General features: G+C 66.4%; 51 protein-coding genes, 1 other RNA gene and 1 pseudogene (1 of these 53 cut by a window edge). 18 read left to right on the forward strand and 35 right to left on the reverse strand.

Annotated features, from left to right (window positions below; genetic code table 11):
- A pseudogene (locus OSH10_RS19920) lies at positions 1-111 on the forward strand (IS5/IS1182 family transposase); the annotation flags it as partial.
- Positions 112-212: 101 nt separating this feature from the next.
- On the opposite strand, the gene OSH10_RS19925 reads toward OSH10_RS19920, so the two are convergent.
- The 3 genes from OSH10_RS19925 to hemH all read right to left on the reverse strand — a co-directional run bounded on the left by OSH10_RS19925 (position 213) and on the right by hemH (position 2,778).
- Entirely contained in the window at positions 213-659 is a 447-nt protein-coding gene (locus OSH10_RS19925; protein WP_266333960.1) for an NfeD family protein, read from the reverse strand.
- Complete coding sequence (locus OSH10_RS19930) at positions 659-1,648, reverse strand: SPFH domain-containing protein (RefSeq protein WP_266333962.1); 990 nt, start codon at positions 1,646-1,648, stop codon at positions 659-661. Before OSH10_RS19930 ends, OSH10_RS19925 begins: the two co-directional genes overlap by 1 nt.
- A 77-nt stretch (positions 1,649-1,725) precedes the next feature.
- Positions 1,726-2,778 carry a ferrochelatase gene (gene hemH / locus OSH10_RS19935; RefSeq protein ID WP_266333964.1) on the reverse strand — a complete coding sequence of 351 codons (1,053 nt, stop codon included), beginning with the start codon at positions 2,776-2,778 and terminating at the stop codon, positions 1,726-1,728.
- Positions 2,779-2,981: 203 nt separating this feature from the next.
- Here hemH and OSH10_RS19940 point away from each other — a divergent pair, with 203 nt between their 5' ends.
- Positions 2,982-4,484: a bifunctional metallophosphatase/5'-nucleotidase gene (locus tag OSH10_RS19940; RefSeq protein ID WP_266333966.1), complete on the forward strand. Its 1,503-nt coding sequence runs from the start codon at positions 2,982-2,984 to the stop codon at positions 4,482-4,484.
- A gap of 124 nt (positions 4,485-4,608) precedes the next feature.
- On the opposite strand, the gene OSH10_RS19945 is transcribed toward OSH10_RS19940, so the two are convergent.
- Positions 4,609-5,604: a 2-hydroxyacid dehydrogenase gene (locus tag OSH10_RS19945; RefSeq protein WP_266333968.1), complete on the reverse strand. Its 996-nt coding sequence runs from the start codon at positions 5,602-5,604 to the stop codon at positions 4,609-4,611.
- A 216-nt stretch (positions 5,605-5,820) separates the two neighbouring features.
- On the opposite strand from OSH10_RS19945, the gene OSH10_RS19950 reads away from it, so the two are divergent.
- On the forward strand, positions 5,821-6,387 hold the full coding sequence (locus OSH10_RS19950; RefSeq protein WP_266333970.1) for an SH3 domain-containing protein: 567 nt from the start codon (positions 5,821-5,823) through the stop codon (positions 6,385-6,387).
- A 156-nt stretch (positions 6,388-6,543) separates the two neighbouring features.
- On the opposite strand, the gene irrA is transcribed toward OSH10_RS19950, so the two are convergent.
- The 7 genes from irrA to OSH10_RS19985 form a co-directional block, all read right to left on the reverse strand.
- The gene (gene irrA, locus OSH10_RS19955) at positions 6,544-6,996 is read right to left on the reverse strand and encodes an iron response transcriptional regulator IrrA (RefSeq protein WP_323181641.1); all 453 of its coding nucleotides are present in this window, start codon (positions 6,994-6,996) and stop codon (positions 6,544-6,546) included.
- Between the two features lie 143 nt (positions 6,997-7,139).
- Complete coding sequence (locus OSH10_RS19960; protein ID WP_266333972.1) at positions 7,140-8,354, reverse strand: argininosuccinate synthase; 1,215 nt, start codon at positions 8,352-8,354, stop codon at positions 7,140-7,142.
- A gap of 83 nt (positions 8,355-8,437) precedes the next feature.
- Positions 8,438-9,967, reverse strand: a complete 1,530-nt coding sequence (locus OSH10_RS19965) for an ArnT family glycosyltransferase (RefSeq protein ID WP_266334213.1) — start codon at positions 9,965-9,967, stop codon at positions 8,438-8,440.
- Between the two features lie 5 nt (positions 9,968-9,972).
- Positions 9,973-10,824, reverse strand: a complete 852-nt coding sequence (locus tag OSH10_RS19970; RefSeq protein ID WP_266333974.1) for a phosphatase PAP2 family protein — start codon at positions 10,822-10,824, stop codon at positions 9,973-9,975.
- 225 nt (positions 10,825-11,049) lie between these two features.
- Positions 11,050-11,535, reverse strand: a complete 486-nt coding sequence (bfr, locus tag OSH10_RS19975; protein WP_266333976.1) for a bacterioferritin — start codon at positions 11,533-11,535, stop codon at positions 11,050-11,052.
- 89 nt (positions 11,536-11,624) lie between these two features.
- Complete coding sequence (locus OSH10_RS19980) at positions 11,625-11,876, reverse strand: (2Fe-2S)-binding protein (protein ID WP_266333978.1); 252 nt, start codon at positions 11,874-11,876, stop codon at positions 11,625-11,627.
- Between the two features lie 270 nt (positions 11,877-12,146).
- On the reverse strand, positions 12,147-12,872 hold the full coding sequence (locus tag OSH10_RS19985) for a CoxG family protein (RefSeq protein ID WP_266333980.1): 726 nt from the start codon (positions 12,870-12,872) through the stop codon (positions 12,147-12,149).
- A gap of 178 nt (positions 12,873-13,050) precedes the next feature.
- Between OSH10_RS19985 and OSH10_RS19990 the strand changes: the two genes are divergently transcribed.
- From OSH10_RS19990 to lspA, 3 genes are read left to right on the forward strand one after another with little or no spacing between them, the layout of a single operon-like run.
- Positions 13,051-14,031 carry a class I SAM-dependent methyltransferase gene (locus tag OSH10_RS19990; protein ID WP_266333982.1) on the forward strand — a complete coding sequence of 327 codons (981 nt, stop codon included), beginning with the start codon at positions 13,051-13,053 and terminating at the stop codon, positions 14,029-14,031.
- Complete coding sequence (locus tag OSH10_RS19995) at positions 14,024-14,860, forward strand: TrmH family RNA methyltransferase (protein WP_266333984.1); 837 nt, start codon at positions 14,024-14,026, stop codon at positions 14,858-14,860. The genes OSH10_RS19990 and OSH10_RS19995 overlap by 8 nt, the downstream gene beginning before the upstream one ends.
- A gap of 11 nt (positions 14,861-14,871) precedes the next feature.
- Positions 14,872-15,390 (forward strand): signal peptidase II, encoded by a 519-nt coding sequence (gene lspA, locus OSH10_RS20000; protein ID WP_266333986.1) that lies wholly within the window; start codon positions 14,872-14,874, stop codon positions 15,388-15,390.
- A gap of 6 nt (positions 15,391-15,396) precedes the next feature.
- Here lspA and OSH10_RS20005 read toward each other — a convergent pair whose 3' ends face one another.
- The 4 genes from OSH10_RS20005 to OSH10_RS20020 form a co-directional block, all read right to left on the reverse strand.
- The gene (locus OSH10_RS20005) at positions 15,397-15,843 is read right to left on the reverse strand and encodes a hypothetical protein (RefSeq protein WP_266333988.1); all 447 of its coding nucleotides are present in this window, start codon (positions 15,841-15,843) and stop codon (positions 15,397-15,399) included.
- Positions 15,844-15,917: 74 nt separating this feature from the next.
- Positions 15,918-17,141 carry a URC4/urg3 family protein gene (locus OSH10_RS20010; RefSeq protein WP_266333990.1) on the reverse strand — a complete coding sequence of 408 codons (1,224 nt, stop codon included), beginning with the start codon at positions 17,139-17,141 and terminating at the stop codon, positions 15,918-15,920.
- A 189-nt stretch (positions 17,142-17,330) separates the two neighbouring features.
- The gene (locus OSH10_RS20015; RefSeq protein WP_266333992.1) at positions 17,331-18,590 is read right to left on the reverse strand and encodes a GTP cyclohydrolase II; all 1,260 of its coding nucleotides are present in this window, start codon (positions 18,588-18,590) and stop codon (positions 17,331-17,333) included.
- 655 nt (positions 18,591-19,245) lie between these two features.
- Positions 19,246-20,259: an aldose epimerase family protein gene (locus OSH10_RS20020; RefSeq protein ID WP_266333994.1), complete on the reverse strand. Its 1,014-nt coding sequence runs from the start codon at positions 20,257-20,259 to the stop codon at positions 19,246-19,248.
- 397 nt (positions 20,260-20,656) lie between these two features.
- Between OSH10_RS20020 and OSH10_RS20025 the strand changes: the two genes are divergently transcribed.
- Positions 20,657-21,616 carry a nucleoside hydrolase gene (locus tag OSH10_RS20025; protein ID WP_266333996.1) on the forward strand — a complete coding sequence of 320 codons (960 nt, stop codon included), beginning with the start codon at positions 20,657-20,659 and terminating at the stop codon, positions 21,614-21,616.
- Between the two features lie 104 nt (positions 21,617-21,720).
- On the opposite strand, the gene OSH10_RS20030 is transcribed toward OSH10_RS20025, so the two are convergent.
- The 10 genes from OSH10_RS20030 to OSH10_RS20075 form a co-directional block, all read right to left on the reverse strand.
- Complete coding sequence (locus tag OSH10_RS20030) at positions 21,721-23,448, reverse strand: restriction endonuclease (RefSeq protein WP_266333998.1); 1,728 nt, start codon at positions 23,446-23,448, stop codon at positions 21,721-21,723.
- A 149-nt stretch (positions 23,449-23,597) separates the two neighbouring features.
- The gene (locus tag OSH10_RS20035) at positions 23,598-25,271 is read right to left on the reverse strand and encodes a urocanate hydratase (protein WP_266334000.1); all 1,674 of its coding nucleotides are present in this window, start codon (positions 25,269-25,271) and stop codon (positions 23,598-23,600) included.
- A complete protein-coding gene (locus OSH10_RS20040) occupies positions 25,271-26,407 on the reverse strand; it encodes a DUF917 domain-containing protein (RefSeq protein WP_266334002.1) in 1,137 nt (378 codons plus the stop codon). The genes OSH10_RS20035 and OSH10_RS20040 overlap by 1 nt, the downstream gene beginning before the upstream one ends.
- Before the next feature lie 11 nt (positions 26,408-26,418).
- Complete coding sequence (locus OSH10_RS20045; protein WP_266334004.1) at positions 26,419-27,678, reverse strand: Zn-dependent hydrolase; 1,260 nt, start codon at positions 27,676-27,678, stop codon at positions 26,419-26,421.
- A 6-nt stretch (positions 27,679-27,684) separates the two neighbouring features.
- On the reverse strand, positions 27,685-29,058 hold the full coding sequence (locus OSH10_RS20050) for a dihydroorotase (protein ID WP_266334006.1): 1,374 nt from the start codon (positions 29,056-29,058) through the stop codon (positions 27,685-27,687).
- 782 nt (positions 29,059-29,840) lie between these two features.
- Complete coding sequence (locus tag OSH10_RS20055) at positions 29,841-30,599, reverse strand: ABC transporter permease (RefSeq protein WP_266334008.1); 759 nt, start codon at positions 30,597-30,599, stop codon at positions 29,841-29,843.
- Positions 30,596-31,534, reverse strand: a complete 939-nt coding sequence (locus OSH10_RS20060; protein WP_266334010.1) for an ABC transporter ATP-binding protein — start codon at positions 31,532-31,534, stop codon at positions 30,596-30,598. Before OSH10_RS20060 ends, OSH10_RS20055 begins: the two co-directional genes overlap by 4 nt.
- Entirely contained in the window at positions 31,531-32,682 is a 1,152-nt protein-coding gene (locus OSH10_RS20065; RefSeq protein ID WP_266334215.1) for an ABC transporter permease, read from the reverse strand. The genes OSH10_RS20060 and OSH10_RS20065 overlap by 4 nt, the downstream gene beginning before the upstream one ends.
- Positions 32,683-32,868: 186 nt before the next feature.
- Positions 32,869-33,780 carry a glycine betaine ABC transporter substrate-binding protein OsmF gene (gene osmF, locus OSH10_RS20070; RefSeq protein WP_266334012.1) on the reverse strand — a complete coding sequence of 304 codons (912 nt, stop codon included), beginning with the start codon at positions 33,778-33,780 and terminating at the stop codon, positions 32,869-32,871.
- Positions 33,781-33,844: 64 nt separating this feature from the next.
- Entirely contained in the window at positions 33,845-35,413 is a 1,569-nt protein-coding gene (locus tag OSH10_RS20075; RefSeq protein WP_266334014.1) for an aromatic amino acid lyase, read from the reverse strand.
- 200 nt (positions 35,414-35,613) lie between these two features.
- Between OSH10_RS20075 and OSH10_RS20080 the strand changes: the two genes are divergently transcribed.
- The 4 genes from OSH10_RS20080 to OSH10_RS20095 all read left to right on the forward strand — a co-directional run bounded on the left by OSH10_RS20080 (position 35,614) and on the right by OSH10_RS20095 (position 38,693).
- Entirely contained in the window at positions 35,614-37,005 is a 1,392-nt protein-coding gene (locus OSH10_RS20080) for a leucyl aminopeptidase family protein (protein ID WP_266334015.1), read from the forward strand.
- Positions 37,006-37,131: 126 nt separating this feature from the next.
- On the forward strand, positions 37,132-37,482 hold the full coding sequence (locus OSH10_RS20085; RefSeq protein WP_266334016.1) for a MarR family winged helix-turn-helix transcriptional regulator: 351 nt from the start codon (positions 37,132-37,134) through the stop codon (positions 37,480-37,482).
- Positions 37,479-38,351, forward strand: a complete 873-nt coding sequence (locus OSH10_RS20090; RefSeq protein WP_266334018.1) for a C40 family peptidase — start codon at positions 37,479-37,481, stop codon at positions 38,349-38,351. Before OSH10_RS20085 ends, OSH10_RS20090 begins: the two co-directional genes overlap by 4 nt.
- Positions 38,352-38,507: 156 nt before the next feature.
- On the forward strand, positions 38,508-38,693 hold the full coding sequence (locus OSH10_RS20095; RefSeq protein ID WP_266334020.1) for a hypothetical protein: 186 nt from the start codon (positions 38,508-38,510) through the stop codon (positions 38,691-38,693).
- A 76-nt stretch (positions 38,694-38,769) separates the two neighbouring features.
- Here OSH10_RS20095 and OSH10_RS20100 read toward each other — a convergent pair whose 3' ends face one another.
- From OSH10_RS20100 to OSH10_RS20130, 7 genes are all read right to left on the reverse strand, one after another.
- On the reverse strand, positions 38,770-39,729 hold the full coding sequence (locus tag OSH10_RS20100; RefSeq protein WP_266334022.1) for a 2-hydroxyacid dehydrogenase: 960 nt from the start codon (positions 39,727-39,729) through the stop codon (positions 38,770-38,772).
- Entirely contained in the window at positions 39,726-41,384 is a 1,659-nt protein-coding gene (locus OSH10_RS20105; RefSeq protein WP_266334024.1) for an ABC transporter ATP-binding protein, read from the reverse strand. Before OSH10_RS20105 ends, OSH10_RS20100 begins: the two co-directional genes overlap by 4 nt.
- A gap of 16 nt (positions 41,385-41,400) precedes the next feature.
- Complete coding sequence (locus OSH10_RS20110) at positions 41,401-42,549, reverse strand: ABC transporter permease (protein ID WP_266334026.1); 1,149 nt, start codon at positions 42,547-42,549, stop codon at positions 41,401-41,403.
- Positions 42,542-43,654, reverse strand: coding sequence for a microcin C ABC transporter permease YejB (locus tag OSH10_RS20115; protein WP_266334028.1), 1,113 nt, complete (start codon positions 43,652-43,654; stop codon positions 42,542-42,544). Before OSH10_RS20115 ends, OSH10_RS20110 begins: the two co-directional genes overlap by 8 nt.
- Before the next feature lie 12 nt (positions 43,655-43,666).
- Positions 43,667-45,574, reverse strand: coding sequence for an extracellular solute-binding protein (locus tag OSH10_RS20120; RefSeq protein WP_323181642.1), 1,908 nt, complete (start codon positions 45,572-45,574; stop codon positions 43,667-43,669).
- Positions 45,571-47,430, reverse strand: coding sequence for an extracellular solute-binding protein (locus OSH10_RS20125; RefSeq protein WP_266334030.1), 1,860 nt, complete (start codon positions 47,428-47,430; stop codon positions 45,571-45,573). Before OSH10_RS20125 ends, OSH10_RS20120 begins: the two co-directional genes overlap by 4 nt.
- 149 nt (positions 47,431-47,579) lie before the next feature.
- Positions 47,580-48,398, reverse strand: coding sequence for a c-type cytochrome (locus OSH10_RS20130; protein WP_266334031.1), 819 nt, complete (start codon positions 48,396-48,398; stop codon positions 47,580-47,582).
- Between the two features lie 185 nt (positions 48,399-48,583).
- Here OSH10_RS20130 and OSH10_RS20135 point away from each other — a divergent pair, with 185 nt between their 5' ends.
- Entirely contained in the window at positions 48,584-49,342 is a 759-nt protein-coding gene (locus OSH10_RS20135) for a 3-deoxy-manno-octulosonate cytidylyltransferase (RefSeq protein WP_266334033.1), read from the forward strand.
- Positions 49,343-49,374: 32 nt separating this feature from the next.
- Positions 49,375-50,223, forward strand: a complete 849-nt coding sequence (locus OSH10_RS20140) for a prephenate dehydratase (protein ID WP_266334035.1) — start codon at positions 49,375-49,377, stop codon at positions 50,221-50,223.
- Between the two features lie 83 nt (positions 50,224-50,306).
- Here OSH10_RS20140 and nudC read toward each other — a convergent pair whose 3' ends face one another.
- Complete coding sequence (gene nudC / locus OSH10_RS20145) at positions 50,307-51,272, reverse strand: NAD(+) diphosphatase (RefSeq protein ID WP_266334037.1); 966 nt, start codon at positions 51,270-51,272, stop codon at positions 50,307-50,309.
- A 146-nt stretch (positions 51,273-51,418) separates the two neighbouring features.
- Between nudC and ffs the strand changes: the two genes are divergently transcribed.
- The 5 genes from ffs (at position 51,419) to OSH10_RS20170 (ending at position 55,273) form a co-directional block, all read left to right on the forward strand.
- Positions 51,419-51,515: signal recognition particle sRNA small type (gene ffs, locus OSH10_RS20150), an RNA gene on the forward strand.
- A gap of 125 nt (positions 51,516-51,640) precedes the next feature.
- Positions 51,641-53,470 (forward strand): DNA polymerase III subunit gamma/tau, encoded by a 1,830-nt coding sequence (locus tag OSH10_RS20155; RefSeq protein ID WP_266334219.1) that lies wholly within the window; start codon positions 51,641-51,643, stop codon positions 53,468-53,470.
- A 39-nt stretch (positions 53,471-53,509) separates the two neighbouring features.
- Positions 53,510-53,833, forward strand: a complete 324-nt coding sequence (locus tag OSH10_RS20160; RefSeq protein ID WP_266334039.1) for a YbaB/EbfC family nucleoid-associated protein — start codon at positions 53,510-53,512, stop codon at positions 53,831-53,833.
- Between the two features lie 65 nt (positions 53,834-53,898).
- On the forward strand, positions 53,899-54,504 hold the full coding sequence (gene recR / locus OSH10_RS20165; protein ID WP_266334041.1) for a recombination mediator RecR: 606 nt from the start codon (positions 53,899-53,901) through the stop codon (positions 54,502-54,504).
- 154 nt (positions 54,505-54,658) lie between these two features.
- The gene (locus OSH10_RS20170) at positions 54,659-55,273 is read left to right on the forward strand and encodes a DUF924 family protein (protein ID WP_266334043.1); all 615 of its coding nucleotides are present in this window, start codon (positions 54,659-54,661) and stop codon (positions 55,271-55,273) included.
- Here OSH10_RS20170 and OSH10_RS20175 read toward each other — a convergent pair.
- Both OSH10_RS20175 and OSH10_RS20180 read right to left on the reverse strand, forming a co-directional pair.
- A complete protein-coding gene (locus tag OSH10_RS20175) occupies positions 55,267-55,674 on the reverse strand; it encodes a hypothetical protein (RefSeq protein WP_266334045.1) in 408 nt (135 codons plus the stop codon). The two genes, OSH10_RS20170 and OSH10_RS20175, sit on opposite strands and share 7 nt — an antisense overlap.
- Before the next feature lie 17 nt (positions 55,675-55,691).
- Positions 55,692-56,572 carry the 3' portion of a DNA recombination protein RmuC gene (locus OSH10_RS20180; protein WP_323181643.1) on the reverse strand. Its footprint extends 292 nt past the window's final position, so only the last 881 of its 1,173 coding nucleotides appear in the window; its start codon lies off the right edge, out of view — the gene reads right to left on this strand; its stop codon occupies positions 55,692-55,694.

The raw sequence follows: 56,572 nt of genomic DNA on the forward strand, positions 1-56,572 counted from the left end.
TGGTGCAGGCTCAAGGACTTCCGCCGCGTCGCCACCCGATACGACAAGCTGGCCAGAAACTACCTCTCCGGCGTGCTCCTGGCCGCAATCCGCGCCTACTGGCTCAATTGAGTCCGGACCCTAGGACGCCTGGAACCCGCTCCGCCCGCGGGCGGGCGCGGCGCTGGTCTTTCCCTCCCGCGGAGAGGGGAGGGAGAGCCGCGGCGCCGGTCTCAGGTGGCGACCACCTTCAGAACCGAGCCGTCGAAGCCGGTGACGCGGACGCGGGTGCCGGCCGGCAGGTCGGGGCCGGTGACGCTCCAGGTCGTGTCGTCGATGCGGATGCGGCCATGGCCGTTGGAAATCGCCTCGGCCAGCGGATAGACGCCGCCGACGAGCCGCGCCGCGCGCTGGTTCAGATGCGGCTGGTCGCCTGGCCGCCGCGCGCTGGAATAGAATCGCCGGCCGAGAATGACCAGAAGCAGCGCCAGCGCGACGAACAGAATCGCCTGCGCCTGCCAGCTCACGACCACCATGAGCGCCAGCGCACCGACGATCAGCGCGGCGATGCCGAACCACAGGAAGAAGGCGCCGGGCGCCAGCACCTCGACGCCGAGCAGCAGCAGGCCGAGGATCCACCAGCTCCAGGGGCCGAGCTGCCGGACCGCATCGACGATCATCAGAGCGATCCTTCGCCGGAGCGCGGCACGCTGGAGGTCGGGCGGCGGCGCGGCGCGGGTTCCGGGTCGGGGCCGCCAAAGGCGCCGCGCGCGAGCTCCGCGATGCCGCCGATCGAGCCGATCAGCGCCGTCGCCTCGACGGGCAGCATCAGCACCTTCTGGTTGGGGGCGGAAGCGAGCTTTTCCAGCGCCTTGGTGTAGCCCTGCGCGACGAAATAGTTGATCGCCTGCACATCGCCGGCCGCGATCGCCTTGCTGACCAGCTCGGTCGCCTTGGCCTCGGCTTCCGCCAGGCGCTCGCGTGCCTCGGCGTCGCGATAGGCAGCCTCGCGGCGGCCCTCGGCCTGCAGGATCTGCGCCTGCTTCTCGCCTTCGGCCTTCAGGATCGCCGACTGGCGCGATCCTTCCGCCTCGAGGACCTGCGCGCGTTTCTCGCGTTCGGCCTTCATCTGACGGCCCATCGAATCCACGAGATCGGCCGGCGGCACGATGTCCTTGATCTCGATGCGGGTGATCTTGATGCCCCAGGAGGCGGCGGCCGAGTCGACCACGCGCAGCAGCTTGTCGTTGATCTCGTCGCGATGCGACAGCAGCTGGTCGAGATCCATCGAGCCCATGACGGTACGGATGTTGGTCATGGTCAGGTTGAGCAGCGCGTTCTCCAGGCCGCGCACCTCATAGGCGGCGCGGGCCGCGTCCAGCACCTGGTAGAAGGTGACGCCATCGACCGAGACGGTGGCGTTGTCCTTGGTGATGATTTCCTGCGTCGGAACGTCGAGCACCTGCTCCATCATGTTCATCTTCGCGCCGATGCGGTCGATGAACGGAACGATCAGGTTGAGGCCGGGCGACAGGGTCCGGGTATAGCGGCCGAAGCGCTCGACCGTATAGCTATGGCCCTGCGGAATGGTCTTGATCCCGGCGATCAGCACCAGAACGACAAGAACGACGATCACCAGAACCGTGATGTCGAAACCGAAAAATCCCATCGCCCGATCCCTCTGCCGCGCCTGTCGCGGTCAGAGGAGGTGTAGGGATTTCGATCCGGCGACGCAATTGGCGCGCGTCACACCCAGCCGAGCAGTTCGCGTCGCACGAGGTGCTCCAGCAGCGCCATGCCTTCCGGGCTGTCGTTGAGGCAGGGAAGGGCGGCAAACTGCTCGCCGCCATGATGGCGGAAGATCTCGGCGTTCTCGCCGGCGATTTCCTCCAGCGTCTCGACGCAATCGGCCGAGAAGCCCGGCGTCACCACGGCAATGCGCTTGACGCCGGCCCTGGCCAGCGCCTCGACGGTCTTGTCGGTATAGGGCTGCAGCCATTCCGCCTTGCCGAAGCGCGACTGGAAGGTCGCGCGCAGCTTGTCCTGCGGCCAGCCGAGCTGCTCGCGCAGCAGGCGGGCCGTCTTCACGCAATGGCAGTGATAGGGATCGCCCAGTTCGAGATTGCGCCTGGGCAGGCCGTGGAACGAGGCGAGCACGATCTCCGGCTCGAAATCGAGCGCCGCGATCGAGCGCTCGACCGAGGTGGCGAGCGCCGCGATGTAGACGGGGTCGTCGTGATAGGCGGGCATGGTGCGGACGGCCGGCTGCCAGCGCATGGTGCGCAGCTTGTCGAAGGCCTTGTCGTTGACCGTCGCGGTCGTCGTCGCGGAATATTGCGGATAGAGCGGCGCGATCAGGATCCGGTCGCAGCCGGCGCGCTTCAGCCCGTCGATCTTCTCCGCGATCGAGGGGGTGCCATAGCGCATCGCCCATTCGACGACGATCTTGCCGTTGTCGGCAAAGGCGGCGGAGAGCTTGTCGGACTGCGAGCGGGTGATGGTGCGCAAGGGCGATTCGTTGCGCTCCTTGTTCCAGATCGACTCGTAGTTCTTGCCGGATTTCTGCGGTCGCGTCGTCAGGATGACGCCGTTCAGCAGCGGCCACCAGATCAGCTTCGGCACCTCGATGACGCGCGGATCCGAAAGGAATTCCTTCAGATAGCGCCGCATCGACCAGTAGTCGGTCGCATCCGGCGTTCCGAGATTGACGAGGAGCACGCCGACCCGGCCGATCAGAATCGGCGGATGGTCGGCAGGCTTGCTCTTGGGAGGGGCGATATCGGCGATCTGGCTGGTCATCGTGCCGGAACTTACCCTCAACCCCGCGCGGCGCGAAGGGGCGGGGTGCATTTTCATCCGTCGCGCGTTGTCGCAGCGCCACGGGCGGCGTCATGTCCCTGAAGCCGCCCCGCTCGTGCGCGTCGGCGCTATGCGATTGCAACAGGACCGTGGCATGCTCATGCCACACGCCCCTCGCACAACCCTGACCGGAGATCGCCCTCATGTTCGGACGCCAGCGCAGCCTGCGATTCGGCCTTCTCGCCTTCGTCGCCCTCGTCGCGATGCCGGCATGGGCCGCGCCGGTGACGATCACCTTCGTGCAGACCAACGACATAGACCGGATGGAGGAGCTGGAGGGTCGCGGCGGCTTTGCCAAGCTCGCCGCCGTCGTCGAGGCCGAGCGCGCCAAGGGGCCGACCTTGTTCGTCCATTCCGGCGACACCATCTCGCCGTCGCTGCTCTCGGGCATCGACAAGGGCGTCCACATCATCGACATCCTCAACCGGATGCAGGTCGACGTGATGACGCCCGGCAACCACGAATTCGATTTCGGGCCGGACGTTTTTCACGCGCGCATCGGCGAGGCGACTTTTCCGGTCGTGACCTCCAACATCCGTGAGAAGGACGGCAGCCAGCCGAAGAACACGGTCGACGAGAAGATCGTCGAGATCGAGGGCATCAAGATCGGCTTCTATGGCCTGACCACCGAGGACACGCCGGTGGTCGCCACCGCCGGCGACACGGTCTTCAATTCCTCGATCGAGACCGGCAAGGCCAAGGGCAAGGCGCTGCGCGAGGCGGGCGCGGATTTCGTCGTCGCCGTCGTGCACACGCCGCTTTCGGTCGATATCGCGCTGGTGCGCAACCACGCCGCCGATCTGGTTCTCTCCGGCCATGACGAACACCTGCTCACCTTCTTCGACGGCAAGACGGCGCTGACGGAATCCGGCGCGCAGGCGGACAGCATCGTCGTCACGCGGGTGACGATCGACAAGAGCGAGAAGGACGGCAAGGCGAAGGTCGAGTGGCGGCCGCATTTCGAGATCATCGACAGCGCCGCCGTGACCCCGGATCCGAAGATCGCCGGGGTGGTCAAGGCCTATCAGGACAAGCTCGACGCCGAGCTGAAGGTCGAGATCGGCACCACGCAGACGCCGCTCGACAGTCGCCGCGCCACCGTGCGCGGCGAGGAGGCGGCGATCGGCGACCTGATCGCCGATGCGATGCGCGCCTCGGTCGGCGCCGACATCGCCCTCACCAATGGCGGCGGCATCCGCGCCGACAAGGAATATCCGGCCGGCACCGTTCTGACGCGCGCCGACGTCTTCAGCGAACTGCCCTTCGGCAACAAGACGGTGAAGCTGGCCGTCACCGGCAAGGCGCTGAAGGCAGCGCTCGAAAGCGGCTTCAGCCTGGTGGAGGCGGCCGCCGGCCGCTTCCCGCAGGTCTCGGGCCTCGTCGTCGAGGTCGACCTGAAGCAACTGCCCGGCATGCGGGTGAAGAGCGTCACGGTGAACGGCGCGCCGCTCGATCCGGACAAGAAATACACGCTCGCCACGAACGACTATGTCGCCGATGGCGGCGACGGCTATGTCGCGTTCAAGGACGCGGCGCGGCTGATCAGCCCGGTCGACGCCAAGCTGATGGCAAGCGACGTGATCGACTATATCGCGGCGCAGAAGACGATCGCCCCGAAGTCGGAAGGGCGGATCGTGTTCCGCTAGTCGGATGACTTCCGGACAAAGTCTGCGCTGCCGGCCACAGGCCGGGAGCGCAGGGTGCGGGACGTGCTGCCAGGCGCGGCTCGAGATGGATCCGAATCCGGCTTAGTTCCGGCGCTTAGCCGACTCAGAGCATCGAGGGCAGGACGCGATCCGGCGGCTTGTGGCCGTCGAAATAGGCGCGGATGTTGATCAGCACCTTCTCGCCCATGGCGATGCGGCCCTCGATCGTCGCCGAGCCCATATGCGGCAGCAGCACCGCCTTGCCCTTGGCCGCGAGGCGCAGCAGCTTCGGGTTGACCGTCGGCTCGTGCTCGAACACGTCGAGCCCGGCGCCGGCGATGGCGCCGGATTCCAGCAGCTTCGCCAGCGCGTTCTCGTCGATGACGTCGCCACGCGAGGTGTTGACGACATAGGCTTCCGGCCGCAGCAGCTTCAGCCGCCGTTCGGAAAGCAGGTGGAAGGTGCCGGGCGTGCGCGGGCAATTGACCGAGATGATGTCCATCCGGGCCAGCATCTGGTCGAGGCTGTCCCAATAGGTCGCCTCCAGCCCTTCCTCGATCTCCGTCGAAAGGCGGTGGCGGTTGTGATAGTGGATCGACAGGCCGAACGCCTTGGCGCGACGCGCTACAGCCTGGCCGATGCGGCCCATGCCGACGATGCCGAGCCGCTTGCCGGCCATGCGCCGGCCCAGCATCCAGGTCGGCGACCAGCCGGCCCAGTCATGGTCGGGCGTCAGCACGCGCGCGCCCTCGACCAGCCGGCGCGGCACGGCGAGGATCAGAGCCATCGTCATGTCGGCCGTGTCCTCGGTCAGCACGCCCGGCGTGTTGGTGACGGTGATGCCGCGCGCCAGCGCCTTTTCCACGTCGATATGGTCGAAGCCGTTCGAAAAGCTGGCGATCACCTTCAGCTGCTCGCCGGCCTCGGCCAGGATGGCGCCGTCGATGCGGTCGGTGACAGTCGGCACCAGCACGTCCGCGACCTTGACCGCCTCGACCAGTTCGGCCGGCGACATCGGCCGGTCGTCGATGTTGAGCTGCGTGTCGAACAGTTCGCGCATGCGCGTCTCGACCGCATCGGGCAGGCGGCGTGTGACGATGACAAGCGGCTTCTTCTTCATCGCGGCGGCCTCTCCGTTGAGAGCTCCTTAACCATGGAGCGTCAAACTACGCGCGTTGGCTGGTATACCCCGTCGCTGCGTATCTCGATCCTCTACCAGACAGTCCGGCGATCACAAATGGTTCGGTGGTCGGGCGGTCGGGAAAGAACCTCCGGTCGCAGCCACGGGCGGTAAAGAAGGGGTGTCTACGCGATGGTTTTGGCTGCGATCCTGGGAATGTCCCGTCGGCTGCGCGACGGGCGCCTTTTAGCCTCGGCGCTCACCATTGCCTCGGTCGCCGCCCTCGTGCTCGTCGCCCAGCCGACCGCTCCCGCCAGCGCCCAGGGCGCGGCCGGCGCCGCGCCGAAACTGGGACCGAGCGGCCTGCCCTTGCCGCGATTCGTCTCGCTCAAGGCCGGCCGCGTGAATGTCCGCGTCGGCCCCGGCCAGGGCTACAAGGTTTCCTGGGTGTTCACCCGCTCCGGCCTGCCGGTCGAAATCGTGCAGGAATTCGACAACTGGCGCCGCATCCGCGATTCCGACGGCACGGAGGGCTGGGTTTTCCACAGCCTCCTCGTCGGCAAGCGCACGGCCGTCGTCGCGCCCTGGCAGGACGGCGACCCGCTGCCGATCCGCGCCGATCCGACCGACACGGCCGAGATCACCGCCTATCTGCAGCCCAAGGTCGTCTCCTCGGTGACCAATTGCGCCGGCGGCTGGTGCCGCCTGGTCGACAAGCGCTTCCGCGGCTGGATCAAGCAGACCAACCTCTGGGGCGTCTATCCGAACGAGGATATCGACTGAGGCCTTCCTTTTTGGGGGGCGAGGGACCAAGACCCTCACTCCAGCCCTCGCCCGCTCGCGGGAGAGGGTAGGGGCTTGCTTGCGAGGCCAAAACAAACGAGAACGCCGCGCGGCTGGGCCGGCGCGGCGTTCTTTAAAACTCGAAAAATCCGGAAATCAGCTGCCGATGCGGCGCAGGCGCACGACGATGTCGACGCGGGTGATTTCCATGCCTTCCGGCGGAATGGGGACGTCCTCGACGCGCAGGGTCGACATCGGAATGTCGAGCACGCGGTTTTCGCCTTCGACGAAGAAGTGGTGGTGGTCGTCGACATTGGTGTCGAAATAGGTCTTCGAGCCGTCGACCGCGACTTCGCGCAGCAGGCCGGCTTCGGTGAACTGGTGCAGCGTGTTGTAGACGGTGGCGAGCGACACCGGCACGCGATGGCTCATCGCCTCTTCATGCAGCCCTTCGGCCGAAATGTGGCGGTTGCCGCGCTCGAACAGGATCTCGGCCAGAGCCAGGCGCTGGCGCGTCGGACGCAGGCCCGCCGTCCGCAGCATGACGCGCACTTCCGAAGCCTTCTTGTCGGCTGTGCGGGTTGCTTTTCTGACGAGATCCATACGCATTTGCGGTCTGTCCGTATCTTGGCGTTCGAGCGACGAACCGACCCGCGCCCGGAAAGGCTGGGTCAGTCCGAATAACCTAACTCTAAAATGAAGCTTTAGCAACAGACCGATGAAAACGGCCTGCTGCCTCGCTTCCCAGAGTCTCAGCCGCGCTGATCGCGCGCCGCCAGCGTGCGCAGACGGAGCGCGTTCAGGCGGATGAAGCCGGCCGCGTCCTTCTGGTCATAGGCGCCGCGATCGTCCTCGAAGGTGACGAGCGCGTCGGAATAGAGCGACTTCGGCGACGAGCGGCCGACGACGATGGCGTTGCCCTTGTAGAGCTTCAGCCGCACCGTGCCTTCGACATGCTCCTGGCTCTTGTCGATCAGCGCCTGCAGCATCTCGCGTTCCGGCGAGAACCAGAAGCCGTAATAGATCAGCTCCGCATAGCGGGGCATGATCGAATCCTTCAGATGCGCGGCCTCGCGGTCGAGCGTCAGGCTTTCCATCGCGCGGTGCGCGGCGAGCAGGATGGTGCCGCCCGGCGTCTCGTAGATGCCGCGCGACTTCATGCCGACGAAGCGGTTCTCGACCAGGTCGAGACGGCCGATGCCGTTGTCGCGGCCAAGCTCGTTCAGCTTGGTCAGGATGGTGGCCGGCGACATGTGCACGCCGTCGATCGAAACCGCGTCACCCTTCTCGAAGCCGATCTCGACATAGGTCGCGACATCGGGCGCATCTTCCGGCGCCACGGTGCGCATGAAGACGTAGGGCGGGGCTTCCTGCGACGGGTCTTCCAGAACCTTGCCCTCGGAAGACGAGTGCAGCAGGTTGGCGTCGACGGAGAACGGCGCCTCGCCGCGCTTGTCCTTGGGAACCGGGATCTGGTTCTTCTCGGCGAAATCGAGCAGGTCGGTGCGCGACTTGAAGTCCCACTCGCGCCAGGGAGCGATGACCTTGATGTTCGGGTTCAGCGCATAGGCCGAAAGCTCGAAGCGGACCTGGTCGTTGCCCTTGCCGGTGGCGCCATGCGCGATGGCGTCGGCGCCGACTTCGCGCGCGATCTCGACCAGGCGCTTGGCGATCAGCGGCCGTGCGATCGAGGTGCCGAGCAGGTAGGTGCCTTCGTACAGCGCATTGGCGCGGAACATCGGGAACACGAAGTCGCGGACGAATTCCTCGCGCACGTCCTCGATGTAGATCTGCTGGATCCCCATCATCTCGGCCTTCTTGCGGGCCGGCTCGAGCTCTTCGCCCTGGCCGAGATCGGCCGTGAAGGTGACGACTTCCGCGCCGTATTCCAGCTGGAGCCACTTCAGGATGATGGAGGTGTCGAGCCCGCCGGAATAGGCGAGGACGACCTTCTTGACGTCGGACATTGTGAGGCCGTTTCCGCGAAGATGAAGGATGGCAGCGCTTATAGTATGCGCGTCCCCCGCCAGCAACCGCAGCGGCGCGGACGCTAGTCCGTGTCGTTGCCGCAGAGCGGCACCGGGGCGAGCGGCGCGATCGGCCGGTCGAGGCGGAACAGATGGTATTGCCGGCTCGAACTCGGGCCGCTCGCGACGGTCAGCCGGCCCTTGTCCTCGACCTCGCCGAAGAAGCGGGCGAGCCGCGCGGGGTCGGCGCAGCCGGCGACCAGCAGGGCCGGGCCGGTCGGCGCGTGGTCGAGGAGGCTGCGCGTCAGTTCGAACTGGTTGTCCGGTCCCGGATCGTCCGGCCACACGGTGACGGCGATGGGATCGTTGCGAAGATCGTAGACGAGGGCGGCCGCGTCGGCGCGGCTGAGCGCCACCACCATGGTCGCGCCGGAGGCCTTCGCCTCGGCCCGCACGGCGTCGCCGAGCCGGCTCCAGCCCAGCACCTGCTTGTAGATGTCGCCATGCTTGAGCAGCGGCAGCGTCACCCGGTCGGCGACGGAATTGCCGATGAACAGCACCAGCTGCGCGACAATGCCGATGGCGAGCCCGGCCTGGACCAGTCGGAAGCGGCCGCTGCGGATCAGGAATGAGGTGCCGACAAGGGCGGTGGCGACGAGGCCGGAAGCGGCCCAGTTGGCGTTGGTGACCGTCAGGACGCTGGCGATCGTGACGACCAGGATCACCGGAAGCGCGAAGGCGAGCAGCATCCCGTCCTCGCCAGGCACGCCCCGGCGCCAGGCGGCGATCGCGGCGGCGAAGGCGCCGCCCATCAGGAACGGCCCGATGATGCCGAACTGCGCCGCGAGGAAGCCGATGGCGTTGCCGAGGCTGATCCGGAGCCCGTCGCCGGAGATGTTCTCATTGGTGTGGCGCAGCGTGACCAGGCCGTTGTTCAGGTTCCAGACGATGTTGGGCGAAAGCAGAAGCAGCCCGATCGCCACCGCCAGCCAGAACCGGCCGGAGCGGATGACGGCGCGCGATGGCGGATCGATCAGGGCGGCGATCAGCGCGCAGCCGAGAAAATAGGCCATGGCGTATTTCGCCAGCAGCCCGAGCCCGAGCCCCAGGCCCAGCAGCAGGCTCCAGCGATAGCCGCCGCCGGCGCGCAGCCGGACGAAGGCATAGAGCGACAGCGCCCAGAAGAACAGCAGCAGCACGTCCGTCGACAGGATCGCCGAGGAGAAGGCGACGCCCGGCGCCAGCGCGAAGCCGAGCGCGGCCCAGAAGCCGATGCGCGGGCCATAGAGCGCGCGGCCGGTCGCGTAGATCAGAAGCGAGGTGCCGAAATAGAACAGCGGCGATGGCGCCCGCACGCAGGCGATGCCGGTGCCGCAGATCCCGTCGACGGCGGCGATGGTCCAGCCGATCAGCGGCGGCTTGGAGAAATAGCCGAAGGCGAAATGCTGCGACCAGTCCCAGTATTGCGCCTCGTCGACCTGCAGGTCGGTGACGGAGAAGCGCAGGGCCAGCAGACGCAGGAGGGCGATGGCGACGAGCAGGGGAACGAGCAGGCCAAGGCCTTCGCTGCCGGCGCGCCTCGCGGCCGCCGCTGTTTCCGTTCGGTTGGTCACGTCCGTCAAGCCCGCTCGCGATGATCCGTGGATCTTCCCTTCGCAATACGCCCCAGGGCAGGCGCCGCCGCAAGAGCGATTCGCCGTAGCGCGCTTTCGGTCGCAGCATCGATGCGCGCACGGAACGGGCCTGCGACCAGGACACGATGCAGCCCGAGCATGACCACCAGCGTGATCGCCCATGCAATCAGCACGTCGGAAAGGAAATGGCCGCCAAAGGCGATGCGGTTCAGCGACAGGGCGAAGGCGAGCGCGCCGATGGTTCCGGCAAGCGCCGGCCGGTAGCGCGGCGGCGCCAGCATGGCGAGGCCGATGAGCCACATGGCCGAGGCCGCCTCGCCGGACACGAAGGAACAATTGGACAGGCAGGCGCCGCCGATCTTCCAGGCGGGTTCGAACGGCGCGGCGCCGCCGAACAGATCCACCTGGATCGGCCGCGGCCGGCCCCAGAAGCTCTTGAGCACGCCATTGACGATCAGGCCGGGCCCGAGCGCCAGCGTCGCGAACAGGAACCAGACATGGCTGGCGCGGATCGGCATGGGGCGCAGCGGGCGCGCCAGCTTCGCGCCGAGGCTCGCGAGCAGGATGAGGCAGACCAGCACGACCAGATCCTTGCCGAGCAGGCGCAAGGTCACGAGCCCGGGAAGCCGCGATGCGGGAAAGGCGCCATCGAGATGGAACAGCGCGGCGAAGCGGAGGTCGAGGCCGGGAAAGGCCATGAAGAGCAGCGAGATCGCCGCGAGGCCGGCCAGCGCCAGAGAAAGCGGCCTCCCCGAAAGCGGGTTTGCGGACCGACGGGCGGGAGCCGCGCCGTAACTCCCTGCGCTATCGCGTGAAGCGATGTCCCGCTCTGCCATTCTCCGGCCCCCGCTGCCATCCGGAGGCGCCGCGAGGCGCCATGCAGCACATGCATAGAGCAGGGTGTGTGACAGGATCAGGACAGTCGCGGCGGCGAAAGGGTCCGCGCGGCGCGCATTGGGCAACCCAGAATGAAACCGGCGCCGCCGCGGTGTGGTGACCCGCGGCGGCGCCGGAGAGCCCCGGGGAACCCCGAGACGGTGCGAAATCTGTGGCGCCCGCGCCTATTCGGCTTCGTTGCTGGGCGCAGCCTGGAGCTGGTAGTAGAATTCCTTGCCGAGATCGTTCAGCAGGCCGAGCTGGGTCTCGAGGAAGTCGATATGGCCTTCCTCGTCCTTCATCAGCTCTTCGAACAGGGCCATGGAGACGTAGTCGCCGGCGGCGTGGCAGACGTCGCGGCCTTCCTTGTAGTAGTTCCGCGCCGTGTATTCGCCGCGCAGATCCGCCTCGAGCACTTCCTTGACGTTCTGGCCGATCTCGAGCGGGTCGAGCACCTGCAGGTTGGGGAAGCCGTCGAGGAAGATGATGCGCGCGATCAGCTTGTCGGCGTGGTGCATCTCCTCGATCGATTCCGCCCGCTCCTTCTTGGCGAGCTTGGTGTAGCCCCAATCCTCGGTGAGGCGATAATGCAGCCAGTACTGGTTGACCGCCGTCAGCTCGAGGCGAAGCGCGCGGTTGAGATACTCGATGACCTTGGCATCGCCCTTCATGGCGGCATCCTTCTCTGGAATTGTTCTAATCCAAGAATAGGGTGCGCCTCGGCGATCGTCAAACGTCGATTCCGGGCTTGTGGAAGGACTTAGCCGTAAACGGCGATGTCGTCGGATTCCTCGGAACTGCTGCCGAGCGGTTCCGGACAGGTGACGATGGCGCCCGATTCCGCCAGCAGCTTGCGCACCAGGATGAAGCAGACGGTGCACTGCGCCTTCATGCCGAGGGCGCGATAGACGCGGGCCGGGGTGAGCGGTCGGCCGGGGGTCTCGCGCGCCAGCCGTTCGGCGGCCTCGAGAATGCGGGCCTTGGTGAGGAAATTGCAGGAACAGACGATCATGGCGGGGGAGGTTGCCTCCGTGGGCTTCCGTTTTACCAGAGATAGGCCTTCACGTCCGCGCCCGCCAGCCGGTGGACCGGCGGAGAGAGGGTCATGCCCGCGCCAGGCGCGGGCCGCCGGGCCGCTTTCGATCGCTTCTTTGGCCGAAAACGGGGCGTTTCGATGACCGCATCGATCCTCCGCCCGCCGCTGTCCGGAAAGTGGGGTGTTGCCCCTCCGCTTCGTCCGCCATCCCGGCGGGCCGAAGCGGGAGAGTGTATTCGCCGGAACCTAGCGGCTGACGACCGCGAGGAACAGGATCACGACGATCAGCGCCAGCAGGCCCCAGACATAGGGGCCGCCGAGGAAGCCGCGCGCCGCCGCGACCTCGACTTCTTCCTCGATCTCTTCCGCGACTTCGCCGAGATCGAGCGCTTCGTCGTCGATCTTGTGCTCGATGCGGTCGGTCAGCTCGTCGGTCGCCGCCGCGTCGGCGGGCTCCAGATTGGCGGGCGCCGGCTTGACGGGCTCGGCATCGGGCGGGGTGGTCGGCGTGAGGGAGGCCATCGTCGGCTCGTCTCCAGAAAGGCGGTTGGCAATAGCGCCGACAAAAGCATCGGCTATCTTCTTGGTTGTGCTGTCTATCAGTCTTGTGCCCAGTTGCGCCAGCTTGCCGCCGACGTCGCCGCTCGCATCATAGGTCAGGATCGTCGCATCGCCATCCCCGGCGAGCTCGAGATCGGCCCGGCCGGTGGCAAAGCCGGCGACGCCGCCCTTTGCCTCGCCGCGGATCGTGCAGCGCTCAGGCGGCTGCACATGGGCAAAAGCCAGGCGGACGACGAAATGCGCCTGGATCGGCCCGACTTTGGCGGCGATCGTGGCGCTGATCGCATCCTTCGCCGGCCGCGACAGCGTCTCGCAGCCGGGAATGCAGGCCCGCAGCACCTCCGGATCGCTCAGGGCCCGCCAGACTGCGTCACGACGGGCGGGGATGCGGTATTCGCCCGTCATCTCCATGGCTGTCGTCCTCGTCAGCCGGCGCCGGGCCAATTCGCCTGTCGCCGTCTTCCGCGCGAGGGCGCGGGTCGGTCTCCTCCATTTTATCTTGCATGGAGCCCCGGAGTCGGCAAGACGGGCGGCGCCTTCGTTGCCGGCATCGATTGGCTTTCGGCGCGGCGAACGCTATGAACCGACCATGACGACCGCTTCCGAGATTTCCCCCGCCGCCGGCGCTCCCCAGACACCGGCCTCCCGCTGGCCGGTGATGCTGACGACAGAGGGCTGGCCCGATTATGCGCTGATCGATTCCGGCCACGGCCGGAAGCTCGAGCGCTATGGTCCCTATCGCATCGTGCGCCCCGAGGCGCAGGCGCTGTGGACGCCGCGCCTCTCCGCCGAGGAATGGGATCGCGCCGACGCGATCTTCACCGGCGCCAAGGACGAGGATTCGGACGGCCGCTGGAAATACAGGAAGCCGCTCGGCGAGACCTGGCCGATGGCCTGGCCATTGCCGCGCGCGGTCGGCGAGGGCGAGGTGCGCTTTCTGGGCCGCTTCACCGCCTTCCGCCATGTCGGCTTCTTCCCCGAGCAGGAAATGCACTGGGCCTGGTTCGGCCGGAAGATCCGCGACGCGAAATATGCCGATCCGAAGCGCCAGCCCAAGGTGCTGAACCTCTTCGGCTACACCGGCATCGCCTCCTTCGTCGCGGCGATGGCCGGCGCGCAGGTGACGCATGTCGACGCCTCGAAGAAGGCGATCGGCTGGGCTCGCGACAACCAGACCATGTCGGGCATCGCCGATCTGCCGGTGCGCTGGATCGTCGACGACGCGATGAAGTTCGTGCAGCGCGAGGTTCGCCGCGGCTCGAAATATGACGGCATCATCCTCGACCCGCCGAAGTTCGGCCGTGGCCCGAATGGCGAGGTCTGGGACATCTTCGAGCGCCTGCCCGAGATGATGGCGCTCTGTCGGCAGCTGCTCGCCGACGACGCGCTGTTCCTCTGCCTTTCCGCCTATTCGATCCGCGCTTCCTTCATGGCGATCCACGAGACCTCGGCCGAGGCGCTTTCCGGCCTGCCGGGCACGCTCGAATCCGGCGAATTGCTGATCCGCGAGGAAGGCGAAGGCCGTTTCCTTTCCACGTCGCTCTTTTCCCGGTGGTCCCGCGATGGCTGATCCTTCCCCGATTGCCGCGCCCGGCGCGGTCAAGACCATCACCAGCTTGACCAATCCGACGATCAAGGACATTCGCGGCCTCGCTTTGCCGAAGAACCGCAAGGAAAGCGGCCTGTTCGTCACCGAGGGCATGAAGCTGGTCGCCGACGCGGTCGAGGAAGACTGGCCGATCAAGATTCTTGTCTATGGCGCGAAGGTCGCGGACCACCCGGTGGTCAAGCGCGTCGCGACGACGGCGCATGCGCGCGGCGGCGACGTTCTGGAAGTCTCGGAGGCCGTGCTTTCCAAGATCACGCGCCGCGACAATCCGCAGATGGTCGTCGGCGTGTTCGAGCAGAAGCTGACGCCGAAGAGCGAGATCCAGCCCGGCCCCGCCGGCGTCTGGGTGGCGCTGGAAGGCATCAAGGACCCCGGCAATCTCGGCACCATCATCCGCACGGCCGATGCCGTAGGCGCCGAGGGCGTGATCCTGGTCGGCGACACGGTCGATCCGTTCGGCGTCGAGGCGGTGCGCGCCACCATGGGCTCGATCTTCCACATGAAGCTCGCCCGCATGAGCGTCGACGAGTTCAAGGCCTGGCGGAAAAGCTGGCCCGGCATCGTCGTCGGCACGCATCTTTCCGGCAAGTCGGATTATCGCACGATCGATTACGACCGGCCGGTGATGCTGTTCATGGGCAACGAGCAATCCGGCCTGCCGGACGATCTCGCGGCGACCTGCGACCATCTGGTCAAGATCCCGCAGGCGGGCCGTGCGGATTCGCTGAACCTGGCGATTGCCACCGGCGTGATGCTCTACGAGATCCGCCGCGACAAGCTGAAGCTCTAGGCATGGGTGCGATGACGCCAGAGACGGACACCCAGGCCGCCCCGGGAGCCGCCCGCATTCCCGGCCCGTTCTCGGCGCTGGGTCTTTCGATCATGGCGCTGACCATCCTCGTCGACCAGCTCTCCAAGTGGATCGCCGACGCCTATCTGGTCTACCAGCAGGGCATCGCGGTGCTGCCGGTCCTGGCGCTCTACCGCATCAACAATACCGGCATCGCCTTCTCGCTCGGGAACAGCGCCGACAGCCTGGTCCTGATCGTGCTGACCGCGATCGTGACCGGCGTGGTGTTCTGGGTCTGGCGCGGCTCGACCGAGGGCGGCCGCACCGCCGCCACCGGCTTCGCGCTGATCGCCGGCGGCGCGATCGGCAATCTGATCGACCGCATCTGGCACGGCCACGTCATCGATTTCCTGTATCTGCACTGGAACGAGCGCGGCTTCTTCGTCTTCAACCTCGCCGACGTGGCCCTGACCCTCGGCCCGATCCTGCTCGCCTGGGTCTATCTGCTGCAGCCGGGCAAGAAGGGCTGAGGAGTCCTAGCGTCCGAATGCCTCGATCGCGGCCCCTTGGCACGCACTGGCGGCTCCGACGAAAAGCAGCTCGCCGATTGAAGCGCTCTTCTTACCCAATTCTCGGCGCAGCTCCCCATTGGCCGGCTCGGATGCATTGAGCGGCTTCGTTGATTGGGCGTAGAGGTCTCGTGCCATGCCACGCGTGCAGGATACGACACGAGCGGCGATGGGCTCGGCTCCGCAAGCGGCACCGGCCGCATTCAGTGGAACTCTGCTCCAAGCTGCTGTCCTCTTCTTCAGATAGGCCATCGAAGCTGCGCGCTGGTCCTTGTTCAGGCCGGTATTGCCCAACCAGGATGACAAGGCGTTTGTCTCCTTGCGCAGATCAAGCTTTGGGCAACTTGGCGCGGCGCCAGCTAAGTTAAAGGCGAGCAAAGAAAGGGCCGAGGCGACGAAGAGCCGTCTGATCATTCGTATATCCAGTTCGCAGTAAATCTACATTCAGTGTCCAGGCTGACGCGCGGATCTCGTGTCGAATTTGGCCCCTAAAACACCGTCCCGTCGCTCTCGATCATCAGCGGCGGGCCGCCATCGGCGCGCTTTGCCCTGGCAATCCGGCGCCCGGCCGCCCAGGTGCCGCCCTCCAGAACCTTGGCGAGCGGCAGCGTCTCGGCATCGCTTCCGAGCGTCTCGCGGATCAGCGCCGCCGTGCGGTCGAGCAGCGCGACCGTCAGCGCCCGCCATTCGACGATGAACTCGTCCTCGGCCTTCCAGCGCCGCGAGAACGCGGCGGGGTCCCTCGGCACCAGCACGCCGAGATCGAGGAACAGCCCGCCATTGCGGTATTCCGGCAGCCCGGTCAGCCCGTCGAGGTCGACGACCTCGACTCCGGTCCAGAGCAGCGGCTCGATCAGCGAATAGGTCAGCCACTGCGACAGCTTGTGGAACGGCATCAGGCCCGAGGTCGCGTCGTCGGTGACGAGCTTGCGATGCTCCCAGGTGTCGCCGAGCGCGACGCCCTCGCGCAGCAGCCGGCTCGGCCAGATCGGCCCGAAGGCCTCCAGCACCAGCTCCAGGATTGTCGGCGCCGAGACCCGGCCGTCCTCGTCGGCGGTGGCGAGCACCGCGTCGAACAGCCCGCCCGGCCGTGCCTCGTCGGAGCCGAACAGATCGGCGCGGTCGGCGACGACCCGGCCCAGCGCGTTCAGCAGCTTCGCGCGGCCCTCGAGCCCGACCATCGGGTTTTCGGGCGAAACCTGGAAACCCTCGGCGAGATCGGACGCTTCCAGCACGGCGAGCGCCGCCGCGTCGGCGCGCAGCGGATCGGCCGGGTCCTGCGAGAACAGGCCGGAGGCGAACATGGCGAAGCTCGCCACGCCCAGCCCCTCCGAGCGGGAGAAGGTCTCGCCGGTCATCGCCTCGTGATAGCGCCAGTCGGGTCCGGCCCCGGCGTCGAGCAGCACGGAAACGATGGCGAGGTCATAGGCGGCGCGGCCGAAGACGAAGGGATCGGTGATGCCGGCGGCATCCACCAGGCCGCCGAAGCGGTCGATCTGGCCGGCTTCGAAGTGGCGCCAGCGCGCATGGAAGGGGATGTCGCGGTCGCCGTAGTTTTCCCGCATCGTCTCGATGACGTAGTCGGCCACCGCCGGCAGGCGGTCGAGATCGACGGTGAAATGGTCGAGCTCGCCGGCGATGCCGAGGTCGAGCAGCCGGTTGGCGCGCTCGCGTACGGCGCTGGCGGAGAGGAGAGAAGGGATCGATGCCAAGGGACGCTCCGTCAGGTCGATGAGTGGCTGTTTTCACCTCTCCCGGGGGGGAGGTCGACGGCGGAGCCGGCGGGTGAGGGTTTACGGCGTTTCCGGAGAGGACGTAAACCCTCGCCGGACGTTTGGGCCGATCTCTCCCTTGCGACGCGAGGGGGAAGGACGCCTTCCTCCCGAACGCCGGCAACCGGCTCAGTATTTCTCCAGCGGCCGGCCGATCGTGCGCGCCAGATCCTCGGCGGTCGGCGGCGCGTCGGCGGAGAAATAGCCGTGCGCCTTCTTCGCCTCCATCTCGACGCGCGCGTCGACCGGAATCAGCGCATCCGGCAGCGCCACCCGCTCGCGGATCTCGATGCCGGAGCCGGTAATGGCGTCGTATTTCATGTCGGACATCGAGACGAAGCGGTCGATCCTGGTGATGCCGAGCCAGTGCAGCACGTCCGGCATCAATTGCTGGAAGCGGGCGTCCTGCACGCCGGCGACGCATTCGGTGCGCTCGAAATAGGTGGCCGCCTGGTCGCCGCCCTCCTGCCGCTTGCGCGCGTTGTAGACGAGGAACTTCGTCACCTCGCCAAGCGCCCGGCCTTCCTTGCGGTTGTAGACGATCAGCCCGACGCCGCCCGCCTGCGCCTCCTTCACCGCCTCCTCGATGCCATGCACGAGATAGGGCCGGCAGGTGCAGATGTCGGAGCCGAACACGTCGGAGCCGTTGCATTCGTCATGCACGCGGCAGGCGAGCGTCCGCTTCGGATCCGCGATCGCCGCCGCGTCGCCAAAGATGTAGAGCGTGATGCCGCCGATCGGCGGCAGGAACAGGGAGAGATCCGGCCGCGTCACCAGTTCCGGATACATGCCGCCGGTCTGCTCGAACAGGGTGCGGCGCAACTGGTCCTCCTCGACGCCGAAGCGCGCCGCGATGCCCGGCAGGTGCCAGACCGGATCGATCGCCGCCTTGGTGACGGCGACGTCGCCATTGCCATGCACGATGGTGCCGTCGATCGGCAGCCGCTTCAGCCGGATCGCCTCATGCAGTTCGATCATGGTGAGCCGCGCCTTGGTGATGGCGATGGTCGGGCGGATGTCGACGCCCTCGGCGATCCGGTCGGCGAAAAGCTCGGCGGCGAGGTGGCCGAACGGGTCGAGCGAGACGATCTTGGCGGGGTCGGCCCATTGCGGGTGCGGGCCGATCGTGACGGCCGGCGAGGTGTTGCGATAGTCCGGCCGCTGGATCGGGTTCAGCGCGCCGGAGGAGACGGCAAGCGCGCGATAGAGCGAATAGGAGCCGCCATGCGTGCCGATCGTGTTGCGGTCGGCGGGGTTCGACACGGTTCCCACCACAGGCCCGCGCCGGCGTGGATCGGGATCGCCCCAGCGGATCGGAAACCGGACCGGCGCCTGGGCGCCGGGATGCGAGGTGAGACGGATATGCGTCGAACGGTTGATCGTCGTCATGATGCTCCAGCGAACCGGCCTGCGAGAGCACGTCAGAATGATCCGCGCCGCTGCGGAAGGGAAGAAAATTCGCGCGGGAGTTGGGTTTTGGGTTCGCGGCATTTCGGCAGAGCGCCGGACAGGCTCCACCATCATCCTGAGGTGCCCGGCAAGACCGGGCCTCGAAGGAGGGTTCAGGGAACGGCCTTGGGGCGACGCGCCGTCCGCGAAGATGCCCGCTGGACCCTCCTTCGAGGCTTCGCTGACGCGAAGCACCTCAGGATGATGGTCGGCGCAGGCTTTCGCGAGCGAAGCCCACCAGGATGACGGCGAGGGTGGGGCGAGGGGGCGAACTTCCGCGTGGCGCGGTCGGCCGGCGCCGTCAGAACGTGCTGTCCGCCCGGCCGGCGCTGTCTTCACATCCGCCAGTCGCCCCCTGCGCTCCGCCCGCCCAAACCCGCCGGCGTCATTCCGGCGGAGGCCGGGATCCAGACGCGCCGGCGTCAACGGAAAGGTCTCGGCCAAGATTTCCATACCCGGTGTTCCTGGGCCCCGGCCTTCGTCGGGGCGACGGTCCGCAGCCTCGGCCAACAAAAAAGCGACCGCGCCGGTGGAGGCGCGATCGCTTCATCAAGGGCCGCTCCTCCCGCGCGGGAGGAGCCAGCGAAGAAAGTGCTCAGCCGGTGCGGCTGAAGCGGAACAGGGTTTCCTGGTGATAGGTCTCGCCGGGGCGCAGCACCGCGCTCGGGAAATCCTTCTGGTTCGGTGCGTCGGGGAAGAGCTGTGCCTCGAGGCAAAGGCCCGCATTGGCGCCATAGACCTCGCCATTGATGCCGGCGTCCTTCGAGGCCACCATCTGGCCGCCATAGAATTGCACGCCCGGCTCGGTAGAGGTGACTTCGAGCGCGACGCCGCTCTTGGACGAGGAGAGCACGGCGATCGGCTGCGGCGTGGCGACCTTTTCGCGTCGGACGACCATGTTGTGGTCGTAGCTCTCGACCACGCCGTCATGGCCTTCGCCGAAGCGGCGGCCCGTGCGGAAGTCGTATTCGGTGCCGGCGACGGGACGGAACTCGCCGGTCGGGATCTTGCCGGCGTCGATCGGCAGGTAGGTCTCGGCCGGGATGGTCAGCATGTGGTCGCGGATCGTGCCGGCGCCGTCGAGGTTGAAATAGCTGTGCTGCGCCAGGTTCACCAGGGTCGGCTTGTCGGTCGTGGCGGAGATCACGGTCTTCAGCGTGCCGGGCGCCTCGATCGAATAGGTCAGTTCGACCTCGACCTTGCCGGGATAGCCCTCTTCGCCATCGGCGCTGGTGATGCCGAGCGTGACGCTGGACGGCGTCGATCGCAGCAGCGTCCAGACGCGCGTGCCGAAGCCGTCGAAGCCGCCATGCAGGTGGTTCGGCGCCTCGTTCTGCGACACCTGGTAGGGCGTGCCGTCGATCTCGAAGCGGCCGTCGGCGATGCGGTTGGCGAAGCGGCCGGCGATCGCGCCGAAATAGGTGCGGTTGCGCAGATAGGCATCCATGTTGTCATAGCCGAGCACCAGCGGATGCGTCACGCCGGCGAGACGAATGTCCTGGATCACGGCGCCGAAGGTCAGGATCGTCGCCGTCAGGTCGCCATTCGAGATGGTGATGGCCTCGACAGGCGTGCCATCCGGCATCGTGCCGAAGGAGCGGGAAGTCATGTGCGTTCTCTCCATGGGTGTTTTCTAGGCGTTTGTTATCGGCCCCGGCCGGCGAACCGGCTGCGGGCGTCTTGGACATCGCAACTCAGGAACGGTCGCCCGGCGTCGGAAACATGGGAAACTCCGTTCGAAGAACCGGAGCGGAGATTGGCGTGGAAATCATTGCCAAAGCAACACCATAGCGGGTGCTGCCGGTGGGTTACGCGCTGAAACCAGCGCAAAGGAACGAATGCCCGCCGCGCCGCCCCATGCCAAGGCCGGGCGGCGCAGCCTCCGGCTTGACGCTTCCCTGCGCGCGCCCCTAACGTCCGCCGGCCCCTGTGCCGGCCCCTGACGGCCGGCAGGGCCGGGAGCCGTTTCCCGTCTTCCTCTTGTCCCTGCCCATGGAGTGCCGCGCGTGGCCCAGAAGCTCATTCTCGATGTCGATACCGGAACCGATGACGCGGTCGCCATCATGCTGGCGGCGCTGCATCCGGAAATCGAGCTGATCGGCGTCACAACGGTCAACGGCAATGTCGAGGTCAAGTTCTGCACCGACAACACGCTGCGCGTGCTCGACCATATCGGCCGTTCCGACATCCCGGTCTATGAGGGCTCCAACCGCCCCTTCGTGCGCGACAATTTCCCCGTCGCGCGCGGCGTCACCGACCAGGCCTCGAAATTCCATGTCGAGACGCTGCCCGTCCCGGCGGCGAAGTCGAAGAAGGCCGACAAGGGCGCCGTCGATTATCTGGTCGAGACCTATCGCAATGCCAAGGAGCCGATCGTGCTGATGCCGGTCGGCCCGCTTACCAACATCGCGGCGGCGCTGGCGGCCGATCCGGATTTCGCCAGGCGCGTGCCGGAGCTGATCATCATGGGCGGTGGCCATGAGATCGGCAACATGACGCCCTCGGCCGAATTCAACATCTGGGCCGATCCGGAAGCGGCGGCGCGGGTGTTCTCGGCCGGCTTCGAGAAGGTGACGCTGGTGACGCTCGACGCGACGCACCGGGCGCTGATTTCCTATGCCGATTGCGACCATCTCGCCATGCTCGGCACGCCGGCCGCCCAGGCGACCTCGGACATCGTGCGCTTCCGCATCGAGATGCACGACATCTCCCAGAAGATGGAGGTGCTCGGCACGGCGCCGGTGCATGACGCGGTCTGCGTCGCCTATCTGGTCGATCGCGACGTGCTGACCACCCGCCACCTGCATGTCGACGTCGAGACCGGCGGCGCGCTGACGGTTGGCCGCACGGTGATCGACACGCATTTCCGGGGCAATCGCGCCCCCAACGCCCACGTCGCCTTCGACGCCGACCCGAAGCGCTTCGTCGCCATGCTGACCGAGATCTTTTCGCATCCGCACGGGTAGGGGAGAGGCTGTGCCATCGTCACCAAGTAGGCGAACAGCGCAGAATCCAGACTAAGCCGCAGGCGGCACGATCCACTATTTGATCATCCGCCTGCAACAGCACTCTATCCGCGCACTCGCAGATTTAGTGACTTTCGAGCCTCTCGAATATCGATCTTGGCGCGATAGCCATGTTTCTCCAACAGGTAAAGGAGATTTGCGCCGGTGAAGAGAGTGATCGGCTTTCCAGACGCAAAGGAGTGGGCGTCTGCTCCATAGTCAGCAGTCGTTATGAGGATACCCCTTGATGCCCCCTCGTGCTGCATTGTGCCATACAGATCTCTTACAGAATTGACACCGACGGTTCTAGTGTATCGCTTGGCCTGAATCACAATCTTTCCGCCCGTGATCGGGTCTGGATCGAAAGCGACAGCATCGACACCACCGTCGCTGCTGGCTTGGGTTATCTTCACCTCTCCACCCCTTGTCGCGAATTCTTTCTCGAATAGCTCACGAACGAGATGTTCAAAGTCCTCCCAATCCATCGACGCCAGATTGGTCGCATCGGTTAAACTATCGGCGGTTTCGCGGGCGGGGACAAACCGGCGGTCCTCCTTATTGAGTTCCATGACGGGAGGAATCGGCGCAAGTGCCGAGAGGGTTGAGGCGGATACCCCCTTTAGGCTCTTGAAACAGGCCTTTGGATCTACGCGGCGAAGATCGATCATCTCGAAATCGCTACGTTTTACCAGAACAGACATGATGCAGCTCGTAGTGTCACGGCCAGTCGTACGATCCACGTAATTTGCGTAGCCGTTGAAGAGAACCTTTTCGATATTTCGACATTCGTCGGCCTCCAGTACTTCGTGAATCGTTCTGAGACAGATTTGGTAGCATGTCATATCGAAATTAGACTTCTGTTCTCGCTCGGAAATGAACGATTCCTTTATTTCTCCGGTGGCTGGAACAAATCGGACGGTCTTCAGCTTAGGCATATCGTCGGGAGAGGGTAGCCCATACGCGATAAGCAGGGTCCTATCATCAGAGGCGTAGTCAACCTCCAGCGATTTTTCGAAAAGATCACCGTAATTAGACCTTTCGAGGACGAGACTGGCATGTTCGATGATGGACTGGGGTTCGGCAGTATATACGCCTCGGGCGAGAGCGTCGATTTTTGCGTTTCTTTCGGTTTGCTCGGCCAGGAATGCGCTCTTCCGTGCGGCAAAATCGTTCTCAAATGCCGTCTTGCGGGCCTCCCACAGGAGCATCTGCTGCTTGAAACTAGCTTCGGCTTTGTAGCTCTGATCCTGCCAAGTGTTCACAGCGTCTGAGTAAGTGTGCCGCGCTTCCTCAAGCTTTCGGTTCTTCCGCCCTAGAATGTAGTCCCAGATCGTCAGTGTCGGCGGGGAGAAATCAGGCTTTGGGACATTCTGGATTTGGGGCTTCTGCTCTCGGAAACGGTTCGCCTCGGGAAAGGGCCTCTTGTCTTTGAGCGCCTCCCAGTCGACTCTATCATCGACTGAAAGCGTGTGAGCGAGGATGCCTGCCAGGGCTTCAAGCCGTGCTGAAGCTTCGAGATTCCTTTGTTCAGCAGTATCCTTTCCGGCGATGACCGCAGTTTTTTTGCGATATTCTTCTAGTCTTTTATCCCAGTTTGCCATGAGCGCATCGACCTTGCCTTGTAGAAGATAAAGCTCTGGTGCACTGAGTTCTTTGTGTAGAGATAGTTCTTTGTGCCAAAAATCTATGAAATATCGAAGGACTCTCGTTCCATCGACGCTATATTTTGCTTGAAGCTTTCCGATCGAAATAGATGGAAGACTTGTTGACTTGATTTCGATCTCGTCGTGCATCCCTGCCCCCCCTTGTCACTTTGGCGACATACTGCGCTAAGATCCGGGGGGGCTTCAATAGATGGTAGCGAGCTCCACGCTTCGCAATCTTACCGCGACTGATGCAGTGCCAACGTCGAGCATTAGCTCGTCGCTTTTTGAGGCTCAGCTCAACCCCCCCGCCGCACCACCTTCTCCGATGGCACGTCGAAGCGGCGGATGCCTTTGCGATCCGCCTCGTCGAGGGCGTCCTCGTAGCCGGCGTCGGCATAGCGCATCACGCCCAGCGAGGTGTCGTTGGTGAGCGCGCGGGCCAGGCGCTCGCCGGCGGCGGGCGTGCCGTCGGCGACCAGCGTCACGCCAGCCGAGGTCATGTAGCCGGCATAGCCGCCGCCGCCCGAATGCACCGTGACGAGATCGGCGCCGGAGGCCGAGAGCGTCATCGCGTCGAGCAAGGGCCAGTCGGCGATCGCATCCGACCCGTCGCGAAGATTTTCCGTCATGATGTTGGGATGCGCCATCGCCCCGGCATCGAGGTGATCGCGCGAAAAGGCGATCGGGCCGGAGAGCGCGCCGGCCGCCACCAGGTCGTTGACGGCGAGCGCCAGTTCGGTGCGCGCGCCATGGCCGAGCCAGGCAATCCGCGCCGGCAGGCCCTCGAACGGCACGTTTTCGCGCGCGAGGCGTATCCAGTTGGTGACGATGGCGTTGTCGGGAAAGCGCTCCAGCACCAGGTCGTCGATGCGGCGGATGTCGTCGGGATCGTTGGAAAGCGCCATCCAGCGGAACGGACCGATGGCGCGGGCGAAGAGCGGCCGCAGATAGGCCTCGGTGAAGATCGGGATGTCGAACGCGTTTTCGACGCCCGCTTCCCGCGCCTGGGTGCGGATCAGGTTGCCATTGTCGAACACCACCGAGCCATGCTTCTGGAAATCGAGCATGGCGCGGACATGCGGGACGATGGACGCGCGGGAGAGCGCCATGAGTCTTGTCGGATCGCTCTGACGCAATGCCCGCACTTCGGCGAGCGAAATCCCGGCCGGCACATAGCCATAGACGAGGTCATGCGCCGAGGTCTGGTCGGTGACGATATCGGGCACGATGCCGCGCCGAAAGATTTCGGGATAGATCTCGGCCGCATTGCCGACCAGCGCGATGGAGAGCGGCTCGCGGTGGTGGCGGGCATGCGCGATGCGCTGCAGCGCCGTGTCGAGGTCGGGCGCGATCTCGTCGACATAGCCGATCGCCTTGCGCTTCTCCGCCCGTTCGGGGTCGACGTCGACGGTGAGGATGGCGGCGTTGGCCATGCGACCGGCCAAGGGCTGCGAGCCGCCCATGCCGCCGAGGCCGGCGGTCAGGATGAAGCGTCCGGCGAGATCGCCGCCGAAATGCTTCTCGGCGATGCGCATGAAGATCTCGTAGGTGCCCTGGATGACGCCCTGGCTGCCGATATATTGCCAGGCGCCGGCTGTCAGCCCGCCCCAGCAGATCAGGCCCTTGCGCTCCAGCTCGTAGAAATACTCCGCCTTGGCCCATTGGCCGACGATGTTGCAATTGGCCATGATGACGATCGGCGCCTGCACCTGCGTCTTCAGGATGCCGATCGGCTTGCCGGACTGGACGATCAGCGTCTCGTCCTCGTCCATCGTCTTCAGTGCCCGGACGATGGCGTCATGCGCCGCCCAGTTGCGCGCCGCCTTGCCGAGCGCCGCATAGACGATCAGGCTGTCCGGGTCCTCGCCGACCGCGAGCACGTTTTCGAGCAGCCGCAGCAGGCCCTCCTGCCGCCAGCCCTTGCAGCGAAGCATCGTTCCCGAGGTGACGGGATAGCGGGGATTGACCATTATTTCTTCTTCCGCTTCCTCTTCTTCGGTTCGTCCGCGAACACATAGCGCGCGAGCTCGATGCCCATCGCGGCTTCCACCGGCGGATAGACGGAGGGGTCGAGCACGCCGGCCGAAAGCGGGAGGATCGCCCCGGGCACATGCAGCACATGCACCGTCATGCCGACATGCAATTGCCCGACCGAGAGCGGCTCGCCATCCTTGTCGAGCGTGGTGATGACATCCGGGAAGGTGGCGAGCCGGGTGCCGCCGGCATCGTCGATCGCCATATATTCGTTCATCACATGCAGCGTCGTCGCCTTGTCGCCGGCGCCGATCACCACCGTGCCGATGTCGAAGGCGGCGTTGGTGTAGACGACGTCCTTGCGGGCGATCCGGCCGGAAACCGCGATATGGCCGCCCGTCACCTTGCAGATCGCGTCGATGACGGCGGTGCCGCTGCCCTTGCCGGCCCCCTTGCCGTCGGCCGCGACGATCGCCTCGCCCAGCGCCAGCGCCATCGAGATGCCGCCGAGCGCCGCGTTTTTCCGCACATAGCTGGCGCGGACCGGATTGCGCGCCGAGGCGATGAAGCCGCCCGACATGTCGGAGGCCGTGCGCAGGATCGGTGACACCTTGGCGGTCGCGCCGCGCACCACCAGCTCGATATAGCGGTTGTCGGCCCGGTTGCCGCCGACTGCCGTCTGGATCATCGGCTCGGGCGAGGCGGCGAGGCCGATCGAGCCCATGTCGCCGGTCGGATGCGCGCGGATATCGCCGACGGCGTCGAGCACCTTGGTGCCGAGAATGGCGGAGGGCAGCCAGCCGTTCAGCGTCGAGGAGCGGCCGTTCTGGCCCACCATCAGCGCCGCCAGCGGCTCGCCCAGCGCTTCCTGCAGCAGCCGCACGGCGTGGACATAGTCGACGCCCTGCATCTCCCATTGGGTGGTGCCGGCCGGCGCGCCGATCGCGGCGGCGGTCGCGACCCAGTCATTCTTGTCGAGTTCGTCGACGCTGACCAGTTCCGGCTTGCCGATGCGCACGGCCGCGAGCCCCAGCATGCGGCCATGGTCGGCCCAGCCGCCGCCCCCGGCGGCATAGACCGAGCCGCCGCGCACGGCGGGTTCGACGTCTTTCTCGGTCAGGATGCGGCCCATGCGGTCCTCCTTCAGGCGAGCAGGGTATCGAGGCGCAGCACCGCGTCGAGCAGCACCGCCGCCCCGGCGGCGATCTCGCCCGGCTCCGACCATTCCTCCGGCGTATGGCTCCGGCCATCCTTGCAGGGAACGAAGATCATAGCCGAGGGGGCGATGCGCGAGAACCAGGCCATGTCGTGGCCGGCGCCCGAGGCCATGCGGCGCGGCGCCAGCCCCAGCGCCTCGGTCGATTGCTCCAGCACGTCGAGCAGCAACGGATCGGAAAGCGCCGGGCGGTTGTCCGAAATGGCGCGGAATTCGGTGATCCGCGCGCCCGTGCCGGCCATGGCGCGCAGGATCAGGGGCCGCAATTCGGCGACGAAGCCTTCCATGAAGCTGCGTTCCTCGGCCCGCGCATCGACCAGCAGCGTCACCCGGCTGGGCACGACATTGGCGGCGTTGGGCTCGACGCGGAATTCGCCGACCGTGGCGACGAAATGCCCGTGCCCCGCCTTGGCGCGGCGGCTCGCATCCTTGGCGATGACCGACACGGCGGCGGCGGCGCCGGCCAGCGCGTCCTGGCGCAGGTGCATCGGCGTCGTGCCGGCATGGTCGGCGCGGCCCTCGATGACGATCTCGAGCCGCGTGATGCCGGAGATCGCCGTGACGATGCCGATGTCGCGGCGCTCGTCCTGCAGGATTGGCCCCTGCTCGATATGCAGTTCGAGATAGGCGGCGATGTCGTCGCGCCGCGCCTCGGCGAGATAGGCAACGTCGCCGCCCATGCGGTCGATCGCGTCGCGCAGCACCTCCCCGGTATCGGGCTCCGGCCGTTCCAGTTGCTCGGGCGTCAGCAGCCCGGCGATGGCGCGGCTGCCGATGCAGGAGAGGCCGAAGATCGAGACCTCTTCCGCCAGGCAGTCGATCACCTCGAACGGGTGGTCGAGCTCGGCGCCGTCCTGCTGCAGGCTGCGGGCGACCGCGATGCCGGCCATGACGCCGGCGGTGCCGTCGAAGCGGCCGCCATCCGGCACGGTGTCGCTGTGCGAGCCGATGACGATGGTCTTGTGGTCGGGAAAGCGGCCCTCGCGCCGGCCGATCAGGTTGCCGGCCGCGTCGAGGCGGATGGCGAGCCCGGCCTCCTGCATGCGCCGGGCGACGAAGGCGCGGCCTTCGAGAAACATCGGCGTGAAGGCGCGACGGGTCCAGGGCCGCCCGGGATCGGTCCGTTCGGCGAGCGCCATCAGATCGTCCCAGAGCCGGGTCTCGTCGATCGGCAGGTTGTTGCGCATGGAGAATCAGGTCTCGGTCGGCAGGGTGGGGGGCGGACGCACGAACCGGCCCGAACCAGGTTCGGCCAGCACGGAACGCCCGTCAAAGACCTGGATTCCGCGCAGGAACGTGCCGCTCACCCGCCAGGGGAGCGTCATGCCGTGATACGGACTCCAGCCCACCACATTATGCCCACTCGCCGCCGCATCATAGAGCGCCGGTTCATGCGTCAGCACGGCGATGTCGGCATCCTTCCCGATCTCCAGCGCGCCCTTCTGGTCGGCGATGCGGAAATGCCGGGCCGGGTTGCGGGCCATCAGCCGCGCCGCCCAGGTGAGCGGGATGCCGCGTTCGATCGCGCCCTTGACGAAGAGCGGCAGCAGGACTTCCAGCCCCGGCACGCCGGAGGCGTTGTCCAGCATGGCGGGCTTGGTCTTGCGGTCCTCCGACCAGGAGACGTGATCGGTCGAAACGAGGTCGACATGGCCGAGGGCCACTTGCCGCCAAAGCGCCTCGACCTCGGCGCGCGGCCGGATCGGAGGATTGATCTTGGCCTTGCCGCCGAGCCGGCAGACATCGTGCTCCTCGTCCAGCGTCAGATAGTGGATGCAGACCTCGACGGAGGCGGCATGGCCCTCGGCCCGGTAGCGCGCCGCGAGCTCCGCCCCGCGCGCCAGCGAGGAATGCACCACATGCGCCGGGCAGCCGGTGAGCGCGCCGGTCTCGAAAATCTCGACATCCGCGAGGAGTTCGGTGATCGGCGGCCGCGACAGGCCGTGTGCCCGCCAGTCGGTGATCCCTAAGGCGCGCACCCGCGCCATATGCGCGTCGACCGCCTCGTGGATCTCGTTGTGCACGCCGGCGGTCAGCCCCGTTGGCGCGATCGCGGCGAAGCATTCCGCCAGCAGGGCCGGGGGAATGCGGGGAAACCGCTTGGCATCGGTGCCGAAGGTGGAGAACTTGAACGCGGCGACGCCGGCCGCCGCCATTTCGCGGATGCGCGCCGTGCCTTCCTCCGGGTCGATCGTGCCATAGAGCGCGAAATCGACGCGCGCCTGCGGCCCGGCATGGTCGAGCTTCCTTTGCACCGCTTCGGCCGAGCAGACGAGGTTGCCTTCGTCATAGGGCATGTCGACGATGGTGGTGACGCCGCCGGCCGCGGCCGAGCGGGTCGACCAGATGAAATCCTCCTGGTCCCTCTGGCTCAGCGAATGCACCTGCGCGTCGATGGCGCCCGGAAGGATCAGCGCCTTTCCGAGCGCGTGTTTTTCCCGCGCCGAGGGCGCCGCGCCCTGGCCGACCATGGCGATCTTGCCGCCGCGCGCCGCGACGAACCCGCCCTCGATGACGCGGTCGGCGGTGACGACGGTTCCGGACAGGACGAGATCGAAATCGCTCATGGCGTCACCGGCGGTTGTCGGGAAGGGAGATTGCGACTCGCTGCACCCGCGACGCAGGCTGGTCGCCATGTTGACGGCTTTGCCGACGAAATGGGAAGGCCGATTTGCGTTTGGGCTGCTTGCTCAACATGAGGGCTGCGCGGTCAGTCAGGTCAATGGTTGGCCCAGCAAGGTTTCCCCCTCCCCAAAGCCGGCAGGCTGGTTTTGACCCTCCCTCAAGGGGACGGTTCAGGATGAGCACGCCGTGCCGGCAAACCTCTGCTGATCGATCCGGGTGGCTCTTAGCCAAATTGCGCTTCGCTTGAACCCTCCCCTTGAGGGAGGGTCGAAAGCGCGTGGCGCTTTCGGGGAGGGGGCTCTTGGCATGCGGGATAGGGAGTTCTGCCGCGCTCGATCTTTGTGAAGAGCGCCGGCCAAAAACCCTCGCCCGCTTGGGAGAGAGGGTAGGGTGAGAGGCTTTGCTTGCGCTTTCCCTGTTGCGCGCTGGGTGCGTGGTTCGAGACGCCACTGAGTGTCCGGCCCACAATCAAAACTCGCTCATCATCCTGAGGCGCCCGGCAAAGCCGGGCCTCGAAGGAGGGTCCAGCGAACGCTCTGAATGCAGGTGATTTCGGCGGGGTCGTGACTTGGTTTGCAAGCCGAAATGCCCACTGGAGCCTCCTTCGAGGCTTCGCTGACGCGAAGCACCTCAGGATGATGGCGGAGCCTCTCAATCGGCTTGGACGCCTGACAGCCGCGCGAGCGAACCATCCATTCGCTCGACATGCTCGTCGCCAAAGCCCTCACCCCGCCACCTCCGCCAGCCGCCCTGTCCGCCTGGCCACCCGGCGCTCAAGGATCGACAGCGCGTCATAGATCAGCACCGCCAGCAGCGCGACGATGATGCCGCCCTGCAGGATGAACGAGGTGTTGGAGGTGAGAAGCCCGGCGATGATCACCTCGCCAAGCCCCTTCGCGGCGACTGTCGAGCCGATCGTCGCCGTGCCCATGTTGATGACGACCGACAGCCGGATGCCGGCGAGGATCACGGGAAGCGCCAAAGGCAGCTCGACGCGAAACAGCTGCTGCGTCGGGTTGAGGCCCATGCCGCGCGCCGCTTCGACGACATTCGCCGGCACTTCCTTGAGCCCGGTAATGGTGTTCTCGAAGATCGGCAGCAGGCCGTAGAGCACCAGCGCGATCAGGGTCGGCTTCAGCCCGAAGCCGACCACCGGCACGGCCAGCGCCAGCACCGCGACGGGCGGGAAGGTCTGGCCGATATTGACCAGGCTGCGCGACAGCGGCAGGAACTCGGCGCCGACCTTGCGCGTCACGAATACGCCCATGACCAGCGCCAGCGCGGTGCCGATCAGACTGGCGATGGCGACAAGGCCGAGGTGATAGAGCGTCAGGCTGAGCAGGCTGCCCTGATTGTAGATCACCGGCGCGCCGTTTTCGGTGAACGGTTTTAAAACCGGCACGAACCAGTCGGGCTTGAGGATGAGCGCCAGCAGTAAGGCCAGCGTCGCCAGCCGGGCGAGGGGTCCGATAATGCGGCTCACGCGGCGGCCCCGGCATGGGCGCGCAGCGCCGCGAGCGAGACGCGGCCGACCAGCGTGCCGTCCGCGCTCGCCACCGGCAGCGCGTCGCGCTGGTGCCAGAGCAGCTCGGACAAGGCATCGCGCAGCGTGGCGGTCGCGGCGATCGGCGGGCCCTCCGCCGTGCCGGGCTCGACGATCGACGAGACGGGCGCGAGCGACAGCAGCCGGAACGGTCGGTCGACGCCGTTCACCAGCTTTTCGACGAAGCCATGCGCGGGTCGCGCCAGGATTTCCGCCGGCGGCGCATATTGCAGCAGCCGGCCGCCATCCATGACCGCGATCCTGTGTCCGAGATGGATCGCTTCTTCCATGTCATGCGTCACCAGCACGACGGTGATGCCGAGGCGCTGCTGCACGGCGAGCAGATCTTCCTGCGCCTTGGCGCGGATGATCGGGTCGAGCGCGCCGAACGGCTCGTCCATCAGCAGCAGGCCTGGCTCGGCCGCCAGCGCCCGGGCGACGCCGACGCGCTGCTGCTCGCCGCCGGAAAGCTGGTGCGGAAACTTCTGCGCGAACTCTTCCGGCTTCATGCTGAACAGGGTCAGAAGCTCATCGACCCTTTTGGCGATGCGCGAAGAATCCCAGCCGAGCAACGTCGGCACGGTGGCGATGTTGCGGGCGACGGTCCAGTGCGGGAACAGGCCGTTGCCCTGGATGACATAGCCGATGCCGCGGCGCAGTACCTCGCCGGAGACGGAGGCCGTGTCCTTGCCGTCGATGCGGATCGTGCCGGCGCTGGGCTCGATCAGCCGGTTGATCATCCTGAGCGTCGTCGACTTGCCGGAGCCGGAGGTGCCGACGATGACGGTGATGGTGCCGCGCTCGACGGAGAAGGAGACGTCGTCGACGGCGAGCTGGTCGCCGAAGCGGCGGCTGACATGTTCGAGTTCGATCAAAGCCGGCGCCTTTCGGAAAGCTCGATGGCCGCATCGAGAAGGATGGCGGCGGTGAAGGCGAGCGCGATGGTGGGAACCGCGCCGAGCAGGACGAGGTCGGTGGCGGCCTGGCCGATGCCCTGGAACACGAAGGTGCCGAAGCCGCCGCCGCCGATCAGCGCGGCGATGGTGACGAGGCCGATATTCTGCACCAGCACGATGCGGATGCCGGTGAGGATGACCGGCAGCGCCAGCGGCAGCTCGACCTGGAACAGGCGCTGGAATTTCGTCATGCCCATGCCCTCGGCCGCCTCGACCACCGAGCGGCGCACCTCGCCGAGGCCGGCGACGGTGTTGGCGACGACCGGGAGCAGCGAATAGAGGAACAGCGCGATCAGCGCCGGCGCCGTGCCGATGCCGCGAATGCCGAGCGAGGCGGCGAGCGGCGACCAGGCGGCGAGCAGGCCGAGCGGCACGATCATCAGCCCGTACATCGCCATGGACGGCACGGTCTGGATGACGTTGAGGACCGGCAGTGTGATGCCGCGCAGCGTGGCGTTGCGGTGGCAGGCGATGCCGAGCGGCAGGCCGATGACGACGGCGGCGGCGAGCGATCCCAGCGCCAGCTCGATGTGCTTGGCCCCCTCGCGCCAGAATTTCTGCGCGTTGGTGGCGTATTCCTTCAGGATCGACAGCCCGTCCCAATGGCCGGAGCCGAGGATGAGGGCGACCGCGATGGCGGCCCCCGCCAGCATGGGGAGCCGCGCGAGAGGCCCCAGTTGCAGCTTGGCGATGGCGTCGGTGGTCAGCACGGCGAAGGCGAAGGCCATCAGCCAGAAGCCGGCGGCGGGCGACACCCGGGCATAGCTGTTGTCGGGTGGCACGACCGTCGCCGGAACGATCCCGATCAGCACGGCCAGCAGCAGCAGTGACCCGATGCCCACCGCCAGCCGCAGCAGCGCGCCGGTCCGCAGCACGGCGACGATGGTGGCGATCGACAGCAGGGCGATGCCGATCGCCGCCCAGAGCGTCGGCAGCGACTGGGCGAGGCTGAGGCCCTGGCCGGAGATCAGGCGGTTGGGTTTCAGCGTCGCGAAGGACTGCCAGTCCATGCCGACGATCGCGATCACGGCGACGACGATGCCGACGCGGTCGAGGCGCGCGGTCAGGGGCTGGGCTGCGGTCTCGCTCGCTTCCGTCACGCCGGATGGCTCCCTCTCGTTGCGCAAGAGCTTAGGGGTAAATCGGCGCATCGCAAGGTTAACGGGGAGCTAACAGGCCGGCGGCTGTTAACAGCGGCCCGGACGGCGCGTCTCCTTCGCCGTCCGGGTTTCACGTGAAGCGCGTTGTCGCGCCTATTTCACGAAGCCCTTCTGGGCCAGATAGGCCTTGGCGACGTCCTTGGCAGGCTCGCCGCCGACCTGGATGCGGCCGTTCAGTTCCTGCAGGGTCTTGAGATCGAGCGAGGCGAAGACCGGCTTCAGCACTTCCTCGATCTTGGGGAACTTCTTGAGCACTTCCTCGCGGATGATCGGCGCCGGGGCATAGACCGGCTGCACGGCCTTGTCGTCGTCGAGCACGACCAGGCCAGCCGCCTGGATGGCGCCGTCCGTGCCATAGACCATGGCGGCGTTGACGCCGTCGGTCTGTTCGGCCGCCGCCTTGATCGTCGCCGAGGTGTCGCCGCCGGAGAGAACCAGCAGCTGCTCCGGCTTCAGGGAGAAGCCATAGGCGGTCTGGAAGGCGGGGAGGGCGGCGGCGGAATTGACGAATTCGGCCGAGCCGGCCAGCTTCACCTTGCCGCCACCGGACACCCACTTGCCGAAATCGCTGAGCGATTTCAGCTTGTTGCCTTCGGCGACGTCGCCGCGAAGGCCGATCGCCCAGGTGTTGTTGGCGGGCGAGGGCGACAGCCAGACGATCTTGTTGGCGTCATAGTCGAGCGTCTTTGCCGTCTCGAAGCCCTTGGCCGCATCCTTCCAGAGGGGGGCGTCCGCCTTGTTGAAGAAAAAGGCCGCGTTGCCAGTATATTCCGGATAGATATCGATTTCGCCGGCGGTGATCGCCTTGCGCACCACCGGCGTGCCGCCGAGCGAGATGCGGTCCTCGACCGTGATGCCGTTCGCCTCGAGCACCTGGGCGATGACGTTGCCGAGCAGCGTGCCTTCGGTATCGATCTTCGACGAAACGACGACGTCGGCTGCGTGCGCCCCGCCGATCGAGGCCAGGATCGCGGCCGCTGCCGCGATGGTCTTCAGAGCTTTCATGGCGGAAGTTCCTCTACTGTCGGTGGTCTGGGCGAGCATCGTACTTCTTAGGGTTCCGCGCGCGTCAACGCGAGAAAATGAGCTCATCCGTCGTGATGGATTCGTAGAAATTTCTGACTGTTTCCAAGAGCGCAGGCTGAAAAAGGTTGCGTTCGATGGTCTCGATATCGAGCGAAAGCGCACGATCCTTCTCCAGGAAGGCCACTTCGGAGCGGACGGAATCATAGACCATGCCGACCAGCCCGGCCGGCTTCAGCCCCTGCATGTCGAGGCCCTGGGCGGCCAGAAGCGCCTCGATCGCCGTCAGCATCTTCAGCGAGGCGATCTGCCGGTTGAGGCGTTCGACGACCAGCGGCGCGAACATGGCCTCGTCCTCCATGCCGCCGGCGATCAGCAGCGGCATGGCGGAAACCGGGGCCAGGTCGGCCATGACGCGGCTGGCGAGGTCGCCCGCCAGCTTGACCAGCGGCCCGAAACCGGTGGCGTCCGTCGTCTCCGAGACGAGATTGGCCGGCAAAACGCCGCGCCCGCCATTGGCGATCAGGATGATGCGGTTGAGGATGTTGCGGGCAAGATGCGCCAGGCCCGGCCCGACCGATTGCAGCGTCAGCGCCAGTTCGAGCGGCAGCGACCCGCCCGAGGTCATCGGGATGCCGTCGATGACGACGGGATTGTCGTCCGGCCGTGCGGTCGCGGCCTCGACGCTGGCGGCCGCGAAGGCGACGACCCCGGCCGAGGCGCCGAAGATCTGCGCCATCATGCGCAGGCTGAGCGGATCGTGCAGATGGGTGGCCGGCGCCCAGGGAAAGGCATCCGCCACCGCCATCAGCACGGTTCCTGCCGCCGCCTCGCGCGGCGAGCCGATGCGCGTTGCCACCCGCCATGGCTCGGGCGAAGCGCGCAGCGCGGCGGCGGCGCTGGAGCCGGTCGCCATGGCGACGCGGATCAGCTGCGCGGCCTCGATCAGCGTCGCGCCGGCGCTGGCGACCGTCAGCGCGTTGGTGCTGACGGCGGAAAGGGCGTCCTTGAGCCGGAAGACCAGCGGCGTCAGTCCGGCTTCGCGCAGCGCCTCCTCGGCGGATTTCAGAACGCCGCGATGAAAGACCTGCCCCTCGCCGGCCAGCGCCGTCGCGACCTGGCTCATCAGTCCGATATCGGCGGCGCCGATCGAGCCGAGCCGGCGCACGACCGGCACGATGTCGGCGTCGAGCGCCGCGACATAGGCACGGACGAGTTCCGGGCTGCAGCCGACCATGCCGGAAAGCGCCGTGTTGACGCGGATGGCGATGCCGGCGCGGACGATCTCCGGCGGCAGCGGCTCGCCGACGCCAAAGTGATGGGCTCGGACCAGATCGGTGCGATCGGCCGAGGCGGCCAGCGGGATCGACCGGTCCTTGATGGCGCCGACGCCCGTCGTCACGCCATAGAGCTGGCGCCCGCCCTCGACCGCTCCGCGCACGGCCTCATAGGCGTTCGCGACCTCGACCAGGCGCACTTCGCAGGGCACGGCGTGCAGCAGGCCGCGGCCGATCAGCGAAAGCGTCGACAGACGCAGCGGGGAGCCATCGAGGATCACGGTTTCGCGCGGCGACGCCGTCCGATCGTCAAGCATAACTTCGACAGCAGCTGGCATGATATCCTTCGCGGGATGGCCGGAACGACGCCCCTGCCCACCTTAGCTCAAATTCCTGGCGGGTCAGCCATCATCCACAAACCGTTTGGCACGATCCCGGTGGCGGGCAGCGTCATCGCGGCGCAATTGATCCGTCGGCGCGCCGGGGCCATGATCTGCGCCGATTTCGAATCGAGGCCAGCAAGGCAAGGATGATTGAAGTGAGCGACAGCCTAATCGACCGTTCCGACGTCGCCATTCCGATTCATGCGGTGGATCCAGAAGGTCTGGAGTCCCTGCTCGCATCCATCGGAGATGTCGAGGCTGCCTGGGCGCGCTCGACCGGCTTCGATGCATCGGCCGGCGCCGTCACGATCATAGCCGACACGCGCGGCGTCATTGGCCGCGTGCTGTTCGGGCTGGGGCGGGCCGACAGCCGCCGCGCCGCGCCGCTGATCACCGGAAAGCTGCCGATGATCCTGCCGCAGGGCGACTATCACTTCGTTACCGATCTGCCGGACCCGATGCTGGGCGCAGTCGGCTGGGCGCTCGGCAATTACCGTTTCGAGCGCTACAAGAGCAATCCTTCGCCGATCCCGCGGCTGGTCGTGCCGAAGGGCGCCGACCCGACGCGGGCCCGGAGCATGGCGCGGGCCATCGCCATGGTGCGCGATCTCATCAACACGCCGGCCAGCGATCTCGGCCCGGCCGAGCTTTCCGGCGCGATCCACGACCTCGGCGCGCGCTTCGGCGCCAAGGTCAGCGAAATCGTCGGCTCGGATCTGCTTCCCGCCAATCTGCCGATGATCCACGCCGTCGGCCGCGCCGCCGACCTGGATCGCGAGCCGCGCCTGGTCGATCTGGTCTGGGGCGATCCCTCGCATCCGAAGGTGACGCTGGTCGGCAAGGGCGTCACCTTCGATACCGGCGGGCTCGACATCAAGCCGTCCAGCGGCATGCTGCTGATGAAGAAGGACATGGGCGGCGCCGCCAACACGATGGGGCTGGCGCACATGATCATGGAGGCGAAGCTGCCCGTGCGGCTGCGTCTTCTGGTTCCCACCGTCGAAAACGCCATCTCCGGGCCCGCCTTCCGGCCCGGCGACGTGTTGCGCTCGCGCGGCGGCGTCACGGTCGAGATCGGCAATACCGACGCCGAGGGCCGCCTGATCCTCGCCGATGCGCTGGCCGTCGCCGCCGAGGAGAATCCGGCCCTGCTGATCGACCTGGCGACATTGACGGGGGCGGCGCGCGTCGCGCTCGGCCCCGAACTGCCGGCTGTCTTCACCCATGACGACGCGCTCGCGGCGGACCTCGCGCGCCATGCCGCGCTGAGCCTGGATCCGCTCTGGCGGCTGCCGCTCTGGGCGCCCTACGAATCCATGATCGACTCCAAGATCGCCGACATCAACAATGCCGGCGCCGGCGGCTTCGCCGGGGCGATCACGGCGGCACTTTTCCTCGATCGTTTCGTTCCCAAGTCGATCCCCTGGATCCATGGCGACATCTATGCCTGGAACCCCTCGGGCAAGCCCGGCAAGCCGGAAGGCGGCGAGGCACAGGCCATCCGTGCGCTGTTCTCGCTGATCCAGGAACGTTTCGCCGCCGAATAGCTCGGCTCGGTGCGCGCGATCGGTGCAATCGGAGCCCGCGCTGCGATCAGGCCTTGTGGCCATCGCAGCGCGACGCTTAAATAGAACGGGTCCGAAACGATCGCGGATGTTGCAGGGGAGCCGTTCATGCCTGTCGAACTGCGTCCAACGCAGGCGCTTCGCCTCTGGCATGACGTCACGCTCGATCTCGTCCGCGACGGCGAGCACGATCTTTCGGCACGCCAGATGGCCGTGCTTCTCACCGTCTATCTCGAAATGCCGCCGCATACGGTGCGCGGGCTTGCCGCCAAGCTTGGCGTCACCAAGCCGGCGATCACACGCGCGCTCGATACGATGGGGCGGCTCGGCCTGGTCAGCCGGCACCGCGATGCCAAGGATCGCCGCAATGTCGTGATCCAAAGGACCGTCGCCGGCGCCCTTGCCGTCGAACGATTGGGCGATCTCGTCATCGCCCGGCACAGGGAACTGCCGTTTTGACGCTGGATGCGCGTATCAATGCCCATCGGCCCGATCTCGCCGACAGCAGGCTTCAGGGTCAGGTCGAAGCGTCGCGTTTCGTCGAGGGCGAGCTTCGCCGCATCGCGGTCGCCTCGACCCCGATCCGCCGCGCGCCGCGCCCCGACGCGATGATCGACAGCGAGGCGCTTCGCGGCGAACAGGTGCGCGTGTTCGAGGAGACGGTCGAGGGCTGGGCCTGGATCCAGGCCGAGACGGATTCCTATGTCGGCTTCGTCGCTTCGGATGCGCTCGGCCCTGTCGATCCCGCGCCGACCCACCGAGTTACCGCGCTGCGGACCTTCGTCTATCCCGCCGCCGACATGAAGTTCCCGCCCGTGGCCGCGCTGTCGATCGGCAGCCTGCTGTCGCTTGGCAAGGCGGCGGAGACACGCGGTACCCGGTTTTTGTGGCTGGCGGATTTCAGCGGCGCTGTCGTCGCCCGGCATGTCGCGGCGCCGGAGCAGCCTGCTGAACCGGATTTCGTCGCCGTTGCCGAACGCTTTCTCGAGACGCCCTATCTCTGGGGCGGACGGACCAGCCTCGGCCTGGACTGTTCGGCCCTGGTGCAATTGTCGCTGGCGGCGGCCGGCCTGCCGGTCCCGCGCGATACCGACCAGCAGGAACAGGCGATCGGTCATCCGGTCGACGGGACAATTGCCGGTGCGTTGCGCCGGGGCGATCTGGTCTTCTGGCAGGGCCATGTCGGCATCCTGCGCGACCCCGAAACGCTGCTGCACGCCAGCGGTTTTCACATGGCCGTGGTTTCCGAACCATTCCAGGACGTGCTCGCCCGCTATGAAGGGGCCGGCTCTCTCGTCACGGCGGTCCGTCGGCCGTCTTTTGGATGAATCGACGGGATCGCCGCGCAACGCGGCTGCTTACCTCATTTGAGGTATGTCCCTCCTGCCCATCCTGCCTAGTCTGTCAGCCAAGGGGGCGGCATGCGGCGCAGCGAGCGTCCTTCGCACCAAGCGCGCCGTTTGGGGCGTGACAGGAGGAACAAGATGCAGGCCACCGCGCAATACATTGAAGAATTGTCGGATCAGCTGAGCAATCTGGCCAAGCAGCACGAGATGCACGATCTCGCCTATCTGCTGCGTCTGGCCTCGGACGAGGCTCGCGCCAACGCGCAACGCGCGGCGACCACGGTGCGGGTTCCGGCCTATGAGGGTCTCAGCCAGCACGGCTAGCCGCAATCCCGCGCCTCGGGAGGTGGCGAACGGCTTCCGCCCGGGCCGGACCCGCGTCTCCGGCCGCGAAAACACGTCAGTAGCCGCGCGAAACATCCACCAGATTGGCCAACGGCTTTCCCGCCTCGAAATCGAGGATCTGGCGGTGGATACCGTCGGCCAGCACGCTCGCCTCGCTCGAGGCCGCGACATGCGGGGTCAGCACGACGCGCGGATGGCTCCAGAACGGGCTGTCGGGGCCGAGCGGCTCCGGTTCGAACACGTCGAGGCTGGCGCCGACCAGCCGGCCGTCGTCCAGGGCGGCCAGGATGTCGGCCTCCACCTGAAGCCCGCCACGACCGCCATTGATCAGGACCGCCCCGCCCAGCGCGCCATTCCTGGCGAGCCGGTCGAACACCGAGGCGTCGAGAATGCCGCGCGTGTCCGGCGTCAGCGGCACCAGCACGACGAGAATGTCGGTGCGGCCGAGAAAGGCCGTCAGCCCGTCCGCGCCATGGAAGGTCTCGATCCCCGGAATATCCTTGGCCGAACGGCTCCAGCCGGCGACCTGGAAACCGAGCCGGGCAAGCACTTCGGCCGCGTCGCGGCCGAGTTCGCCAAGGCCCATGATGCCGATCCGCACGTCGTTGGCGACCGGCTGGCGCAGTTCGCGCCACTGATGTGCCGCCTGCTGGCGCGCATAGGCGAGATGCTGGCGGTGGTGCAGCAAAACCTGCAGCGTCACCCATTCGGTCATGCGGGTGGTGAGGTCCGGGTCGACGACCCGCACGATCGGCACGTCGGGCAGCGCGGCATTGCCGACCACATGGTCGACGCCCGCGCCGAGCGAGAACACGGCGCGCAAGTTCGGCAGATTGGCGAAAGCTTCGGCCGGCGGCCGCCAGGCCAGCACATAATGGATCGCCTCGCGGTCCGGGACGTCGGGCCAGATCGCCAGGGGCCGATCCGGCTCGCTGGCGAAGGGTACCGCCCATGGCTCGGGCGCCCAATTGCCCGAGGCGATCAGGACGCCGGGCAGAACGGTCTTCTCGGTCATTGCGAAACGATGCCTTCCGGGGCCGTCTCGATCGAGAAGGCGGCTGCGATCAGGGCGCGGGTATAGTCGGTCTCGGGCGCGGAGAAGATCTGTTCCGACGTGCCGCGCTCGACCACCTTGCCGCCGCGCATGACGACGACCTCGTTGGCCAGCGCCCGCACGACCTTCAGATCGTGGCTGATGAACAGATAGGCGAGGCCATGCCGCTTCTGCAGGTCGCGCAAGAGGTCCACGACCTGCGCCTGCACCGACATGTCGAGCGCCGAGGTCGGCTCGTCCAGCATGACGAATTGCGGCTCGAGCACCATGGCGCGGGCAATGGCGATGCGCTGGCGCTGGCCGCCGGAGAATTCATGCGGGTAGCGGTGGCGGGTGGCCGGGTCGAGGCCGACTTCCTCCAGCCCCTGCGCCACCTTTCGTTCGCGCTCGCGGAAGGAAAGCTGCGGCTCGTGCACGCGCAGTCCCTCGGCGACGATTTCGCCCACCGACATGCGCGGGCTCAAGGAGCCGAACGGGTCCTGGAAGACGATCTGCATGTGCCGCCGCAGCGGGCGCATCGCCTGGAAGCCGCGGCCGTCGATGCGTTCGCCCTTGAAGTCGATCGCGCCCTTGGAACTGATCAGCCGCATCATGGCGAGGCCGAGCGTCGTCTTGCCGGAGCCGGATTCGCCCACCACGCCGAGCGTCTGGCCGCGCCGCACGGCGACGTCGATGCCATCGACCGCCTTGATATTGTCGACCGTGCGCCGGAAGATGCCGCGCTTGATCGGGAACCAGACCTTGAGGTCATGCGCCTCGATCACCACCGGCGCCGTCTCGTCGGCCGGCGGCGGGGCGCCCTTGGGTTCGGCCGCCAGCAGGTGCTGGGTATAGCTGTTCTGCGGGTGGTCGAAGATCTGCTTCGTGGGTCCCTGCTCGACGATCTTGCCCTTGGTCATGACGCAGACGCGGTCGGCGATCTTGCGCACGATGCCGAGGTCATGGGTGATGAACAACAGCGCCATGCCGGTGCGGGTCTGGATCTCCTTGAGCAGCTTCAGGATCTGCGCCTGCACCGTGACGTCGAGCGCCGTCGTCGGCTCGTCGGCGATCAGCAGGTCCGGCTCGTTGGCGAGCGCCATGGCGATCATCACGCGCTGCCGCTGGCCGCCCGAAAGCTGGTGCGGATAGGCATTCAGGCGCTTCTCGGCGTCGCGGATGCCGACCTCTGCCAGCAGCTCCAGAATACGCTTCTCGGCCGCCTTGCCGGAGAGGCCGCGATGGATCTTGAGAATTTCGCCGATCTGCTGCGAGATCGTATGCAGCGGATTGAGCGAGCTCATCGGCTCCTGGAAGATCATCGTGACGTCGTTGCCGCGAACCTTGCGCAGTTCGCGGTCGCTGACCGTCAGGAGGTCCTTGCCCTCGAACAGGATCTTGCCGGTCGGGTGCTCGGCCGAGGGGTAGGGCAGGAGCTTCAGAATGGAGAGCGCCGTCACCGACTTGCCGGAGCCGGATTCGCCGACCAAGGCGACGGTCTCGCCGCGCCCGACCGTAAACGAGATCCGGTCGACGGCGACCGTGCGGGTCTCGCCCTGCAGGAAATGAACGGAAAGGTCCTCGATGGCGAGGAGCGGGGACTGGCCCGATGCGGTGTTGCCGGTCTCGGCTGTCATGGTCTTGTCCATCCTGTCAGCCGAACGTCTTTCTGGGGTCGAAGGCGTCGCGCACGGCCTCGCCGATGAACACCAGCAGGCTCAGGATCACCGAGATGACGACGAAGCCGGTCAGGCCGAGCCAGGGCGCCTGCAGGTTGTTCTTGCCCTGCGCCAGGAGTTCGCCGAGCGATGGCGAGCCGGGCGGCAGGCCGAAGCCGAGGAAGTCGAGCGAGGTCAGCGTCGTGATCGAGCCGTTCAGGATGAAAGGCAGGAAGGTCAGCGTCGCCACCATGGCGTTAGGCAGCACGTGGCGCACGATGATGGTGCGGTTTTTGACGCCGAGCGCCCGGGCCGCCCGCACATATTCGAAGTTTCGGGCGCGCAGGAATTCGGCCCGCACCAACCCGACCAGCCGCACCCACGAGAACAGCAGCAGGATGCCGAGCAGCACCCAGAAGCTCGGCACCAGGATCGAGGCCATGATCAGCAGGATGTAGAGTTCGGGCAGCGAGGTCCAGATGTCGATGAAGCGCTGGAAGATCAGGTCGAGCCAGCCGCCGAAATAGCCCTGCACCGCGCCGGCCAGAATGCCGATGGCCGAGGAGACGACCGTCAGCACCAGGCCGAACAGCACCGACAGGCGCACGCCATAGAGCAGGCGAGCGACCACGTCGCGCCCCTGGTCGTCCGTGCCCATCCAGTTGAAATTGCCGAGCGTGCAATTGGGGTCGGCGTCGCCGAGCGGATAGGCGCGGCAGCGATCCTCCTGGGGGATCATCCACCAGGGCGGGGCCGGCGCCGGCGTCGCCATCTCGTTGTTGACGGTGTCGAACGAGTAGCGGATCGGCGGCCAGATCATCCAGCCATTGGCGTTGATCTCTTCCTGGATGAAGGGATCGCGGAAATTGGTCGTCGCCAGGAAGCCGCCGAATTTCTCCTCCGGATAGTCGGCGAACACCGGCAGAAGGAGTTCGCCCTTGTAGGAAGCGACCAGCGGCCGGTCATTGGCGATGAAGTTGGAGGCGAGCGTCAGCCCGAACAGCGCCAGGAACAGCCAGAGCGACCAGTATCCACGGCGATGCGCCTTGAAATTGCGCCAGCGGCGCAGGTTGAGCGGCGACAGCGCCAGCCGGCGCGGCTCGATCTCGCGGGCTTGAATGGAGACATCGGTCACGTCAGACATCCCGCCGTTCGAAATCGATGCGCGGATCGATCCAGGTGTAGGTCAAGTCGGAGAGCAGGCCGATCACCAAGCCCATCAGCGAGAAGATGAACAGGGTTGCGAACACCACCGGATAATCGCGGTTGATGACGGATTCGAAGCCGAGCAGGCCGAGTCCGTCGAGCGAGAAGATCGTCTCGATCAGCAGCGAGCCGGCGAAGAAGGCGGAGATGAAGGCTCCCGGGAAGCCGGCGATGACGATCAGCATCGCGTTGCGGAACACATGGCCGTAGAGCACCTTGCGCTCCGACAGGCCCTTGGCGCGGGCCGTGACGACATATTGCTTGCGGATCTCGTCGAGGAACGAGTTCTTGGTGAGCAGCGTCGTCGTCGCGAAGGCCGACAGCGACATGGCGGTGATCGGCAGGGCGATATGCCAGAAATAGTCGACGATCTTGCCGCCGAGCGACAGGCTGGCGAAATTGTCGGAGGTCAGGCCGCGCAGCGGGAACCAGTCGAAGAAGCTGCCGCCGGCGAACAGCACGACCAGTAGGATGGCGAACAGGAAGCCCGGAATCGCATAGCCGACGACGATCACCGCCGAGGTCCAGACATCGAAGCGGGCGCCGTCGCGCACTGCCTTGGCGACGCCGAGCGGGATCGAAATTCCGTAGGAAATCAGCGTCATCCAGAGCCCGAGCGAGATCGAGACCGGCATCTTTTCCTTGATCAGTTCCAGAACGCTGATGTCGCGGAAATAGCTCTGGCCGAAATCGAAGCGGATGTAATTCCAGAGCATCAGGCCGAAGCGTTCCAGCGGCGGCTTGTCGAAGCCGAACTGCTTCTCGAGCTTGGCGATGAACTCCGGGTCGAGGCCCTGCGCGCCGCGATATTTGGACGAGACGGGCGCGCTTCCGAGCGTCCGGTCCTGACCGCCCATGCCGGCATCGGCGCCTCCGCCGCCGCCGATCCGGCTGGTTGCCGAAACGTCATTGCCCTGTAACTGCGCGATGACGCGCTCGACCGGGCCGCCGGGCGCGAACTGCACGATGATGAAGCTGATCGCCATGATGCCGAAGATCGTCGGGATCATCAGCAGGATGCGTCGGAAAATATAGGCTGCCATCTGTCTCCCGCCCTAGCCGGCTTTGCCGATGGCGATCGCCTTGGCCTCGTCCTGCCACCATGTCGTTTCCGGGGAAAAGCCATAGTCGGGCTTTGTCTCCGGCCAGCCGAACTTGTCCCAGACGGCGACGCGATGCGCCGTCGAAAGCCAGGCCGGAAACCAGATATGCAGGGATCGGAGCACGCGGTCCAGTCCGCGCATCAATGTGACGAGTTCGGCGCGGTCTCTGACGTTCGCCGCTCGGGCCACCAGCGCGTCGATAACGGGATTTTTCAGCCCCGCCAGATTGGATCCGCTGGGAATGTCGGCGCTCGCCGAGCCGAAGATCTGCTCGATGCCATCGATCGGCGTGGCGTCGAACATGATCCGCTGCGCCATGACGTCGAAATCGAAGGCGTTCTTGCGGCTCTGATACTGCGCGGCGTCGACCATGCGCATCGAACTGTTGATCCCGATCGCTTTGAGATTGGCGATCAGCGGCGACAGGACGCGTTCGAAAGCCTGCGACTGGATCAGGAATTCCAGCGTCAGCGTTTCGCCGGCGGCGTTGACCAGGCCGCCATCCTTGCGCTGCCAGCCCGCATCCGCCAGCAAGGTCGCCGCCTGGCGCAGAAGCTTGCGATCGCGCCCGCTGCCATCGGCCTCGGGCGGCATCACCGCCGGGCCGAAGACTTCGGCCGGCAGCGGGTCGCGATATGGTTCGAGAAGCGCCAGTTCTTCCGCGCCCGGCAGGCCGGAAGCGGCAAAATCCGACATCTCGAAGAACGACGTCGACCGGACATAGAGCCCGAAGAACAGGTTCTTGTTGGTCCAGGGAAAATCGAACGCCATGCCGATCGCCTGGCGGGTGCGTGGATCGGCGAACTTGGCGCGGCGCAGATTGAAGAACCAGCCATACATGTCGGGCCGGCGCTCGGCCGCGAAAGACGGCTTCTGCACGCGCCCATCCCGGGCGGCCGGAAAATCATAGCCCGTCGCCCAGGTCTTGGACGAGGGTTCCTCGCGAAACAGCAGCTCGCCCTTGGCGAAGGCCTGAAACTGCACCTCTTCATCCTGGTAGAATTCGACCTGGATGCGGTCGAAGTTGAAGGCGCCGACGGCGACCGGCAGATCCTTGCCCCAATAATCGGCGACGCGCTGATATTCGATCGAGCGACCGGGGCTGATCTTGCCGACGCGATAGGGCCCGGAGCCGAGCGGCGGGTCCATGGTCGAGGCTTCGAAATCGCGGCCGGCGAAATAGGCCTTTGAGAAGATCGGCAGCGTCGAAGCGACGATCAGCGGAACCTTGCGGTTCTGTTTGCCGGAGAACACGATTCTGACGTCTCGCGGCCCGTCCGCCGTCACCGAAACCATCTCGCGGATCGATTGCGAAATGTCGGGATGGCCCTTTTCCTTCAGCGTCTGCAGCGAGAAGACGACATCGTCTGCCGTCAGAGCCGAGCCATCGTTGAATTTGACGTTGTCGCGCAGGCGGAACGCGTAGGTATTGCGGTCTTCCGAGACGGTGACGCTTTCCGCGACGAGTCCGTAGGCGGAGCCGGGTTCATCGGATGCCGATGCCATCAGCGTGTCGAAGCAGAGCTCGATGCGAGGCGGCGCGTCGCCCCGGAAGGTGAAGCCGTTCAGCGTGTTGAAGGTGTAGGCGTTCTGATTGTAGTACCAGCTTGGTGCGGCGAAGATGAAGCTGCCGCCTTTTGGCGCTGCCGGGTTCAGATAGTCGAACCGCTGGAAATCGGCGGGATATTTGAGTTCGCCGAACACGGAAAGCCCGTGCGAACGGGTCGATTCGGCGGCGCCGGCGCGGAGCGGCGACAGGCCGAGCATCGGGAGGGCGGCACCGACGGCCGCGCCGCCCAGCAGGGCACGGCGCGTGATCGAGGACAAGCGGCGCGGTTCGGGCGAAGGGCGTTCGCTCAAGGCTTGGCCCCCAGCGCCGCTTCCTTGGCCGGATCGACCCACCAGGAATAGGTGTCGATGCCGACATATTCGGGCTGCTTCTCCGGAATGCCGAACTTGTTCCAGTAGGCGACATTGATCGTGTCGCTGTACCATTGCGGCACGACGTAATAGTTCCACAGCAGGACGCGATCGAGCGCATGAGTGGCGGCGACCAGGTCGTCGCGGTTGGTCGCGAAGACGACGCGGTCGATCAGAGCGTCGACGGCCGGGTCCTGAATGCCCATCAGATTGCGGCTGCCCGGCGTCTTGGCGGCGGCCGATCCCCACATTTCGCGCTGCTCGTTGCCGGGCGAATGCGATTGCGCGATCACCGTCGAGACCACATCGAAGTCGAAATCATTCACGCGGGCGACATATTGCGCGGTATCGACGATGCGCAAGCTGGCGTCGATACCGATGCGCTTCAGGTTCTGGATATAGGGCGCGACCACGCGCTCGAACGACGGATCGCTCTCCAGGAATTCGATGGTAAAGGGCTGGCCGGTCTTCGCATTGACCAGCTTGTTGCCCTTGAGCTCCCAGCCGGCTTCCTTGAACAGTGCCAGCGCCTTGCGAAGATTGTCGCGAAACGCCTGCGGCGTATCATTGACCGGCAGCTTGAACGGCGTTGTGAAGACCTCCGGCGGGACCTTGTCGCGCACCGTCTCCAGGATCTCCAGTTCCTTGCCTTGCGGCAGGCCGCTGGAGGCGAGGTCGATGCCGGCGAAATAGCTCTCGATCCGCTTGTACTTATCGAAGAACAGGGTGCGGTTCATCGTCTCGAAATCGAAGACGTAGTTGAGCGCCTGGCGGACGCGCGGATCCTGAAACTTGTCGCGGCGCTGATTGAGCACATAGCCCTGCATGCGGCCGGAGGAGGCCAGCGGGAAGGAGCGCTGCACCACCTTGCCGCTCTTCACGGCGTCGAAATTATACTCCGTCATCCATCGCGCGATGCGGTTCTCGAGCCGGTAGTCGTCGAGGCCACCCTTCTTGAAGGCTTCCCACGATGCATTCGGATCGCGGTAGTAGTCGACCTTGATGCGATCGAAATTGTTGCGCCCGACCTGGGTTGGCAGGTCCTTGCCCCAATAGTCCGTCACCCGCTTCCAGACAATCTGGCGCCCGGGCGTCACGGATTCGATCTGGTAGGCACCGGAGCCGAGCGGGATTTCCAGCGTCGATTTCGAGATGTCGCGCTTCTTGCCGCTGGCGTCGGTGCCCTCCCACCAGTGCTTCGGCAGCACGGCGAGGTCGCCCATGATGTTTGGCAATTCGCGATTGCCCGGCTTGTCGAAGGTGAAGGTCACTTCCCGATCGCCGGTGATCTCCGCCTTCACCACATTGGCGTAGTACTTGTTGTACATCGGGCTCTGGGCCTTCAGCGTCTCGAACGACCAGATGACGTCCTCCGCCGTGACCGGTTTGCCGTCATGCCAGCGCGCGTTCGGATTCAGACGAAACTTGGCCCAGGCAAAATCGTCGGGATAGCTGATCGCCTCGGCCAGCAGGCCATAGTTCGTACCGGCCTGGTCTGTCGCCTGCTCCATCAGCGTGTCGTAGAGCAACCCGCCGCCAAACGCCGCGAATCCCGCTGCCGGACTACCCTGGACGATATAGGGATTGAGGCTGTCGAAGGTGCCGACGGCGGCCTGGTTCAGCGTACCGCCCTTCGGGGCATCGGGGTTGACGTAGTCGTAGTGCTTGAAGCCGTCTTCGTATTTCGGCTTGCCGATGAGGGAGGTCGATGTGCGCCAGACATCGTCCGCTTTCGCGCCGGATGTCGCGGGCAACAGGAGCGACAGGCTGAGCAGGGCGGCGGCGACGAACTTCATGGACGCGATTCTCCGGCTGACTACGCTCATTACTAAGGCGGATCGCGCGAAGGGCAACTCCGCGTGATCGCATGCAACCGACTTGGCAATAGAAAAAGGCCGGAGAATGATCTCCGGCCTTTCGAAATTGTCGCAGTGACGCGCGGGACTTAGGGCGTCGCGGGCTGCTCGGCGGGGGCCGGAGCCGGCTCGGTTGCCGGTACGGCGGGAGCCGGAGCTGCCGGAGCGGGCTCTGCGGCGGGAGCTGCCGGGGCAGGCTCTGCGGCGGGAGCCGGGGCCGGCTCTGCGGCCGGAGCAGCGGGCGCTGCCGGGGCAGGCTCGGCAGCCGGAGCCGCGTCGGTCGCGGGAGCCGCATCCGGCGCAGGAGCCGCCGGCGCTTCGGCTGCGGCCGGAGCGGCCTCGGCGGGAGCGGCAGCCTCGGGTGCCGGCAGCGGGACCGGCTCATGCGCCAGCGTCCGCAGATAGGCGATCAGGTTGGCGCGATCCTCGGGCTTCGGCAGGCCGGCGAAGCCCATCGCGGTACCCGGCATGTCGGCCTTGGGGTTCTTCAGGAAGTGGTAGAGGTGCTCATAGGTCCACTTCTTGCCTTCGCCATGCGCGGCCTGAAGCGGCGCGGAATACTTGAAGCCCTCGACGGAGCCGATGCCCCGGTCGACGACATTGTAGAGATCGGGGCCGACCTTGGCGCCGGCGCCTTCGACGAAATTGTGACAGGCGCCGCACTTCTTGGCGACGGCTTCGCCTGCATCGACCTTGGCGCTGGCCAGAAGAACCGCGATCGGCGGATCCTGCGCCACGACCGGGGCCGCGCCACCTTCCGTCGACTCTTCGGCGACCTCGATGACAAAACCGGGTTTCTCCGGAACGGACGGCGAATAGATCTCTCCCGCGAAGATGCTCAGCGACATCACCACGAGAAGCGTGAACAGGATCGCGCCGAGAATCTTGTTGCGTTCGAATGAATCCATCGGTCTTGGCCCCAGGCGCTTCAAATAGGCTATGGGAACCGGCAGCCCCTTGGCGCCACCTCCCCCGCATGTGGCGCGGAAACTACAAGCTTTCCAGTGTTGGGTGCAATACGTATGAACGCTTCCAGATTGAGACGTTTTGACACCTACAGGCCCGAAACCGGGCAATATTCGAGGAAAACCTGATGCCTTCCGCCTCCGAGGCCCTGGTGCTTATCCCCGCCCGCATGGCGGCGACGCGGCTTCCGGGCAAGCCTTTGGCCGATATTCACGGCGTTCCGATGATCGTCCACGTCTGGCGGCGCGCCAGCGAGGCCCGGATCGGACCCGTGGTCGTGGCAACCGACGACACGGATATCGCCGCCGCCGTGCGCCGCGCGGGCGGCGAGGCGGTGCTCACCCGCGCCGATCACGAGAACGGCTCGGCGCGCATCCATGAGGCGGCTGGCCTGGTCGATTCGGCCCGGCATTATGACGTCATCGTCAACGTCCAGGGCGACCTGCCGACGATCGAGCCGGCCTCGATCGCCGCCTGCTTCGCGCCGCTCGCTGATTCGGCCGTCGACATCGCCACCATCGCGGCGCTGATCGACCGCGAGGAGGAGCGCACCAACCCGAACGTGGTCAAGATCGTCGGCTCGCCGATCGACGCGAACCGCCTGCGGGCGCTCTATTTCACCCGCGCCACGGCGCCCTGGGGCGAAGGGCCGCTGCTGCACCATATCGGGCTCTACGCCTATCGCCGTTCCGCGCTCGACCGCTATGTCGCGCTGCCGCCCTCGGTGCTGGAAAAGCGCGAAAAGCTGGAGCAGCTGCGCGCGCTCGAGGCCGGCATGCGCATCGACGTGGCGCTCGTTGACGCCGTGCCGCTCGGTGTCGATACTCCCGCCGATCTCGAAAGGGCGCGCAGCCTGCTGGCGGCCTCCCGCGGGTCCGGTCGCTAGAACCGGCAATCTTGAACAGAAGTCTCAATCGCATGAAGAAGATCGTGTTCCAGGGCGAGCCTGGCGCCAACTCCCATATCGCCTGCGCCGACGTCTATCCCGACTATGAGGCCGTGCCGGCCCCGACCTTCGAGGATTGCTTCCAGGCGATCTCCCGCGGCGACGTCGACCTCGCCATGATCCCGATCGAGAACTCGCTCGCCGGCCGCGTCGCCGATATCCACCATCTGCTGCCGGATTCGGGCCTGCACATCATCGGCGAGTATTTCCTGCCGATTCGCTTCCAGCTGATGGCGGTGAAGGGCGCGACGCTCGAGACGATCAAGACGGTGGAAAGCCATGTCCATGCGCTCGGCCAATGCCGCCGCATCATGCGCGAACATGGCTATCGCGCCGTCGTCGCGGGCGATACGGCGGGGGCTGCCCGCATCATCTCGGAAACCGACGATCTCACCCGCGCCGCCCTGGCGCCGCGCTTCGCCGCCGAGATCTACGGCCTCGACATCCTGGCCGAGAACGTCGAGGACGCCGCCCACAACACCACGCGATTCGTCATCCTGTCGCGCGAGCCCGAGCACGCGGCCTTCGGAGCCGGTCCGGTCATCACCACCTTCGTCTTCCGTGTCCGCAACATTCCGGCCGCCCTCTACAAGGCGCTTGGCGGCTTCGCCACCAACGGCATCAACATGACGAAGCTGGAGAGCTACCAACTCGACGGCCGCTTCTCGGCCACGCGATTCTATGTCGATGTCGAGGGGCATCCGCAGGATGTCGGCCTTGCCCATGCGCTGGAGGAGCTTGCCTTCTTCTCGGCCGAGATGCGGATCCTGGGTGTCTATCCGGCCGCGACCTTCCGCGCCGAGGTCGTCCCGCCGCGCTGATGGCGGCGGCCTGACACAGGAGGGCCGCGGAGCCCCCCGGCCTGCCCGCGGAAAAGGGTGGGGCGAGGGCTTCGCCTACGCGCTCAACCCGCCTCGACCCAGGCGCGGATCAGCGTGTGGGCGATGGCCATGCGCGGCGGCGTCGAGAGGCCGTCCGGGTGGTCGCTGTCCAGCATGGCGCGGGTCTCGTCACGCGAGAACCAGCGGCAATCCTCGAGTTCTTCCGTGTCCGGCACGATGTCGGTCGAGGTCGCCTCGGCGATGCAGCCGATCATCAGCGACATCGGGAACGGCCATGGCTGGCTCGCATGATAGGCAACCCGGCCGATCTGGATGCCGGCCTCTTCCTGGATCTCGCGGCGCACGGCGTCCTCGATCGTCTCGCCCGGCTCGACGAAACCGGCGAGGCAGGAATAGGTGCCCGGTGCGAATCGCGCCTGGCGGCCCATCAGGCAACGCTCGCCATCGACGGCCAGCATGATCGCCACCGGATCGGTGCGCGGAAACTTCTGCAGTCCGCAATTCGGGCAGTCGCGGCGATAGCCGCCCTGCGCCATGGTGGAGCGGGTACCGCAGCGGCCGCAATGCCGGTTCGAGGCATGCCAGTGCAGCAGCGCGCGCGCCTGGGCGAGCGCCCCCAGCGTGGCCGGCTCGACGGTATCCATCAGGATCCCGCCGGAGTAGGCGGCGGTCGCCAGCGTCCGCAGCGGCACGGCGTGGAAGGCGTCGACGTCGAAGGAGGTGTCGTTGCCGACGATCGCAGCGATGCGGGGCGAAGAATCCTGCCATCCGAGCAGGATGGCGTCATCCATCAGCGCGCCGAGCGCCTTGGCTTCCTTCAGGCTGAACAGGCTTTCCGACGTGCCGCCGGCGCGCATCATCGCCTCGTCGCCGCGCAGAAGGAACACGCGCACATTCGGATCGGCCAGCGCGGCGACATAGGTCGATTCGTTGCGGGCCTCGCTGCGGCGGTCGAGCGTATTGCCGGAAAAGCCGACGGTCGTGCTCGGCTCGACGGGAGGCAAGCGATCAAAGAAATTGCGGGTCATGGTGCTGCTGTGGTGTGCGGAAGGGTGGCCGACATGCGTCGACTCGAAATGAATCTGGTGATTACGCCATAGACGTTTTCATCGCGATAGCCCCGATCACGCTTCGGGCTTGCCATTTCGATCGGGAACGACGATATGTCTCCGCGGGAGGTTGGTGGTGGACGAGCCACTCGCCAATCGGGTCAGGTCCGGAAGGAAGCAGCCCCAACGAGCCAAGGCACGGGTCGCGTGCCAGCCTCCTACCTTTTCCCAGCCATCGCGTCAGCCTCGATGATCAGACGGCGCGCCCCTGCGCGTGTGCTAAGGTCGAAGAGGCTTGCCCGCGAGGGCGGCGTGAAATGGAACAGCAGGGACGGCAGCGGCGACGCATGGACGGCGGCGATCTTTCCAGCACTCCGAAGGATGGCGCGAACGGCGCCTACCGCGTCCTTGCGCGCAAATACCGGCCGCGCAGTTTTGACGACCTCGTCGGCCAGGAGCCGATGGTCCGCACCCTCAAGAACGCCTTCGAGACCGGCCGCATCGCGCAGGCCTACATGCTCACGGGCGTTCGCGGCGTCGGCAAGACGACGACGGCCCGCATTCTGGCGCGCGGCCTCAATTATTCCATTCCCGGCCAGGTCGATCGGCCGACCATCGACATGCCCGAACTCGGGGTGCATTGCGCCGAGATCATGGAAGGCCGCCATGTCGACGTGCTCGAGATGGACGCCGCCTCCAACAACGGCATCGACAACATCCGCGAGATCATCGAGGCCGTGCGCTACAAGCCGGTCTCGGCCCGCTACAAGGTCTACATCCTCGACGAAGTGCACATGCTGTCCGGCGCGGCCTTCAACGGCCTGCTGAAGACGCTCGAAGAGCCGCCCGAGCATGTGAAGTTCATCTTCGCGACCACCGAGATCCGCAAGGTGCCGGTCACCGTCCTGTCGCGCTGCCAGCGCTTCGATTTGCGACGGATCGAATCGGACCGGTTGATCGGCCTGCTGCGCTCGATCACCGAGAAAGAGCATGTCGATATCGGCGACGACGCGCTGGCGATGATCGCCCGTGCCGCCGAGGGCTCGGCCCGCGATTCGCTGTCGCTGCTCGATCAGGCCATCGCGCATGGCGCCGGCGCGATCACGGCCGAGGACGTGCGCGGCATGCTCGGCCTGGCCGACCGCGCCCGCATCATCGATCTGTTCGAGGGGCTGATGGGTGGCCGCATCGCGGAAGCGCTGGCGCTGCTCAAGGAACAATACGACATCGGCGCCGATCCCGCCGTCGTGCTGCAGGATCTTGCTGCGTTCACCCATGCGGTGACCCGCTTCAAGGTGGTGCCGGACAGCGGCGAGGACGCCGCCCTACCGCAGGACGAGCGGATTCGCGGGCGCGCCTTGGCGCAGACCGTGTCGCTGCGCGTCCTGGCGCGCGCCTGGCAGATGCTCTTGAAGGGCATCGAGGAAGTCTCCAGTTCGAGCCGGCCGCTGGCCGCCGCCGACATGGTGCTGATCCGCATCGCCCACGCCGCCGATCTGCCGACGCCGGACGAGGCGCTGCGTCTGCTGAAGAGCGGCAATTTCCCGGCCGCCTCCTCGGGCGGCGGCGCGACGCCGCAGGTTTCGCATCAGCCGCCATCCGCGCCGCAGGGGGCGGGTGGTTCGGGTGGCGGGCCGATCGGCCAGATGCGCACGATCACCAATACCTCGCCGATTCCGGCCACTGCGACGATGGCTCAGCCCGCGAGCGCGCCGCAGGCCAAGGCCGAGCCGGCGATCCGCTTCCAGCGGTTCGAGGATCTCGTCGCCTATGTCGGACTGAAGCGCGATATCCCGCTCAAGCTGGCGCTGGAACAGCAGGTCAAGCCGATCCGTTTCGAGCCCGGCTTGCTCGAATTCGAGCCGACCGAGGACGCGCCGCGCACGCTGGCGCAGGATCTCGGCCGCAAGCTCTCCGACTGGACCGGCGATCGCTGGGTCGTGGCGCTCGGCAAGGGATCGACCGAGCCGACGATTGCCGAGGCGCGCGCCTTCGCCAAGGACAAGGCGCGCTCGGACGCCGCAGCCGACCCACTGGTCGCGGCGGTGCTATCGCGCTTTCCCGGCGCCAAGATCGTCGACATCCAGATCCGCGGCGCCGAGGAGCCGGAGGGCCTGCCGTCGCCGGCCGTTCCGGTCGACAATCCGGACGAAGCGCCCGATCCCGACGACGACTGATCCATCCATTTTTTGACCCTTCGAACCAGGAGAACCCGCATGCGCGACATTCTCGGCATGATGAGCAAGGCCAAGGAACTGCAGTCCAAGATGCAGGACATGCAGGCCGAAGTCGCCAACATCGAAGTCGAAGGTTCGGCCGGCGCCGGCCTCGTGACCGTGGTGATGACCGCCAAGGGTGACCTGCGCAAGCTCTCGATCGATCCGTCGCTGCTGAAGCCGGAAGAGGTCGAGATCCTGGAAGACCTGATCGCCGCCGCCCATGCCGATGCGCGTGCCAAGGCCGAGCGCACCATGGCCGAAAAGATGGAAGCCCTGACGGGCGGCCTCGGCCTGCCGGCCGGCCTGAAGCTGCCGTTCTAGTTTGATGGAGAGGGGGCGGGTGCGTTTGCGTTCGCCCTTTTCGGTCCGCGAATCCAAGTAGAAAAATGTCCCGCAGCACTGCCGGTCCCGAGATCGAACGCCTGATCCAGCTGCTGGCGCGGCTGCCTGGGCTTGGGCCGCGTTCGGCCCGGCGCGCGGCGCTGGCGCTGGTCAAGAAGAAGGACCAACTGCTGGTGCCGCTGGCCGGCGCGATGACGGTCGCGGCCGAACGGATTCTCACCTGCTCGGTCTGCGGCAACATCGATACGTCGGATCCCTGCACGATCTGCACCGATGTCACGCGCGACGAGAAGACGATCGTCGTGGTCGAGGACGTCTCGGACCTCTGGGCGCTGGAGCGCGCCGGTGCGATCCGGGCGCGCTATCACGTGCTGGGCGGCACGCTCTCGCCGCTCGATGGCGTCGGGCCGGAGGATCTCAACATCGATTCGCTGGTGCGGCGCTGCTCGACCGGAGACGTGGCCGAGGTGATCCTGGCAGTCAACGCCACCGTCGACGGCCAGACCACGGCGCATGTCATCACCGACCGCCTGACCGGCACGCCGGTCAAGGTTTCGCGGCTGGCGCATGGCGTGCCGGTGGGCGGTGAACTCGACTATCTCGACGAAGGCACGCTCGCTGCCGCCATCCGCGCCCGCACGCCCTTCTGAGGGAGTGCCTCACGCCTCGATCTGCGCCCGCAGGCCGGCAAGGCTGGCGTCATCCGGCTCTCCATGGCCTTATCCCTGCGGCAGACGGGGCCTTTCCCGCCCGCGGGGGGCGGAGGCTCGTCCATAGACTTGCGACTTACGGGGAGAAAGCAGCATGCCGACCGAACAACCCGATCCCGCCATTCTGCTGGAGGCCCACCGCTTCTGGTTCGAGGACCTGGTCGCCGGCGTCGAACCGCTCGCCGAGCGGGTCAAGGTCTGGTTCTCGCGCCGCGATGCCACCGATGACGCCATCCGCGCCCGCTTCGCCGATCATCTCGACACCGTCGCGGATGCGGACTGGGACTTCGAAACCCTGCCGCCGGCGGCCGCCATCGGTTTCGTCCTGTTCCTCGACCAGTTCCCGCGCAATCTCTTCCGCGATGACGGCCGGGCCTTTGCCTATGACGCGCGCGCCCGGGCGGCGGTGCGGCGGCTGATCGCGGGCGGAGCGGATCGCTTCGCGCCGATCGAGCGCGTCTTCCTCTATCTGCCGTTCGAGCACAGCGAGGAACGGGCCGACCAGGATCTTTCGGTCCACCTCTACGAGGCGCTTCTGGCCGAGGTGCCCGAGGCTGAGAAGGAGGACTATCGGTCGTTCGTGGACTATGCCGAGAAGCACCGCGACCTGATCCGCCGGTTCGGCCGCTTCCCGCATCGCAATGCCGATCTTGGCCGCGAGTCCACGCCGGAAGAGATCGAGTTTCTGAAGGATGGCCGCGGCTACTGAGGCCGGAAACGCCCCCATCGACATCGGACCACGGGGAGGGCGACGAAAACGAGTTGGCCGGCGAGGCCCAGCGCGCCGGCTGCCGTCGCATAGCTCGCCAGGATGCCGGCGGGCGTGCGGCCGAAGGCGAGGATGCCGAGCGCGAATTCGGCAAGGATGAGGAACAGAAGGGCCATCGCGCCCATGCCGATGTCCCGATGGTTCGTGGCGGATATGCCGAAGCGGCGCAGGGTGAGGCCGCAGACGAGCCACGCGATGCCCAGCATGATGGGCAGTTCCAGAAGGACCGCGGCGACCTCGCCCCATCGGGACGCGATGAGCAGCACGCGGAGCGTGCCCAGCACGAAGCCGGCCGCGAAGGTCACTGCGAAATAAAGGGCCGCGGCACGCAGGGTGTTCATGGCCGCTCTGCCCACGCCTATTCGCCGGCCAGCAGGTCCGGCTGGCGGTCATAGGCCGGCGAACCCTCGTCGCCGAATTCCAGCGCCTCGATTTTGGCGCCCCGTGCCGTCAGCTTGCGGGTCGAGATCAGGATGTCGTCGATGTCCTTGGAAGCCTGGTCGAAATGCGTCTTCAGCTTGAGGACGCGGTCGTTCACGCGGCCGACATCCTCCATCAGCTTCATCACCTCGCCCTGGATCAGATGCGCCTGCTCGCGCATGCCGGCATCCTTCAGCACCGACTGGACGACCTGGATCGACAGCATCAGCAGCGATGGCGAGACGATGACGATCCGGAGCCGGTGCGCGGCCTGGATCAGGTCCTCGAAGCGCTCATGCACGTCGGCGAAGATCGATTCCGACGGCACGAACATGAAGGCCGTGTCCTGCGTCTCGCCCGGGATCAGATAGCGCTCGGCGATGTCCTTCAGATGCTTGGTCACGTCGCGGCGGAATTGCGCCTCGGCGGCCCGGGTCAGTTCGGGGCCTTCGGCGGCGCGGATCGCGTTCCAGGCCTCGAGCGGGAATTTCGCGTCGACGACGAGCCCGGCTGCGCCATTCGGGAAGGCGATGACGCAATCCGGCCGGTTGCCGTTCGAGAGGGTCGCCTGGAACTGGTAGCCGCCCATCGGCAGGCCGTCCTGGACGATCGCCTCCATCCGCGCCTGGCCAAAGGCGCCGCGCGTCTGCTTGTTGGCGAGGATGTGCTGCAGCCCGACGACCTGGCTCGAAAGCTCGGTGATGTTGCGCTGCGCGGTGTCGATGACGGCGAGGCGCTCGTTCAGCCGGGTCAGGTTCTCATGGGTGCTGCGGGTCGATTCGACCATGGTCTGGCCGATGCGGTGGCCGAGCCCGTCCA

This window comes from Kaistia defluvii, from assembly GCF_026343955.1.
GTDB lineage: Bacteria > Pseudomonadota > Alphaproteobacteria > Rhizobiales > Kaistiaceae > Kaistia > Kaistia defluvii.

Coding starts and splice junctions, on each gene's coding strand:
- OSH10_RS20140 (WP_266334035.1), top strand. CDS start 49,375: ATGAAGAAGATCGTGTTCCAGGGCGAGCCTGGCGCCAACTCCCATATC.
- OSH10_RS20005 (WP_266333988.1), bottom strand. CDS start 15,843: ATGATCAGACGGCTCTTCGTCGCCTCGGCCCTTTCTTTGCTCGCCTTT.
- OSH10_RS20085 (WP_266334016.1), top strand. CDS start 37,132: ATGCCTGTCGAACTGCGTCCAACGCAGGCGCTTCGCCTCTGGCATGAC.
- OSH10_RS20170 (WP_266334043.1), top strand. CDS start 54,659: ATGCCGACCGAACAACCCGATCCCGCCATTCTGCTGGAGGCCCACCGC.
- OSH10_RS20135 (WP_266334033.1), top strand. CDS start 48,584: ATGCCTTCCGCCTCCGAGGCCCTGGTGCTTATCCCCGCCCGCATGGCG.
- OSH10_RS20030 (WP_266333998.1), bottom strand. CDS start 23,448: ATGCACGACGAGATCGAAATCAAGTCAACAAGTCTTCCATCTATTTCG.
- OSH10_RS19985 (WP_266333980.1), bottom strand. CDS start 12,872: ATGGAGATGACGGGCGAATACCGCATCCCCGCCCGTCGTGACGCAGTC.
- OSH10_RS20020 (WP_266333994.1), bottom strand. CDS start 20,259: ATGACTTCCCGCTCCTTCGGCACGATGCCGGATGGCACGCCTGTCGAG.
- OSH10_RS19925 (WP_266333960.1), bottom strand. CDS start 659: ATGATCGTCGATGCGGTCCGGCAGCTCGGCCCCTGGAGCTGGTGGATC.
- OSH10_RS20130 (WP_266334031.1), bottom strand. CDS start 48,398: ATGGATTCATTCGAACGCAACAAGATTCTCGGCGCGATCCTGTTCACG.
- OSH10_RS20045 (WP_266334004.1), bottom strand. CDS start 27,678: ATGCGCAACAACCTGCCGATCGACGAGACCCGGCTCTGGGACGATCTG.
- OSH10_RS20175 (WP_266334045.1), bottom strand. CDS start 55,674: ATGAACACCCTGCGTGCCGCGGCCCTTTATTTCGCAGTGACCTTCGCG.
- OSH10_RS20105 (WP_266334024.1), bottom strand. CDS start 41,384: ATGACAGCCGAGACCGGCAACACCGCATCGGGCCAGTCCCCGCTCCTC.
- OSH10_RS19980 (WP_266333978.1), bottom strand. CDS start 11,876: ATGATCGTCTGTTCCTGCAATTTCCTCACCAAGGCCCGCATTCTCGAG.
- OSH10_RS20050 (WP_266334006.1), bottom strand. CDS start 29,058: ATGAGCGATTTCGATCTCGTCCTGTCCGGAACCGTCGTCACCGCCGAC.
- OSH10_RS20155 (WP_266334219.1), top strand. CDS start 51,641: ATGGACGGCGGCGATCTTTCCAGCACTCCGAAGGATGGCGCGAACGGC.
- osmF (WP_266334012.1), bottom strand. CDS start 33,780: ATGAAAGCTCTGAAGACCATCGCGGCAGCGGCCGCGATCCTGGCCTCG.
- irrA (WP_323181641.1), bottom strand. CDS start 6,996: ATGCGTATGGATCTCGTCAGAAAAGCAACCCGCACAGCCGACAAGAAG.
- OSH10_RS20115 (WP_266334028.1), bottom strand. CDS start 43,654: ATGGCAGCCTATATTTTCCGACGCATCCTGCTGATGATCCCGACGATC.
- OSH10_RS19930 (WP_266333962.1), bottom strand. CDS start 1,648: ATGGGATTTTTCGGTTTCGACATCACGGTTCTGGTGATCGTCGTTCTT.
- OSH10_RS19960 (WP_266333972.1), bottom strand. CDS start 8,354: ATGTCCGACGTCAAGAAGGTCGTCCTCGCCTATTCCGGCGGGCTCGAC.
- recR (WP_266334041.1), top strand. CDS start 53,899: ATGTCCCGCAGCACTGCCGGTCCCGAGATCGAACGCCTGATCCAGCTG.
- OSH10_RS20095 (WP_266334020.1), top strand. CDS start 38,508: ATGCAGGCCACCGCGCAATACATTGAAGAATTGTCGGATCAGCTGAGC.
- OSH10_RS20035 (WP_266334000.1), bottom strand. CDS start 25,271: ATGGTCAATCCCCGCTATCCCGTCACCTCGGGAACGATGCTTCGCTGC.
- OSH10_RS19970 (WP_266333974.1), bottom strand. CDS start 10,824: ATGGCAGAGCGGGACATCGCTTCACGCGATAGCGCAGGGAGTTACGGC.
- OSH10_RS20075 (WP_266334014.1), bottom strand. CDS start 35,413: ATGCCAGCTGCTGTCGAAGTTATGCTTGACGATCGGACGGCGTCGCCG.
- OSH10_RS20100 (WP_266334022.1), bottom strand. CDS start 39,729: ATGACCGAGAAGACCGTTCTGCCCGGCGTCCTGATCGCCTCGGGCAAT.
- lspA (WP_266333986.1), top strand. CDS start 14,872: ATGACGCCAGAGACGGACACCCAGGCCGCCCCGGGAGCCGCCCGCATT.
- OSH10_RS20015 (WP_266333992.1), bottom strand. CDS start 18,590: ATGACGACGATCAACCGTTCGACGCATATCCGTCTCACCTCGCATCCC.
- hemH (WP_266333964.1), bottom strand. CDS start 2,778: ATGACCAGCCAGATCGCCGATATCGCCCCTCCCAAGAGCAAGCCTGCC.
- OSH10_RS20125 (WP_266334030.1), bottom strand. CDS start 47,430: ATGAAGTTCGTCGCCGCCGCCCTGCTCAGCCTGTCGCTCCTGTTGCCC.
- OSH10_RS19945 (WP_266333968.1), bottom strand. CDS start 5,604: ATGAAGAAGAAGCCGCTTGTCATCGTCACACGCCGCCTGCCCGATGCG.
- OSH10_RS19940 (WP_266333966.1), top strand. CDS start 2,982: ATGTTCGGACGCCAGCGCAGCCTGCGATTCGGCCTTCTCGCCTTCGTC.
- OSH10_RS20110 (WP_266334026.1), bottom strand. CDS start 42,549: ATGTCTGACGTGACCGATGTCTCCATTCAAGCCCGCGAGATCGAGCCG.
- OSH10_RS19995 (WP_266333984.1), top strand. CDS start 14,024: ATGGCTGATCCTTCCCCGATTGCCGCGCCCGGCGCGGTCAAGACCATC.
- OSH10_RS19950 (WP_266333970.1), top strand. CDS start 5,821: ATGTCCCGTCGGCTGCGCGACGGGCGCCTTTTAGCCTCGGCGCTCACC.
- nudC (WP_266334037.1), bottom strand. CDS start 51,272: ATGACCCGCAATTTCTTTGATCGCTTGCCTCCCGTCGAGCCGAGCACG.
- OSH10_RS19990 (WP_266333982.1), top strand. CDS start 13,051: ATGACGACCGCTTCCGAGATTTCCCCCGCCGCCGGCGCTCCCCAGACA.
- OSH10_RS20040 (WP_266334002.1), bottom strand. CDS start 26,407: ATGGGCCGCATCCTGACCGAGAAAGACGTCGAACCCGCCGTGCGCGGC.
- OSH10_RS20160 (WP_266334039.1), top strand. CDS start 53,510: ATGCGCGACATTCTCGGCATGATGAGCAAGGCCAAGGAACTGCAGTCC.
- bfr (WP_266333976.1), bottom strand. CDS start 11,535: ATGAAGGGCGATGCCAAGGTCATCGAGTATCTCAACCGCGCGCTTCGC.